General features: G+C 60.7%; 47 protein-coding genes (2 of these 47 running past the window's edge). 14 read left to right on the top strand and 33 right to left on the bottom strand.

What is annotated here, in order from left to right; genetic code table 11:
- From VJ651_RS18710 to VJ651_RS18695, 4 genes are all read right to left on the bottom strand, one after another.
- A protein-coding gene (locus tag VJ651_RS18710) for a hypothetical protein (protein ID WP_136417076.1) crosses the window boundary here: on the bottom strand, window positions 1–185 show its 5' portion. The gene continues 67 nt to the left of window position 1, outside the view; the window shows 185 of its 252 coding nt (coding positions 1–185); the start codon lies at window positions 183–185; its stop codon lies off the left edge, out of view.
- A gap of 88 nt (window positions 186–273) precedes the next feature.
- Complete coding sequence (locus tag VJ651_RS18705) at window positions 274–2,265, bottom strand: acetoacetate--CoA ligase (RefSeq protein WP_324108886.1); 1,992 nt, start codon at window positions 2,263–2,265, stop codon at window positions 274–276.
- Window positions 2,266–2,301: 36 nt separating this feature from the next.
- On the bottom strand, window positions 2,302–3,525 hold the full coding sequence (locus tag VJ651_RS18700; RefSeq protein ID WP_324108885.1) for an MFS transporter: 1,224 nt from the start codon (window positions 3,523–3,525) through the stop codon (window positions 2,302–2,304).
- 78 nt (window positions 3,526–3,603) lie between these two features.
- Window positions 3,604–4,839: an acyl-CoA dehydrogenase family protein gene (locus tag VJ651_RS18695; RefSeq protein WP_324108884.1), complete on the bottom strand. Its 1,236-nt coding sequence runs from the start codon at window positions 4,837–4,839 to the stop codon at window positions 3,604–3,606.
- 279 nt (window positions 4,840–5,118) lie between these two features.
- Here VJ651_RS18695 and VJ651_RS18690 point away from each other — a divergent pair, with 279 nt between their 5' ends.
- A complete protein-coding gene (locus VJ651_RS18690; RefSeq protein WP_324108883.1) occupies window positions 5,119–5,802 on the top strand; it encodes a YitT family protein in 684 nt (227 codons plus the stop codon).
- Window positions 5,803–5,817: 15 nt separating this feature from the next.
- On the opposite strand, the gene VJ651_RS18685 is transcribed toward VJ651_RS18690, so the two are convergent.
- From VJ651_RS18685 to VJ651_RS18665, 5 genes are all read right to left on the bottom strand, one after another.
- Window positions 5,818–7,083 (bottom strand): branched-chain amino acid ABC transporter substrate-binding protein, encoded by a 1,266-nt coding sequence (locus VJ651_RS18685; protein WP_324108882.1) that lies wholly within the window; start codon window positions 7,081–7,083, stop codon window positions 5,818–5,820.
- Window positions 7,084–7,207: 124 nt separating this feature from the next.
- Entirely contained in the window at window positions 7,208–7,849 is a 642-nt protein-coding gene (gene ribA / locus VJ651_RS18680; RefSeq protein WP_324108881.1) for a GTP cyclohydrolase II, read from the bottom strand.
- Between the two features lie 23 nt (window positions 7,850–7,872).
- Window positions 7,873–8,769: a pirin family protein gene (locus VJ651_RS18675; protein WP_324108880.1), complete on the bottom strand. Its 897-nt coding sequence runs from the start codon at window positions 8,767–8,769 to the stop codon at window positions 7,873–7,875.
- 40 nt (window positions 8,770–8,809) lie between these two features.
- Window positions 8,810–9,688 carry a pirin family protein gene (locus VJ651_RS18670; protein WP_324108879.1) on the bottom strand — a complete coding sequence of 293 codons (879 nt, stop codon included), beginning with the start codon at window positions 9,686–9,688 and terminating at the stop codon, window positions 8,810–8,812.
- A 34-nt stretch (window positions 9,689–9,722) separates the two neighbouring features.
- Entirely contained in the window at window positions 9,723–10,343 is a 621-nt protein-coding gene (locus VJ651_RS18665) for an FMN-dependent NADH-azoreductase (protein ID WP_324108878.1), read from the bottom strand.
- 99 nt (window positions 10,344–10,442) lie between these two features.
- Between VJ651_RS18665 and VJ651_RS18660 the strand changes: the two genes are divergently transcribed.
- Window positions 10,443–11,348 (top strand): LysR family transcriptional regulator, encoded by a 906-nt coding sequence (locus VJ651_RS18660; RefSeq protein ID WP_324108877.1) that lies wholly within the window; start codon window positions 10,443–10,445, stop codon window positions 11,346–11,348.
- Between the two features lie 76 nt (window positions 11,349–11,424).
- Here VJ651_RS18660 and VJ651_RS18655 read toward each other — a convergent pair whose 3' ends face one another.
- Entirely contained in the window at window positions 11,425–11,802 is a 378-nt protein-coding gene (locus tag VJ651_RS18655) for a DUF4148 domain-containing protein (protein WP_324108876.1), read from the bottom strand.
- 318 nt (window positions 11,803–12,120) lie between these two features.
- Between VJ651_RS18655 and VJ651_RS18650 the strand changes: the two genes are divergently transcribed.
- A complete protein-coding gene (locus VJ651_RS18650) occupies window positions 12,121–13,242 on the top strand; it encodes an FAD-binding oxidoreductase (RefSeq protein ID WP_324108913.1) in 1,122 nt (373 codons plus the stop codon).
- On the opposite strand, the gene VJ651_RS18645 is transcribed toward VJ651_RS18650, so the two are convergent.
- From VJ651_RS18645 to VJ651_RS18615, 7 genes are all read right to left on the bottom strand, one after another.
- Entirely contained in the window at window positions 13,239–14,885 is a 1,647-nt protein-coding gene (locus VJ651_RS18645; RefSeq protein WP_324108875.1) for a methyl-accepting chemotaxis protein, read from the bottom strand. The genes VJ651_RS18650 and VJ651_RS18645 overlap by 4 nt on opposite strands.
- A 413-nt stretch (window positions 14,886–15,298) precedes the next feature.
- Window positions 15,299–15,595, bottom strand: a complete 297-nt coding sequence (locus tag VJ651_RS18640; protein ID WP_324108874.1) for a chaperone modulator CbpM — start codon at window positions 15,593–15,595, stop codon at window positions 15,299–15,301.
- 19 nt (window positions 15,596–15,614) lie between these two features.
- Complete coding sequence (locus tag VJ651_RS18635) at window positions 15,615–16,052, bottom strand: universal stress protein (protein WP_324108873.1); 438 nt, start codon at window positions 16,050–16,052, stop codon at window positions 15,615–15,617.
- 44 nt (window positions 16,053–16,096) lie between these two features.
- Window positions 16,097–16,621: a DsrE family protein gene (locus tag VJ651_RS18630; RefSeq protein WP_324108872.1), complete on the bottom strand. Its 525-nt coding sequence runs from the start codon at window positions 16,619–16,621 to the stop codon at window positions 16,097–16,099.
- Window positions 16,622–16,721: 100 nt separating this feature from the next.
- Window positions 16,722–17,171 carry an Hsp20/alpha crystallin family protein gene (locus tag VJ651_RS18625; protein ID WP_324108871.1) on the bottom strand — a complete coding sequence of 150 codons (450 nt, stop codon included), beginning with the start codon at window positions 17,169–17,171 and terminating at the stop codon, window positions 16,722–16,724.
- Between the two features lie 125 nt (window positions 17,172–17,296).
- Entirely contained in the window at window positions 17,297–17,719 is a 423-nt protein-coding gene (locus VJ651_RS18620) for a hemerythrin domain-containing protein (protein WP_324108870.1), read from the bottom strand.
- Between the two features lie 12 nt (window positions 17,720–17,731).
- Entirely contained in the window at window positions 17,732–18,169 is a 438-nt protein-coding gene (locus VJ651_RS18615) for a universal stress protein (protein WP_324108869.1), read from the bottom strand.
- A 231-nt stretch (window positions 18,170–18,400) separates the two neighbouring features.
- Between VJ651_RS18615 and VJ651_RS18610 the strand changes: the two genes are divergently transcribed.
- Entirely contained in the window at window positions 18,401–18,838 is a 438-nt protein-coding gene (locus VJ651_RS18610; protein ID WP_324108868.1) for a universal stress protein, read from the top strand.
- Between the two features lie 80 nt (window positions 18,839–18,918).
- Here VJ651_RS18610 and VJ651_RS18605 read toward each other — a convergent pair whose 3' ends face one another.
- Complete coding sequence (locus VJ651_RS18605; RefSeq protein WP_324108867.1) at window positions 18,919–20,499, bottom strand: AAA family ATPase; 1,581 nt, start codon at window positions 20,497–20,499, stop codon at window positions 18,919–18,921.
- 76 nt (window positions 20,500–20,575) lie between these two features.
- The gene (locus VJ651_RS18600; protein WP_324108866.1) at window positions 20,576–21,772 is read right to left on the bottom strand and encodes a serine hydrolase domain-containing protein; all 1,197 of its coding nucleotides are present in this window, start codon (window positions 21,770–21,772) and stop codon (window positions 20,576–20,578) included.
- 363 nt (window positions 21,773–22,135) lie between these two features.
- Here VJ651_RS18600 and VJ651_RS18595 point away from each other — a divergent pair, with 363 nt between their 5' ends.
- Entirely contained in the window at window positions 22,136–23,998 is a 1,863-nt protein-coding gene (locus VJ651_RS18595; protein ID WP_324108912.1) for a sigma-54-dependent Fis family transcriptional regulator, read from the top strand.
- An 11-nt stretch (window positions 23,999–24,009) separates the two neighbouring features.
- Here the strand turns inward: VJ651_RS18595 and VJ651_RS18590 are convergent, their stop codons facing one another.
- Entirely contained in the window at window positions 24,010–24,375 is a 366-nt protein-coding gene (locus tag VJ651_RS18590) for a DUF779 domain-containing protein (RefSeq protein WP_324108865.1), read from the bottom strand.
- Window positions 24,376–24,447: 72 nt separating this feature from the next.
- Window positions 24,448–25,968 carry an aldehyde dehydrogenase gene (gene adh, locus VJ651_RS18585; RefSeq protein ID WP_324108864.1) on the bottom strand — a complete coding sequence of 507 codons (1,521 nt, stop codon included), beginning with the start codon at window positions 25,966–25,968 and terminating at the stop codon, window positions 24,448–24,450.
- A 332-nt stretch (window positions 25,969–26,300) separates the two neighbouring features.
- On the opposite strand from adh, the gene VJ651_RS18580 reads away from it, so the two are divergent.
- The 6 genes from VJ651_RS18580 to VJ651_RS18555 all read left to right on the top strand — a co-directional run bounded on the left by VJ651_RS18580 (window position 26,301) and on the right by VJ651_RS18555 (window position 35,140).
- Complete coding sequence (locus VJ651_RS18580) at window positions 26,301–27,068, top strand: ABC transporter ATP-binding protein (RefSeq protein WP_414691356.1); 768 nt, start codon at window positions 26,301–26,303, stop codon at window positions 27,066–27,068.
- Window positions 27,062–29,437 (top strand): ABC transporter permease, encoded by a 2,376-nt coding sequence (locus VJ651_RS18575; protein ID WP_324108863.1) that lies wholly within the window; start codon window positions 27,062–27,064, stop codon window positions 29,435–29,437. Before VJ651_RS18580 ends, VJ651_RS18575 begins: the two co-directional genes overlap by 7 nt.
- Before the next feature lie 10 nt (window positions 29,438–29,447).
- On the top strand, window positions 29,448–30,668 hold the full coding sequence (locus VJ651_RS18570) for an efflux RND transporter periplasmic adaptor subunit (protein ID WP_324108862.1): 1,221 nt from the start codon (window positions 29,448–29,450) through the stop codon (window positions 30,666–30,668).
- 155 nt (window positions 30,669–30,823) lie between these two features.
- On the top strand, window positions 30,824–31,945 hold the full coding sequence (locus VJ651_RS18565; RefSeq protein WP_324108861.1) for a GNAT family N-acetyltransferase: 1,122 nt from the start codon (window positions 30,824–30,826) through the stop codon (window positions 31,943–31,945).
- 494 nt (window positions 31,946–32,439) lie between these two features.
- On the top strand, window positions 32,440–32,682 hold the full coding sequence (locus tag VJ651_RS18560) for a DUF2933 domain-containing protein (RefSeq protein WP_324108860.1): 243 nt from the start codon (window positions 32,440–32,442) through the stop codon (window positions 32,680–32,682).
- A gap of 85 nt (window positions 32,683–32,767) precedes the next feature.
- The gene (locus VJ651_RS18555) at window positions 32,768–35,140 is read left to right on the top strand and encodes a heavy metal translocating P-type ATPase (RefSeq protein ID WP_414691355.1); all 2,373 of its coding nucleotides are present in this window, start codon (window positions 32,768–32,770) and stop codon (window positions 35,138–35,140) included.
- A 30-nt stretch (window positions 35,141–35,170) separates the two neighbouring features.
- Here VJ651_RS18555 and VJ651_RS18550 read toward each other — a convergent pair whose 3' ends face one another.
- The 3 genes from VJ651_RS18550 to VJ651_RS18540 form a co-directional block, all read right to left on the bottom strand.
- Window positions 35,171–36,184, bottom strand: a complete 1,014-nt coding sequence (locus VJ651_RS18550; protein WP_324108859.1) for an FAD:protein FMN transferase — start codon at window positions 36,182–36,184, stop codon at window positions 35,171–35,173.
- Between the two features lie 17 nt (window positions 36,185–36,201).
- The gene (locus VJ651_RS18545; RefSeq protein ID WP_324108858.1) at window positions 36,202–38,307 is read right to left on the bottom strand and encodes a 4Fe-4S binding protein; all 2,106 of its coding nucleotides are present in this window, start codon (window positions 38,305–38,307) and stop codon (window positions 36,202–36,204) included.
- 423 nt (window positions 38,308–38,730) lie between these two features.
- Window positions 38,731–39,642, bottom strand: a complete 912-nt coding sequence (locus tag VJ651_RS18540) for a serine hydrolase (RefSeq protein ID WP_324108857.1) — start codon at window positions 39,640–39,642, stop codon at window positions 38,731–38,733.
- Between the two features lie 248 nt (window positions 39,643–39,890).
- Between VJ651_RS18540 and VJ651_RS18535 the strand changes: the two genes are divergently transcribed.
- The gene (locus VJ651_RS18535) at window positions 39,891–40,844 is read left to right on the top strand and encodes a 2-dehydropantoate 2-reductase (RefSeq protein ID WP_324108856.1); all 954 of its coding nucleotides are present in this window, start codon (window positions 39,891–39,893) and stop codon (window positions 40,842–40,844) included.
- Window positions 40,845–41,099: 255 nt separating this feature from the next.
- Window positions 41,100–43,793, top strand: coding sequence for a calcium-translocating P-type ATPase, PMCA-type (locus tag VJ651_RS18530; RefSeq protein WP_324108855.1), 2,694 nt, complete (start codon window positions 41,100–41,102; stop codon window positions 43,791–43,793).
- On the opposite strand, the gene VJ651_RS18525 is transcribed toward VJ651_RS18530, so the two are convergent.
- From VJ651_RS18525 to VJ651_RS18490, 8 genes are all read right to left on the bottom strand, one after another.
- Window positions 43,770–44,150, bottom strand: coding sequence for a DUF1850 domain-containing protein (locus VJ651_RS18525; RefSeq protein WP_324108854.1), 381 nt, complete (start codon window positions 44,148–44,150; stop codon window positions 43,770–43,772). The genes VJ651_RS18530 and VJ651_RS18525 overlap by 24 nt on opposite strands.
- A complete protein-coding gene (locus VJ651_RS18520; protein WP_324108853.1) occupies window positions 44,147–46,228 on the bottom strand; it encodes a TRAP transporter permease in 2,082 nt (693 codons plus the stop codon). Before VJ651_RS18520 ends, VJ651_RS18525 begins: the two co-directional genes overlap by 4 nt.
- Window positions 46,229–46,297: 69 nt before the next feature.
- A complete protein-coding gene (locus VJ651_RS18515; RefSeq protein ID WP_414691354.1) occupies window positions 46,298–47,257 on the bottom strand; it encodes a TAXI family TRAP transporter solute-binding subunit in 960 nt (319 codons plus the stop codon).
- A 281-nt stretch (window positions 47,258–47,538) separates the two neighbouring features.
- Complete coding sequence (locus VJ651_RS18510; protein WP_324108852.1) at window positions 47,539–48,393, bottom strand: 2OG-Fe(II) oxygenase; 855 nt, start codon at window positions 48,391–48,393, stop codon at window positions 47,539–47,541.
- Between the two features lie 191 nt (window positions 48,394–48,584).
- The gene (locus VJ651_RS18505; RefSeq protein WP_324108851.1) at window positions 48,585–49,568 is read right to left on the bottom strand and encodes an ROK family protein; all 984 of its coding nucleotides are present in this window, start codon (window positions 49,566–49,568) and stop codon (window positions 48,585–48,587) included.
- Between the two features lie 86 nt (window positions 49,569–49,654).
- Window positions 49,655–50,434 (bottom strand): trehalose-phosphatase, encoded by a 780-nt coding sequence (gene otsB, locus VJ651_RS18500; protein ID WP_324108850.1) that lies wholly within the window; start codon window positions 50,432–50,434, stop codon window positions 49,655–49,657.
- A 2-nt stretch (window positions 50,435–50,436) separates the two neighbouring features.
- Window positions 50,437–52,692 (bottom strand): trehalose-6-phosphate synthase, encoded by a 2,256-nt coding sequence (locus VJ651_RS18495; protein WP_324108849.1) that lies wholly within the window; start codon window positions 52,690–52,692, stop codon window positions 50,437–50,439.
- A 476-nt stretch (window positions 52,693–53,168) separates the two neighbouring features.
- Window positions 53,169–55,859: a sensor domain-containing phosphodiesterase gene (locus tag VJ651_RS18490; RefSeq protein ID WP_324108848.1), complete on the bottom strand. Its 2,691-nt coding sequence runs from the start codon at window positions 55,857–55,859 to the stop codon at window positions 53,169–53,171.
- Between the two features lie 311 nt (window positions 55,860–56,170).
- Between VJ651_RS18490 and ppnN the strand changes: the two genes are divergently transcribed.
- Window positions 56,171–57,541, top strand: a complete 1,371-nt coding sequence (gene ppnN, locus VJ651_RS18485; RefSeq protein ID WP_324108847.1) for a nucleotide 5'-monophosphate nucleosidase PpnN — start codon at window positions 56,171–56,173, stop codon at window positions 57,539–57,541.
- A 46-nt stretch (window positions 57,542–57,587) separates the two neighbouring features.
- Here the strand turns inward: ppnN and VJ651_RS18480 are convergent, their stop codons facing one another.
- Window positions 57,588–57,671, bottom strand: partial view of a DUF1631 family protein gene (locus VJ651_RS18480; protein ID WP_324108846.1) — the final stretch only. It continues 2,217 nt past the right edge of the window; 84 of the gene's 2,301 nt are visible here — the last part of the coding sequence; its start codon lies off the right edge, out of view — the gene reads right to left on this strand; it ends in the stop codon at window positions 57,588–57,590.

Here is a 57,671-nt window from a genome sequence, read left to right as displayed (position 1 = left end):
CTCGGGTAATCGGCATCGTCCCCGGATTCTGCGCTCAGTTCGCTTTCGGAGCTTGCATCCTCTCCCGGCTGCGTGACTCGCACCGTGTAGTCCCAGCGTGATGCCTTGTCATCACGCGGCAACGCGGTCACGTGCACTTCCATGCCCTTGTACGATTCGGTGTGCCAATCCTGTCCGTTTTCCATGCAGTCCACCCTGATGTTGGTCTACGGACATCGTACTTCCGGCGAGGAACCGGGCCTTGAGATTGCTCAGGCCCGATTGCCTCGCGGATCACGCAGCGGCATGCTGCGCACTGCGCTGCTTCGCCAGTGCGACGAAATACGCAAGACTGCCGGGATTACTCATTGCGTCCGGACTTGCCACTTCCGCCACCGGCATGCCGAGCAACAGCTTCTTGACCGGCAGCTCCATCTTCTTGCCGCTCAAGGTGCGAGGAATCTCGGCCACCGCAACTACCTCGTTCGGCACATGGCGCGCTGACAGGGCGCTGCGGATATTGTCGAAGATGCGCTTGATCAGCGATTCGTCAAGCTGGACGCCGGGGCGCAGCACGACGAACAAGGGCATGTAGGATTCGCGGCCGAGATACTCCAGATCGACCACCAGACTATCGACGATTTCCGGCATGCCCTCGACCACGCGATAGATTTCGCTGGTGCCCATGCGAATGCCGTGCCGGTTGATCGTCGTGTCGGAGCGTCCGTAGATCACTGCACCGCCATGCGGCGTGATCTGCAGCCAGTCGCCATGGCGCCACCAGCCCGGGTACATGTCGAAATAACTCTCGTGGTAGCGCCGGCCTTCGGGATCGTTCCAGAAATACAGCGGCATGGATGGCATCGGCTTGGTCACTACCAGCTCGCCCACGGCATCATCGAGCGGTTTGCCCTGATCATCCATCGCATACACCGCAACGCCGAGGTAACGGCATTGCATCTCGCCGGCATACAGCGGCAGAATCGGGCAGGCGCCGACAAAGGCGGCAGCGACATCGGTGCCGCCGCTGATGATGGCAAGCAGGACGTTCGATCCGAGCTGCTCGTAGATCCATGCAAACGCTTCCGCCGGCAAGGGAGAACCGGTTGCCCCGATCGTGCGCAAGCGATGCAGGTCGGCCAGCTTGCCTGGTTCGATGCCCGCCTTCATGCAATTGGTGAAATAGGCCGATCCTGCGCCGAACACCGTCAGGCGTGCTTCCTCCGCGAATTTCCACAATACGCCGAGATCCGGATAACCGGGATTGCCGTCGTAGAGCGCAATGCTCGCACCGAGCAGAAGGCCGGTGACCTGCGAGTTCCACATGATCCAGCCGGTGGTCGAGTACCACATGAAGCGGTCGTTCTCGCCCAGGTCCGAGTGCAGGCCGTGGCCCTTCAGGCTCTCCAGCAGGACGCCGCCCTGACCGTGCACGATCGGCTTGGGCATGCCGGTGGTGCCGGACGAATACACAACCCACAAGGGATGATCGAAGGGCAGCTGCTCGAACCGGATGTCGCTGTCGTGCGTGAGCAGATCGTTCCAGTTGTGCGTTCCGTCCAGCGTCGCATCCTGATCCAGATAAGGCAACAGCACGACGTGTTCGAGCGAAGGCAGCGACTGCATCAGCCCGGTCACCACGTCGCGCCGGTCGAAGTCCTTGCCGCCGTAACGATAGCCATCCACCGCGATCAACACCTTGGGTGCGATCTGGCCGAAGCGGTCGAGCACGCTCGGGGTTCCCATGTCGGGCGAGCAGCTCGACCAGATTGCGCCGATACTCGCGCAGGCATAGAACGCCACCACGGTCTCGGGCAAGTTTGGCAGATAGGACACGACGCGGTCGCCGGCCTGCACGCCCATCTGACGCAAGGCGTGGGCAACCGAAGCGATCTGGCGCCGCATTTCTCCCCAGCTCAGTTCGATCGTCGGACGCAACTCCGACTTGCCGATGATGGCGGCTTCCCTGCTCTCCTGCTCGGAGCGATGGAAACGGAACACCTGCTCTGCGATGTTCATCCGCGCGCCCTCGAACCACTTGGTGCCCGGCATTTTCTCGCTGTCGAAGACACGGGTGTATGGCGCCGAACTCTGTACCTTGAAATACTCCCAGAGCGATGCCCAGAACTGGTCCAGATGATCGACCGACCACTGCCACAAGGCGTCGTAGTCATCGGCGCGAACGCCCTTCTCTTTCGCCAGCCAGGTCATGTAGTCGTGCATGCGGGTACTGGCAATGCGTTCCGGCATCGGCGCCCATAGCGCTTGTTGATGGATGTCGCTCAATTGTTTGTCTCCTTTGATTTTTTTATCGAAAAACGCTCAAGACGTGCGTGCCTTGAAACGCAGCCTGTGACTGAACCATAGGGCAACCATCAGCACGCCGAGCGCGCCGATCGTCATGACATTTCCTGTGCCGATGCGCTCGACCAACCTGCCCGCGATCCCCACCCCGACCGATTGGCCCAGGAAAAAACAGGAAGCGAATGCCGATACCGCAGCACCGCGGCGCTCTGGCGCCATCTGCGTGGCATTGATCTGCAAGGTGTTATGCAGCATGTAGAAGCCCAGCCCTGCCATGAAGCATCCGGGGATCGCCCACCACCAGGTCGGTGACGCACCGATGGCTAACAGGGAAGCGCCAAGGAAGATGCCGCCCCAGCGCGACAATCCGATTTCGCCCATCCTTCGCACCAGCACCGACGATGCCACGGCAAAGAAAAAGCCGCCCGCGCCAAAGAGCATGATGAGCGCACCGGCCGAGGTCATCGACAGGCCGAAGGTGTGATGTTCATGCGACGCAATGAAAGCAAACGCGCCATACAGGAATGCGCCTTCCAGGAACACTGTCAGCAGCACCAGGCGCGCCCATGGCAGCAACGCGATCTGCCTGAATTCGCCGACCATGCGACGCAGCGCCGGCCCATCCGCCCGATGCAGGCGTCGCGCGTGTCCCGGCAAGCGGCGGTTCAGCGAAAACAAGGCAACGCTCACAATGAGAAAAATCGCCGCGATCACGAAGAATGGCAGCCGCCAGTTCTGCGCATCCGCGGCCAGTCCACCCATCAGCACACCGGCCGACAGGCCGAGTATCTGACCGATCAGAAAGCGCGCCAGAACCGGTTGACGATCCTGATAAGGAATCACGTCGCCGATCCATGCCATCGACAAGGGAATGATGGAAGCAGCGGTGGCGCCGGCCAGCAGGCGCGCGACGAGCAAGGGGCCAAATCCGGGCGCAAAGCCGCAGGCACCTGCGGTAATGGCGCAGGCCAGCGTGCCGCAGGCCACGATGAAATATTTTCCGTAGCGATCGCCGAACGGCCCGAAGAACAACTGCGACAAACCGTAGGCGATTGCAAACATCGTGATGACGTAGGATGCGTCGCCGAGCGACACGCCGAATTCATTGGCGAGTTGCGGCAGCAGCGGATCCGTCACGCGCAGCGAGATGCCGCTGCCGAAAGCAGCGAGCGAAAGCAAGGGAACTGCGATTGCAGGAATGGGCGGATTGGATGTGGCGATGGATTCGTCTGGATGCTTCATGGAATGTGATGGGTGCGCGGCGAGGTCCTTTACAAAAGCGATTCACCGCAACGGAAACAGGCACCCGCCATTCTAGACTTAAACGAATTCCGGCGTATTCATGTAGGGCAAAGTGGCTCCGCGCCGCTCCGCGGCCAAATCCATTTCCTGCCGCGCAATGGTGCGCAAGTGAACCTCGTCCGGCCCGTCGGCGATGCGCAGCACCCTGCCCCAGGTCCACAGTTCCGCGAGCGGTGTGTCCGGACTGAGGCCCATCGCACCGAACACCTGCATCGCACGGTCGCAGATCGTGGTCTGCATGCGCGGGACGATGACCTTGATCGAGGCGATTTCACGCAAGGCCGAACGTGCGCCGTGCTGATCGATCATCCACGCGGTCTTCAAAACCAGCAGGCGCGCCTGCTCGATTTCCATGCGGGACAGCGCAATCCATTCGGCGATGTTGGCATGCTGATGCAAGTAACGGCCAAAGGTGCGTCGCTCTGCTGCGCGTTCGCACATCAGCTCCAGTGCCAGTTCTGCCTGACCGATGGAGCGCATGCAATGATGAATCCGCCCTGGGCCGAGCCGCGCCTGCGCGATGGCGAAACCGGCACCTTCCTGATGGATCAGGTTGGAGCACGGCACGCGCACATCGCGGAAGACCAGTTCGCAATGCCCGCCCGGGAAGGAATGACTCATGACTTCGATATTGCGTACGACCTTGAAGCCCGGCGTATCGAAAGGCACGATCACCATGCTCTGACGCTTGTGCACTTCCGCGTTCGGATCGGTCACGCCCATGACGATGGCAAAGGTGCAGAGCGGATGTGCGGCCCCCGAGATGAACCATTTGCGTCCGTTGATGACGTATTCGTCGCCCTCGCGGCGGATCGAGATCTGGATGTTGGTCGCATCGGAAGAAGCGACATCCGGTTCGCTCATCGCAAAGCAGGATCGGATTTTCCCGTCCAGTAGCGGTTGCAGCCAGCGCTCGCGCTGTTCATCCGAGGCGAACATGTGCAGCAGCTCCATGTTGCCCGCATCCGGCGCGCTGCAGTTGAAGGCTTCCGATGCCCAGTGCACACGTCCCATGATTTCGGCCAGCGGCGCATATTCGAGATTGCTGAGTCCCTGGCCCTGCCCGGGCAGGAACAGGTTCCACAATCCTTCTTCCCTGGCCAGCGCCTTGAGGTCTTCCAGGCATTGCGGATGTTCGAGCCCGTCACCGATCTCGCGCCGCCACAGCGGCAGGTTCGGCACCACGTAGTTGTCCATGAAGTCTTGCAGCTGCCTTTGCAACTGCCGAACTTTCGGCGTGTATTCGAAATCCATGATGAACTTTCAAGAAGTGATGCGGGACGTGACTTGCGCTATCTATGGCGAATCTTAGATGGGGCAGAACAATCATTCAAATGAATAGTTCTCATCGAGTGCAATAAACCAAGTGCATGGAGCTGCCGATATGCGCTCCATACAGTACTGCTTGGATTTTCTTGATTCAGGTCAATTATTCTGGCAAAGCAGTTGGTATAAGCTTGCGCGCACTAATACTTTATTGCATGCCTCCGGCTTGTCATCCCGAGCCGGGGGTGCCATGCTTTTGATCTCCCCATGGACAATCCACTTCCATTGCGCAGCATCTCTTCCGTCTCCATTGTGTCGAACGAATCAAAAGAAACCCGGCAGAACGACGCAGCGTCGCTCCAGCATCACACGCTGTTCGAAGACATGCAGGCACTCGTTGCCGGTACCTTGCTCGTGTCCCTCGGCGTGGCCTTGCTCGGCAAGGCGCATCTGATCACCGGCGGCACGGTAGGCATCGCCTTCCTGCTGCATTACGTAACCGGGATCAGCTTCGGCAAGCTCTTTTTCGCCATCAACCTGCCCTTCTATTATCTGGCGGTGAAAAAGATGGGATGGAAATTCACGCTGAAGACATTCGGCGCAGTGTTCCTGCTGTCGATGTTTTCGGAGCTGCTGCCGCTGGTGTTCAAGGTGGGCATGCTGAATCCGCTCTACGCGGCCGTGATGGGCGGATTGCTGGCGGGCGTCGGCTTGCTGGTGCTGTTCCGCCACAAGGCGAGCCTGGGCGGTATCAATGTGCTGGTGCTGTTTCTGCAGGAGCGCTATGGCTTGCGGGCGGGCCTGGTGCAGCTCGGTCTCGACGCGGCGATCCTGATGCTGTCGATTCCGATGATTTCGCTGACCGCGGTCGCGGTCTCGCTGCTCGGCGCCGCCATGCTCAACCTGACGCTGGCCATCAACCACAAGCCGGGCCGTTACATGGCGATCTGAAGCGCCGGTCCTTGCTCAGTTCGGGCGCTTCATCCTGCAAGTGGTGGGCAAAGCACTGGCTACGGACGGCAGGTAGCGCTCGGTCTTGAAACCATAACCGCTGCCTTCATTGTCGAAGCGGACCGCGCCGCTCGAGACTTTCTGCATCACCGATACGTAAAGCGGTTGCAGCAACTGATGATCCGCGGCGCGCATGGTCGCTTCGTGGAAGGCATTGCGAAAGCGCGCGCCTTCCAGCGCTTTCGCAACCGCGCCGGCTTCCGTCGATTTCGCTTTTTCGATGGCCGATGCGAGCATGTCGATCATCACATGCATGCGCAGATGCACATAGTCGTCCTCAGGACGCGGGTAGCGCTTGCGGAAGTCCTGATAGTAGGCGTCGCTGGCGGAATTCCTGATGCCCTGTCCGGTGTTCGGATGCCATTCCGCGACTGCGCGCACGCGTCCGACGCCGGCATCGCCTATCGCTGCCGGTGCGCCGAGCCCGTTGCCGTAGAAGGTATAGAACTTCAATTGCAAACCGGCTTCCTTGGCCGCTTTCACCAATAAGGTCAGGTCGTTGCCCCAGTTGCCGGTAATGACCGTGTCTGCGCCGCTGGCCTTGATCTTGACGATATAGGGTGTGAAATCCTTGATCTTCCCGATCGGATGCAGCTCGTCGCCGACGATGCTGATGTCCGGACGCTTGACTGCAAGCTGCGCGCGAGCAGATTTTGCGAGCTGCTGCCCGAAGCTGTAATCCTGGCCAATGAGATACACGCGCTTTGCCGTGCTGTCGCCCTTGATGACTTCCGTCAGCGCGTTCATGCGCATATCGGCATTCGCATCGAAGCGGAAATGCCAGTAGCTGCATTTGTCATTGGTGAGTGCAGGATCGACGGCGGAATAATTGAGAAAGAGCATGCGACGGTCGGGCGCGCGCAGATTGTGTTTCTCGACGCCGTCGATCAATGCCGCCGCCACCGCCGAACTATTGCCTTGCACTACAAAGCGGATGCCCTGGTCGCCGTATTGACGCAAGCCGATCAGCGATTCTTCCACGCCCTGCTTGTTATCGTAGGTCGTCAGCTCGAGAGGATGCGCGCCATCCGGAAGATGGACGCCGCCGCGCGCATTGACGCGTTCAATTTCGAATTGCAGATTGCGCACAACGGCCTGCCCGGCGTTCGCAAACGGTCCGGACAAGCCTTCGATCATGCCTATCCTGATCGGCTCGGCGCCATATGCGCCGCAGGAAATCGACAAGGCCAGCAAGGCTGAAAAACGCTTCGATTGGAGCATGCTCATTCCGCCAAATCTTGAAAAGGCAGGAGTGTACCTTGAGACAAGAGGCAATGCCACGAAGCGAATGCGAAATGCGCTGCAGGCGAAACGGATTTCAACAACGACGGACTGCCGTCACGATTCACTCGAAGTCGAGCATGTGTCCGAGCTTTTCCTGCTTGGTCCGCAGATAGCCGATGTTGTGCGGCGTGTGCGCGGTGAGCACCGGCACGCGCTCGACCACGGGCATTCCGCAATCAGCCAGCTTTTTCATTTTCTTCGGATTATTGGTCATCAGGCGGATGGTCTTGACGCCGAGATGTTCCAGGATGCGCGCGGCGACCTGGTAGTCGCGCGTATCGACCGGCAAGCCGAGATCGAGATTGGCTTCCACCGTGTCGCGTCCCTGGTCCTGCAGCTGATAGGCGCGAATCTTGTTGGCCAGGCCGATGCCGCGCCCCTCGTGTCCGCGCAAGTAGACAACAACACCCTTTCCTTCGGCCGCAATCTTCGCCAGCGCGGCATCGAGCTGTTCGCCGCAATCGCAGCGCAGCGAACCCATCACATCCCCTGTCAGGCATTCCGAATGCACGCGTACCAGCAAGCTCTCCTGGCCGCTGACATCGCCCTTTACCATGGCCACGTGTTCCACTGTTTCGCCGGACGGCTGGTACACATGGATATGGAATTCCCCATGCTTGGTCGGAAGAACGGAAGAGACGATGTGGTCGAAAATCTTGTCGGAGCCGGCTGTCGCCGTCTTTTTGTCTCCGGGTTTGTTCATTTGATGTGATCCTGTGAATTGCCTTAACTGAAAGCCTCGGGCGGTTTCGGCTCATCCGGAAGCGGAATCCATTCGGTTTCCTCCGGCACCTTGCCGAAGCGCTGCGCACGCCAGTCTTCCTTCGCCTGCGCGATCGCATCCTTGCTGCTGGCGACGAAATTCCACCAGATGAAGCGGTCGCCATCGATAGCTTTTCCGCCCAACAGCATGATGCGCGCCGTCGTCTTTGCCTCTATTGTAAGTTCTTGTGCGCCTGGAAGGACAGCCATATGTTGCGCCGGGAATTCGGTCCCGTCGATAGAAACCTCTCCATCGACCAGGTAAATCGCCCGCTCCGGGTAATCGGCGGGCACCGTCAGCCGGCTGTTCGGCGCCATTTCGCCCGCAGCGTAAAACATGTCCGAGAAGGTGCTCGCGGGCGCCGTGTGGCCAAATGCGGTGCCGGCAATCAGGCGCAGGCTGACGCCCGGCAGCGTGATGGCCGGCAGTGTCGATGCGGGGTGATGTTCGAAGGCTGGCGCGACGGTTTCATGCACCTTGGGCAAGGCAACCCAGATTTGAATGCCGTGCAGCGGCCCGCCGGAATGCCGCGCCTCGTCGGGGCTGCGTTCGGAATGCACGATGCCGCGCCCGGCAGTCATCCAGTTGACATCGCCGGGATGGATGGGCTGCACGCTGCCGAGCGAATCGCGATGCATGATCACGCCTTCGAACAGATAGGTGACTGTTGCCAATCCGATATGAGGATGCGGACGCACGTCCAGCCCGGCACCGGGGCCGAATGTCGCCGGTCCCATGTGGTCGAAGAAGATGAAGGGTCCAACCATCTTGTGCGGATGGCTGGGCAACAGGCGCTTGACGGTGAAGCCGCCAAGATCCTTGACGTGCGGCTTGATCAGATGAAATGAATGCTGGGTCATGGACGAAGCTCCGTAGATCACAGAGAGACCCATTATCCGCTCAAGTCGCAGGCTGGGTGAAATTGCCGCTTTGATAATCGTTGATCGCCTGCTCGATTTCCTCGACGGTATTCATCACGAAGGGGCCGTATTGCGCGACCGGTTCGCGCAAGGGGCGACCGGCGAGCAGAAGAAAACGTGCGCCGCCCGCACCGGCCTGGACATCGATCCTGTCGCCGGGCGAGAGAATGCCGGCGCTTTGCGAACGCAGCGCGCGCGGTGCCGCCTCACCGATCAGCACGTCGCCTTCATACACATACAGGAAGGCGTTATGCGAACCGTCAACCGCCTGGGTGAACGAAGCACCGGCCGGCAGTTCGACATCCAGATACAAGGGCTCGGTGCTCAAGCCCTGGATCGGCCCGCTCACCGTCTTGCCGTCGACCTCCGCCGCGCCGGCAATCACTTTCACCTGCCCGCCATCGGGCAAGACCGCGACCGGAATTTCCGACGGCGGAATATCGCGATAGTGCGCGGACTTCATTTTTTCCTTCGCCGGCAGGTTGATCCAGAGTTGAAAACCGCGCATGCGGCCCTCTTCCTGTTGCGGCATTTCGGAATGCACGATGCCGCGCCCCGCCGTCATCCACTGCACACCGCCGCTTTTCAGCTCGCCGACATGGCCGAGATGATCCTCATGCCGCATGTGGCCGTCCAGCATGTAGGTGACCGTCTCGAAACCGCGATGCGGATGGGAAGGAAATCCCGCGAGGTAGTCGCCCGGATTGTCCGAGGAGAACTCATCCAGCATCAGGAAGGGATCGAGCCGGGCACCCTGCCCCTGTCCGATACTGCGGCGCAATTTGACACCGGCGCCATCGGACGTGGCGAGACCCTCGATGATGCGCTGCAGGCTGCGTGAAGTGACAGTAGTGTTCATGGCTTTTTCCTCAATGACAATCGATCATAAGACCTCAGGCGGCAGCGCGCAGCGGTTCGCTCAACAGCCTGATCGCGGTTTCGGCATTCGCCAGGGCGGCTTGCTTGCTTTGCTCGCCCATGTTCAAGCCTTCGGCATAGACGAATTCCACATCGCTGATGCCGAGAAAGCGCAGGAAGTCGCGTACGTAAGCAGTCTGCGTGTCCATCGGCGTGCCGACATAGGCGCCGCCGCGGGCCGCGAACACATAGACCTTCTTGCCCGTCAACAGGCCGGCCGGCCCCTTGTCGGTATAGTTGAAGGTTACACCGGCGCGCGCGACATGGTCGAAATACGCCTTCAGCGTCGACGGAATGCCGAAGTTGTACATCGGCAGGCCCAGCACGATCACTTCGGCACGCTTGAGTTCGTCGATCAGCGCGTCGGAGAAATCGACCACGGCTTGCTGCTCGGCGCTGCGCTCTTCAGGTTTGGCAATCAAGGCGCCAAAACGTTGCGCGGTCAGGTGCGGCACCGGCTCGGCACCCAGGTCATGCGCAATGACATTGCCGTCCGGGTTGGCACTCTTCCAGTTGGCAATGAACTGCCTGGCCAGGCGGCTGGACTGACCGTTTTCGGAAAACATGCTGGCGTTAATCTGAAGCAAGGTTTTCATGCGGAATCTCCTCGGGTTGGGTTGGAGATCCCATTAAACTATTTACCGAGTCGATAAAAAAGTAGAATATTTAGGTCGTATCTATCTATTCACCCGATAATGGACAACCAATACATCACCCTGGAACAATGGCGCACGCTGATTACCGTGGTGGACACCGGCGGCTATGCGCAGGCCGCCGACGTGCTGCACAAGAGCCAGTCTTCGGTGACCTATGCAGTGCAGAAGATCGAATCGCTGCTTGGCGTCAAGGCATTCGAGATCCAGGGCCGCAAGGCAATCCTGACGCCGACCGGACAGTTCCTGTATCGCCGCGCGCGCGCCTTGCTGGAGGATTCGAGCGCGCTCGAACGTGCGGCAAGAAAGCTGTCGGCCGGCTGGGAGCCGGAAATCCGGATCGCGGCCGAGATCATCTTTCCGACCTGGCTGTTGCTGGAATGCTTTGACAAGCTTGGCACGGAGAGCCCGCATACGCGCATCGAGTTCATCGATTCCGTATTGAGCGGCACTACGGAAGCCTTGTTGCATGGGCAGGTCGATCTGGCGATCGCCAACGCGGTGCCGCCAGGATTTCTCGGCATGCCCTTGCTGCGCCTGCGCTTCGTTCCGGTGGCCAGTCCCAACCATCCGCTGCATCAGCTCGGCCGGGACGTGACGATCGAGGATCTGCACAAGCATCGTCACCTCGTGGTACGGGAGTCCGGCACCCGGCGCAGCACGCGCGTGGCCTCGATCGATACAACGCAACGATGGACCGTCAGCCACATCACGACCTCGATCGAAGCCGTACGCATGGGCTACGGCTTTGCGTGGTTCGCGGAAGAAAAGATCCGCAATGAGTTGCGCGACGGCTCACTCAAAACCTTGCCGATGCGCGACGGCGGGGAACGATTTGCGGAGCTCTACCTCGTGCTTGCCGATGCCGACAGTGCCGGACCTGGGACGCGCCGGCTGGCGGAGATCATCCGCGAAGCGGTCAGCAGCGAGTGCACGCAGCATCAATGAGGCCCGCAAAAACAAACATGCCAGCCGGTTTCACGGCTGGCATGGCGAGAAGGCTTGCGTCACGCGTCAGCGGCATTCAGCCACCGACAACCTGGCGTGCGCCGCCTGCGGCTTGCAGCGCCTCGTGACGTACTTCGGCGCGGGTCTTGCTCGAAACGACATTCTTGAACTCGACGTATTCCGGGCTGCTGCCCACCGTGGCTTGCGCAGCGGTCAGTTCGGTGCGCACCTGCGCACGCGGTGTGGTTGAAGCAAGCTTGCCGAATTCCACGTACTCGGTATTGCCGGCGAGTTGCGCTTGCGCATTTGCCTGGGCCAGCTCAGCCTGCACTTCGGCGCGGGACTTGGTCGAAACGAAGTTGCTGAAGTCGACGTATTCGCTGCTGGCTTGAGCGAAAGCGGAACCGGTAATGGCGAATACGGCAGCGGCGGCGATCAGGTTTTTGGCATTCATTTTTTTCTCCAATAAAAATCGGTTGACTGTGAAGTGCGGTCCGGCGGTGAAGGAATTGGTGATCCGTCTGAACCAGCTCGCTGAGTCGCACTTGTGTTGTGTGCTCATCGATGAAGCACAGTCTATACACTCGAATATCAACAATAAATAGCATTTAATACAAATCATTATTTCTATTTTAGAAATAATATGCCAAAAACCGCCTCCGGCAACAGTATCACGGGTTCTTTTACCGAGAATCAATACACGGACCTCCCGCGCGCGGCGGATAATATGCCCTTCCGAAACGGAGGGAGGACCAAAGTGGCAAATTCCGTGATGAAGTGCGACGTCCTGATCATCGGCGCAGGCATTGCCGGCGCGTCAATCGGGTACTGGCTGGCGCCTCATGCGAAGGTGATCGTGCTGGAACGCGAAGCGCAGCCGGGCTATCACAGCACCGGCCGCTCTGCCGCCCTGTTCTATGAAAGCTATGGCCCTCCGCAGGTCCGCGCGCTGACCTGCGCCAGCCGCGCCTTTCTCGACCATCCTCCGGCCGGCTTCACCGATCACCCGATTCTTTCTCCGCGCGGCGCATTGATGGTCGCGACCGAGGGACAGACCGATCTGCTCGATCATCACGAAGCGGTCGTGCGCTCGGTGTCCGAGCGCGTGCAACGCTTCGACGCGGCCGGCGCATGCAATCTGGTGCCGGTGTTGCGCCGTGAACGCGTGCTGGGAGCGGTGTATGAACCGGACGCTGCGGATATCGACGTCGATGCCCTGCACCAGGGATATTTGCGCGGCATGCGCGCCGCCGGCGGCATGCTGGTCTGCGATGCACAGGTGACAGCGATGGAATACGCGAACGGCGCATGGCGCGTGAGCACCGGCGGACAAGTGTATGAAGCGCCGCTGGTGGTCAATGCGGCGGGCGCATGGTGCGATGTCATTGGCGCGCTGGCCGGCGTGAAGCCCATCGGCCTGGTGCCGATGCGGCGCTCGGCGTTCACCTTCCTGCCTCCGCCCGATGTCGACGTCACAAAGTGGCCGATGTTTATCGGCGTGGACGAGTCGTATTACGTAAAGCCGGATGCCGGCGTGCTGCTGGGTTCCCCGGCCAATGCCGATCCGGTCGAGCCGCACGACGTGCAGGCCGAGGAACTGGACATCGCAATAGCGATCGATCGCATCGAGACCATGACGACCCTGACCATTCGCCGCCCCAAAAACGTGTGGGCCGGGCTGCGCTCCTTCGTGCCCGACGGAAGTTTCGTCGGCGGCTTCGATCCGTCCGTACCCGGCTTCTTCTGGGCGGCGGGGCAAGGCGGCTATGGCATCCAGTCTTCCGCCGCGGCGGGAGAAGCCTACGCCGCGCTGTTGCGCGGCGCGCCGATACCGCAGCACATCATGGATTTCGGACTGAACCTGGATGAACTGAGCGTAGCACGCCTGCGCTAAAGCGCCTTCATCCCGAGTGCCATCCTCAACGGCGCGGGCGGGCTCGCCGGTTTCAACACCAGGACCTGCGGCGATTCCGTTCTGTCGCGTGGAAGGATGGCACCGAGGTCAAAGGCAGCGACCGCTTGCGCGAGATCCGTCGCCTGCGTCTGCATCGCGGCGGCGGCGGCCGCGGCCTGCTGCACCAGCGCGGCATTGTGCTGCGTCATCTCGTCCATGGTGGCAATCGCGCGATTGACCTCTTCAATGCCGACGCTCTGGTCCTGGCTGGCGTCGGTGATCTCGTTCATGATCTCGGCCACATGCTTGACGGCTGCGACGATTTCTTCCATCTGCCTGCCAGCGTCATCGACCAATGCATTGCCGCTCTCGACCTTCCTGACCGAATCGCCGATCAGGTCCTTGATTTCCCGTGCGGCTTGCGCGCTTCGTTGCGCCAGCGTGCGCACCTCCGTCGCCACCACGGCGAACCCACGGCCCTGCTCACCGGCACGCGCGGCTTCCACCGCGGCATTCAGGGCGAGGATGTTGGTCTGAAAGGCGATGCCGTCGATCACGCCGATGATGTCCACGATCTTGCGCGAGCTATCCTTGATCGAGCCCATGGTATCGACCACCTGGCTGACCACGACGCCGCCCTTGACGGCCGACTCCGATGCCGACTTCACAAGGCGATTCGCCTGCTGCGCGTTTTCGGCATTGTGGCGAACCGTGTCGGTGAGCTGTTCCATCGACGACGCGGTTTCTTCCAGTGCGCTTGCCTGGGATTCGGTGCGCGCCGACAGGTCTGCATTGCCTGCTGAAATTTCCCCCGACGCGGTGCCGATCCGGTCGGTGCCGGCGCGCACCTGCCGCACGATGCTCGAGAGGCTTTCGTCCATCTCATGCAAGGCATGCAGCAGCTCGCTGGTTTCATCCTTGCCGCTGATGGTGATCTGCGCGCCGAGCTTGCCGGCAGCAACACGTTTCGCAATACCGACTGCGTCCTGCAAGGGAACGGTGATGCTGCGGGTGGTGATCACGGACAGCACGCCGCCCGTGACGAAGGTGATCACGCCCATCGCCAGCAGGAGCAGCGTGAGACGATGGCCTGCCTCTTCGCCGTCTTGCAGCAATTGATCGACCGCCTTCTGCTGCATGCCGACCAGCTTGTCGATCTCCGCGATCTCCTGCTGGTTGAGCGGATCGATCTGGGATGAAATCAGCTTGCCGGCGGATTCGTTGGCATAGTCCTTGACGCGCTGTATCGCTTCAGCGAAAGGCGCTTCGGTCTTTTTGTTCAGGTCCGCGATGCGGGCGACGATCGTCTTCTCATCGCCGCTCAGGCCCATGGAGAGCAGTTTGTCCTCCGCCTCCTTGAAGCGCTTGCGCTGCGCCTGCAGCTTGGCTTCCTCGCGCAGCATGTCGGGCGTACTGTATTGCAGCCCGACGTTGCGCATCGCGATGCCGCCCTCCAGCACGGCGCTGCGCATGACATTGGCGACGACCGCTTTCGCGTTCGCGTACTTCAGTCCCTCGCTTTGGGATTTCCGTCCGTTTGCACTGATCACGATATCCGCGAGCAGCACGCAAACGACCAGCACCAGAATAATGCCGAAGCCGATCGCCAGCCTCGTACCGATTTTCACCGTACGTAGATTCATTGCCTTGTCTCCCGATCCAATTTCCTGGCATCTCGGGAACCTGTCTGCCGGACTTTGATGGCATCCGGTCGAATAATTGTGGATGCAGACGAAAGCTCCCTTGCCATACACCCCAGCCAGGGGAGTGTAGCGGAAGACTTTGACTTGCAGTCAGGTCAATAATTGGACAGTCGGAGAAGTGTTCAGTAAACGGGCGATTGCTCGTAGAGAAGGTCAATGACGGTACGTCGATGCGTTGACAAATTGCCATCGGAATTTGCAGACGGGTTTCCAATGATACGCCGGGAAACCAGGCGCGACGCGCTGCAGCAGGAATGCGCACGGTCGGATTTTGTTTTCGGCCATGTCCGGTTTTCGGACATGCATCAACACTGTTCAATTCACAGCCAGTTACCCAGTGTTGCGAAAAAGTGTCATCGCCTGGCGCGGAGTTCTTCTTCGAGGGCGTCGATGCGCTGCATCAGCATGAGTGCGACCGCAACGCCGCGCGCGTCCAGTTCGAAGTCGTCGCGCAGCCTCCGCGCGACGACTGCGGTGCGCACATAGTCCTTGTGAAACCGCGCCGGTTCGATCAACTCGTCCAAAGGCACGAGCAGGCCGAAGTCGACAAGTGCCTGCAGTTCGTCCAGCGAAAGGCGGGAAGCCTTCGCGATCTCGTCAATGGTGCAGATTCCCGACTGCTCGGCTTCCAATGCGTCTTCGATGTCCATCCCGCTCCCCGTTCCCTTTTCAGCGATAGACCAGCACCGGTATCTGGCTGTGTGTCAGCACCTTGTGCGTCTCGCTGCCCATCAAGATGCCCTTGACACCCTTCCTCCCATGGGAGGCCATCGCGATCAGGTCGCAGTGGAGTTCCTTCGCCTCTTCGATAATTGCCTCGTAGGGATGGTCGCTGGACACATAAGCAACCGAGCACGGAACTCCGGCCTGGCGCGCTGCATTCTCGATCACCGCCAGGTAGGTGGCCGCGTGAACCTTGGCCGCCTGCATGAATTGCTCCTTGGTGTCTTCCAGCATTTCAGCCTGATAGGTGAACAGGTGATATTGCGGCGTCACATGAAAACCGGTCACTTTGGCGCCGATGTCCTTGGCGAACTGAATGCACTTCTTGATCGCGTCTTCCGATGCCTCGGAACCGTCGGTCGGTAACAATATATGCTTGAACATGTTTGTCTCCTTCCCTCTTCGATCATGTAACCCCTGTTTCGAAATTACTCTACGGATATGTCGTCTCCCTTGCAGGTTTTCAGGATCAACTGGCTGTGCCGCATGCTGTCCGGCAGTACGATGCCCTCCTTGCGCGCCGGCAGCAGTCCGGCCCAATCCTTCTTGCCGTAACCGTAGATTTCAGCGACACCGTCGAGCAGTTCGTCCTCCTTCACGCCCTCACGCGCGAGATCGGCGCGGCAGACGTACACCATGCCGCCACGTTCGCGCACGCGCTGCACCCAGGCCAGCACGTCCTTGTTCGCGCTGCCTCGTGCCAGTTGCCGGACATTGCTGCCGGCGACGACTACCCAGAACCGATCCGCCGACTGGCCGGAACTGTCGGCGAGCGCCTGCTTGAAAGTCTGGTCGATTGACGTCCCCTGGCCGGCAACGTAGATGCCTCCATCCGATGCGAGTGCATGCGCCGCGGGCAATGCGCACATCATCGGCCAGATCAGCGCACGAATGCGGCGCGCGGTTTTTCCTCGTCTGCACGCGTGTGCTGCGCCAGGTGACTTCAGAATCATGTTTCCCTTTCCTTATAAGGCTTATCAAAGGCCGCCGCGGCGGCGCTGTTTCGGCCGCGGATCCATGTTCCTGTCCATGGCTCCGCGGTGCCGTATGCGTTCAACTGACCGTGATCTTCTTGCTGACACTAGCCGCCTTTTTCGGCAGCACGATCTCCAGCACGCCATCCTGATACCGGGCGACGACCTTTTCGTCGTCGATGTCATGCGTCAGGGTAAAGCTGCGGTATTGCTGACCGTAATAACGCTCGCTGCGCACGACGGTCTCGCCTTCCTTTGCTTCCTTTTCCTGCCTGGTTTCGGCGGAGATGGTGACCTGGCTGCCGCTGACATCGATCTTGATGTCTTCCTTCTTCACACCGGGAATTTCCGCCTTCACCATGTATTCCTTGTCCTTCTCGACCACATCCATCTTGATGCGCGGCTCCGCTTCATACGCGCGCAACGCAGGTGCCAGATTGAAATCCTTGAAGAAATCACCGATACGACCGAACGGCTCGAAGCGCGCGACTTCTCCGAACGGGTCGAAGTGCATCAAATTCCTTGCCATGATTAAGCTCCTGTATCAGAAACCAAAAGGTCGGCGCGCTGCCGCAATCCTTGAGCGCCGATGATGCCGGCGTGAAGGCAATGCGGCAGGGCCGGTTTTTATCCCCAAAGGTATCCGTCATGACCTCATTGTCGTGCCGTGCCGGGCACCTTTCCCCTCTCCTCGCTATCGAGTTCCGCCGCAAATGCCAGCGCCGTATCCATGGTCGCGAGATGCAGCGTGAACCATTGCGGCAGCAGGCCGACGGCGTCGCGCCCCAGTGCGATATCGCCTTCCATCACCCGCGGTTCGATATGGTGCAGCGCGCCCAGAACCCGCGCATGCTGTTCGCAATGCGCTCGTATGCCGGGATAATCGAGGTCTTCCATCATTTCCTCTTCTTCGTGGAAGTCCGCCTCGATCTTCGCTACCAGTGCATGAAATGCCGGCCCGAATTGCTCGTCCGCGATGCTGTCGAGCAGCATCAGGTCCTGCAGAAATTCCTGATGTGCGACGTCGAGCGCCGGCACGCCCAGCGACATTTCCGGCGACCATCTAATTGTTTCCATGGAATGCCTCGTTTAGCGGAAAACCAGAACCGGAATCGCGGAGTTAACCAGTACCTTGTGCGTTACGCTGCCGAGGAACAGCTTGCTTAATCCCTTGCGTCCGTGCGATGCCATGAAGATGACATCGCAATTGCATTTGTTGGCAGCCTTGATGATTTCTTCATAGGGCGCAAACGATTCCGAGACCATGGTTTCGCAGGGCACGTTCTGAGCGCGTGCTGCCGCAGCGATCTTTTCCACATGCTGTCGCGCCACGTCACGCGACCTTTCTTCGTAGACTTCGCGCTCGTTCGAGAACGCCATCTCGGACATCGGCGACAGCGGGTAAGGTTCGCTGACGCATATGCCGACAATGTTGCCGTCATTGGTCCTGGCGAATTCGACGGCGGCAGTAATCGCCTTGTCCGACAGAGGAGATCCGTCGGTGGGCACGAGAATTTTCTTGAACATGTTCGCTTTCGCAGTTGCCGATGTTTTCAAGGAAAACCCTTGATCGGCCTATGGTCATTTTAGGTAAAATCCAATTTGGTTCAAGCGTGCAGCGCCGCCGCGCCGTCTTCTTTGCGATAAATGGTTTGATCTGAGTCAAGAAAAGCCAAGGGCCGTCATAGCGCGCAGTGCCGAACGGCGAAACTGGACACGTCTCGCGCGACAGCAGTGCTTCAACAAAGGAAGAATGTGATGTTCAAAACGATTCTTGTTCCAACCGATGGCTCACCTCATTCGGAAAAGGCCATCCATGCAGCCGTCGACCTCGCACGCCAGACCGGCGGCAAGGTGATCGGCCTCGCGATCGCCGAGCCCTACCCGTTTCCGCCGATCTCGGACAGCGCCTACAGCGGCGGCTCGCAAGCCTATGAACAGCGGGCACTCGAACTCGCCAAAGAGCATGTCGCACTGGTCGCAGCCACCGCGACCGCTGCCGGTGTGCCGTGCGAAACGCTGGTGGAACAGTCCGACAATCCGCACGAAGAAATCATCGACGCCGCGCAGCGCTTGCACTGCGATGCCATCTTCATGGGAACGCATGGCCGCAAGGGACTGAGCAAGCTGTTCGCGGGAAGCGAAACGCAGAAAGTGATTGCCGGTTCGACGGTGCCGGTGACGGTCTTTCGCTGATCTTTCCTCGCGACAAACAACTCGCGCGACGCAATGCGCGGCGTTGTTTCAATGCGTTGCGGTCATGCGATACCGTCACTTCATTGCATGAGCCGCGTGCATATCTTGTCGAGTATTCCGTCGATTGTCGTGCGATCCAGCGCGCGTTCAGAATCGATGACGATGGCCTGCGTCAATTCGTCCGCTGTGAGAGGCTCATGGCTGGCGAGTTGCGCTTCCAGCACGGCCAATCCGGCGTCCGATGCATCCACGTTCCGCCGCTCGCGTTCTGCAATACGCGATTTCATGACGTCTTGGGATGCGCGGATATCGAGAATCAGAAACGGTATCTCCAGTTCTGCCGCCAATCGCTGGAAGCGCGTCCGTTGATCGCGCTTCAGAAAAGTGGCATCGACGATAACGCGCGCGCCGGATGACGCGACCTGCCTCGCGAGCGCGGCGAGTTGCTCATAGGTTTGCTGCGTCACACCGCGTTCATACAAGCCGGCTTCTCCGCGTGTTGACAGTGCCAGACCGTGCATGCGCTTGCGCTCGACATCCGAACGCAACTGGATCGCATCGCACTCCTCGACGAGCTGTCTCGCCACGGTCGACTTTCCGCATCCGGAAAAACCATGCGTGATCATGATGGCCGGGTGAACAGGAGCAATTCGCGCGCAGGCGAATGCCAGATAGTCCCTGCCCTGCTGCCTGCGAGCGCGCCATTCTTCTTTGTCGATGTTCTCTTGCGCCGCGCGCAGCAGGGCAATCTTGCAACGTATCAGGGCGCGATGCACTTCGTAATAGCGCATCACCGCCAACCCGTGATAGTCGCCGGTCGCTTCCAGATATCGGTTCAGAAAACGAGCGGCCAATCCGGGTTGCCGCCGAAAGCGCAGATCCATGCACACGAAGACCATGTCATTCATCACGTCGATCCAGCGAAGTCGATCGCTGAATTCGATGCAGTCGAAGGCTTCGACCCGGCCGCCTCGCGTGAGGATGTTTCCGCTGTGCAGATCGCCGTGACATTCCCGGATCATGCCGCGCGATTTGCGTTCGGCGAATGTCTCGGACAAATGGATGCGCTGCTGCGCTTCCCATCGCAGCAAGCGCGCGGCTTTCTCCTTGTCTTGTTCATCCTGGACCGAAGCCGCAATCTGATTGAGGGTCTCGTCCGCCACCGCATCCAGCGCCTCCTTTCCGGCCCAGGGGCTGGAAACGGGCGCAATCGCCGCCGCCTGGTGAAAGTGCGCGAGCAGCTCCGCCAGCGCATCGACTTCCTCGCCGGTCAGCCGCGCTTTGCGCAGACGCTCGTCCCAGAGCGCCTCCTGCTCGAACGCGCGCATCCGGATCGCGTATTCGACGGGTTCGCCGGCACCTCCGAAGACCGGTTTGCCATGCTCCAGCATGACCGCAACGACCTCGAGATAGATGTCGGGCGCGAGTCGCTTGTTCAGGCGCAGCTCTTCCTCGCAGTAAAAGCGGCGGGCGTCGAGCGTGGAGAAATCGAGGAAATCAAAACGCACCGCCTTCTTGAACTTGTAGGCGTCATCGTCGGCGACGAGCACGTGGGAGATATGCGTCTCGAACGCGGCGAAGCGAGTCGATTGCTTCGACAGAGAGGCTGCAAGCGCTGAGATGAGCGCGGCCTGATTCGCCAAGGCAACATGATCGGTCATGCATGACTCCGGGCTTGCAGCAAAGCGGGACTTTGATTATGCCACCGCAGGATGTTGTGAGGCCGAGCTTGCGTCCTTATTCGAGCGCCGCGTACACCAGATTTCGGAACAGTTGCCGATAATGGGTGCGCTGTTCCGGCGCCTGCATCAGGTAGATCGCGAGCAGGTTCTCGCGCGGGTCGATCCAGAAATAAGTGCCGGCCAGACCGCTCCAGGTGAAGTCGCCGACCGAACCCGGCATGAAGGCATTGCCTTCGGAGGTGCGCACCGCGAAGCCGAGACCGAAACCGTAGCCTGCACCCGGCAGATAGCTCGCGCCGTTTTTCGCATGCGGCAGTTCGGCGAGATGGTCGCTCGCCATGTAGCGCAGCATCTTGCGCGACAGGATGCGCACGCCGTCCAGTTCGCCTTCGTTCTGCAGCATTTGCGCAAAGCGCAGGTAGTCGTGCAGAGTCGACATCATGCCACCGCCGCCCGAGAGAAAATTCGGACGCCGGCGCGGCTGGTTCAGTTTGACCGACGTCCCGGCGACCGGATCGATCGCGAACGGTTCCGCGATCCGGTGATGCTGGTCGGGCTCCACCCAGAAACCGGTCTCATGCATGCCGAGCGGCTTCAGAATGCGCTCGGCGAGGAATTCATCCAGCGACATGCCTGACAAGCGTTCCAGCAGCACGCCCAGTACATCGGTTGCATGGCTGTACTCCCACACCGTGCCCGGTTGATACGCCAGCGGCAATTGCGCGAGTGTCCTGATGAATTCATCGCTGGTCGCGCGCGGACTGCCGAGGCCGGCATTGCGGTATTCCTCCTTCACCAGCGATTCGCCGAAGATGCCGTAGGTCAGCCCGGAGGTGTGACGCATCAGATCCTGCACGGTCATCGGCTGCAGCGTCGGTGTCAGCTCCAGAATGCGCTTGCCTTTCGCATCCAGCGTTTCAACCCCGACCTTCAGATTCCGCAGTTCGGGGATGTGCATCGAGACCGGATCGCTCAACAGCAACCGGCCCTGCTCCACCAGCATCATGATGCCGACCGAAACGATCGGCTTGGTCATGGAATAGATGCGGAAGATCGTGTCGAGCGCCATCGGCGCACCCGTCGAAGGGTCTTGCACGCCGAGCGCCTGTTCGTAGGCAATCTTTCCGTTGCGGGCGATCAGCATGATCGCACCGGGAATGAGTTTGGCATCGACGTCAGCCTGAATACGCTTGCTGATTGTTTCGAGGCGAGGCGCGGAAAACCCTGCGCGGTCTGAAGTACTGGTGTTCATTGTGATGGATTCCTGGGGTCGTCTCCACGCGCGGAACATGCGCATCGGCAATGATGCGGCGGTGAACTGAACGGTCGTTTTATTTGCAATCAATCATACCGTTGCGCAGCGTCGACGGTCAATTCGAAACAGTCTGAAACGTGTGTCAAATTGGAGCACATGCACGTCAGAATACGGTGATAGACTGATTCTCAAGACAGAATCAATCCCTGATAGATTGACGGTGGTGGAGACATGATGAAACAGCACTCGAATGACAAGCTTCTCGAGGGAGGTCAGCATCTCGTCCTCCCTCCCGCTTGCGGCTTGCCGCAAAAACAACATATCGGAGATGGCACGGATCCTGCCCATCTCTTGTCCACGATGATCCAGAATTCCCATCAGCGCTCCGCTGCGTACGGGCTCGCACCCAATGCGAAACCGGACTTCAGTCCTGTCTGCCGCACCGAGCTTTCGCAAGCGGTCGAGCAGAACCGTGTGCTGCACACTTATGCGCTGCCGGTGATGGAAACGCTCTACGAGCAGATCGTCAACACGCACAACATGGTCATCCTGACCGATTCGACTGGCCTGATCGTGCATTCGATCGGCGATGCCGATTTTCTGGAAAAGGCGAACCGCGTGGCGTTGCAGCCGGGCGCGGCCTGGTCGGAACAAAGCAAGGGTACCAATGCCATCGGCACCGCCATCGCGGAACGCGCGCCGGCGCTGGTGCATGCGGATCAGCACTTTCTCACCGCCAATCATTTCCTGACCTGCTCGGCGGCACCGATTTTTGATCATCAAGGCAAGGTGATCGGCGTGCTCGATGTCAGCGGTGACCAGCACAGCTTCCACAAGCACACCATGGCACTGGTGCGCATGTCGGCGCAGATGATCGAGAACCAGCTGTTCTCCGCCGCATTTCAGGACGTGATTACCCTGCACTTCCACAGCCGCCCGGAGTTCATCGGCACACTGATGGAAGGCATCGCCTCCTTTACGCCGGGCGGCCGCTTCCTGTCGGCCAACCGCAGCGGCCTGTTCCAGCTCGGCTTGTCGCTGGCGGCACTGAAGGCGCACACCTTCAGCTCGCTGTTCGGCTTGCCGGTGTCCGCGCTGTTCGATCACTACCGCACCGCCGCTCCCGGCTTGCTGAACATGTGCCTGCACAGCGGCGTACGCGTGTATGGGCGCGCCGAGTTGCGCCTGTCGAACAGCTACTTCCAGACCGAACCGAGGTCTGCGCAGGAAGGCGGAACGGAGCGCCCGCGCCACGTTGTCGACACGCCGCAGCAATCGCGCCGCCTGTCCAGCCTGCGCTACCTGAACACCGGCGATCCGCAGATCGCAAACGTGATCGACAAGGTCGGCAAAGTGATCGGGCGCGATATTCCCATCCTGATCATGGGCGAGACCGGCACCGGCAAGGAATTGCTGGCACAAGCCATTCACAACGATTCGCCGCGCGCGGGCAACCCCTTCGTCGCGGTCAACTGCGCATCGATACCGGAGACGCTGATCGAGTCGGAACTGTTCGGCTATGAAGACGGCGCCTTTACCGGCGCGCGCAAGAAAGGCAGCATCGGCAAGATCCTGCAGGCCAATGGCGGCTCGCTGTTCCTGGACGAGATTGGCGACATGCCGCTCGGCTTGCAGGCGCGGCTGCTGCGCGTGCTGCAGGAACGCATGGTGACGCCGCTGGGCAGCACCAAATCGATTCCGGTCAACGTCGCGGTAATCTGCGCGACCAATCGCAATTTGCGCGACCAGATCGCGAAGAGCGCTTTCCGCGAAGACCTGTACTACCGGCTCAATGGACTGGTCGTGAAACTGCCGCCGCTGCGCGAGCGCACCGACCTGGAAATCGTGATTCAGAAAATGCTGGCGGTCGAATCGAATGGCGAGCATTACACGGTGTCGCCGGACATCATGCAGATGTTCAAGCAGCACAACTGGCCGGGAAATTTCCGTCAGTTGACCAATCTGCTGCGCACCGCCATCGTGATGGCGGGCGACGAACGCGAGATCCGGCGCGAACACATGCCGGATGATTTTCTCGATGATGTGGGCGAGGCACACACCAGCACAACATCCGCGGCGCCGGGACGCGCACGCCTCGCGGACGCCGAGGTATCCCTGATCCGCAGCACGCTGGCCGCGCACGACGGCAACGTCTCGGCGGCGGCGAAGACGCTTGGCGTGTCGCGCAATACCATTTACCGCAAGCTGAACATGCGCGGCTAAGGATTCGCCGTTCAGGCTCCCAGGGCCTGGCACTCCTCATCCGTAAACAGGCGCGAACGCGTGAGAAAGCGCTTGCCGGTTCCATTGTCGAGCGAGAACATGCCGCCGTTGCCGTCCACCACGTCGATGATGAGTTGCGTATGCCTCCAGTATTCGAACTGCTCGCTGCCCATGTAGAACGGCGCATCGACAATCGTGCCCAGAAAGACATCCGAATCGCTCACATCGAAATCGCCCAGCGCGTAGCACATCGGCGCGCTGCCGTCGCAGCAACCGCCGGATTGAAAGAACATCAGGGGGCCGTGCTCTTCGCGAAGCGCAGTGATGAATGCCGTTGCCGCTTCGGTGGCGATCACGCGTGGAATGGTTTGCTGCATCGTTGTTCCTCGCACATACGTGGATAATCGCCGGTAAAGCGGGCGCACCCGCTTTACCGTTTACTGCAACGCTCAGAAGAAGCCGAGCGCCTTCGGGCTGTAGCTCACCAGCAGGTTCTTGGTTTGCTGATAGTGATCCAGCATCATCTTGTGCGTCTCGCGACCGATACCGGACTGCTTGTAGCCGCCGAATGCTGCGTGCGCCGGATACAGGTGGTAGCAGTTGGTCCACACGCGGCCAGCCTGAATGGCGCGGCCCATGCGGAAGGCGCGCGCACCATCACGGGTCCACAAGCCGGCCCCGAGTCCGTACAGCGTGTCGTTGGCGATTGCCAGCGCGTCCTCTTCATCCTTGAAGGTCGTGACCGATACCACCGGCCCGAAGATTTCTTCCTGGAAGATGCGCATCTTGTTGTGACCGGCGAAGATCGTCGGCTTCACATAGTAGCCGCCGGCGAGGTCGCCGCCGAGCTTGTTCTGCTCGCCGCCGATCAGCACCTTGGCGCCTTCCTGGCGACCGATGTCGAGGTAGGACAGGATCTTTTCCATCTGTTCCTGCGAAGCCTGGGCACCGATCATGGTCGTGCTGTCGAGCGGGTTGCCCTGCTTGATGGCGGCCACGCGCTTGACGGCGCGTTCCATGAACTTGTCGTAGATCGATTCCTGGATCAGCACGCGCGACGGGCAGGTGCACACTTCACCCTGGTTCAGCGCGAACATGGCGAAGCCTTCGAGGCACTTGTCGAAGTAGTCGTCGTCCTTGTCCATCACGTCGGCAAAGAAGATGTTGGGCGACTTGCCGCCGAGTTCCAGCGTGACGGGAATGATGTTCTGCGCAGCGTATTGCATGATCAGGCGGCCGGTGCCGGTTTCGCCGGTGAATGCGATCTTGGCGATGCGCTTGTTGCTGGCGAGCGGCTTGCCGGCTTCCAGGCCGAAGCCGTTGACGATGTTCAGCACGCCGGGCGGCAACAGGTCCTGGATCAGCTCGGCCAGCACCAGGATCGAAACCGGTGTCTGTTCGGCCGGCTTCAGCACGATGCAGTTGCCCGCGGCCAATGCCGGAGCGACCTTCCATGCCGCCATCAGGATCGGGAAGTTCCAGGGGATGATCTGACCGACCACGCCCAGCGGCTCATGGTAATGATAGGCATAGGTTTCCGCATCGATCGGCGACACGGAGCCTTCCTGTGCGCGGATGCAGCCGGCGAAATAGCGGAAATGGTCGATGGCCAGCGGAATGTCGGCGGCCATGGTTTCGCGGATCGGCTTGCCGTTGTCGATGGTTTCCGCGGTTGCCAGCAATTGCAGGTTGGCTTCCATGCGGTCCGCGATCTTGTTCAGGATGTTGGCGCGTTCGGTTTGCGAGGTCTTGCCCCAGGCCGTCTTTGCCGCGTGCGCAGCGTCGAGTGCAAGTTCGATGTCTTCCGCCGTCGAACGGGCGACTTCGCAGAATGCCTGGCCGATGATCGGGCTGATGTTCTCGAAATATTGGCCGCCTACCGGCGCGACGAACTTGCCGCCGATGAAGTTGTCGTAACGCTGCTTGTACGGATTCTTGATACCAAGTTTGCTGATGTCGGCCAGATTCATGTCTTCCTCCTAAGTGATGATGGGTCGCTGTTTGTGACAATGGGTGCTCCAGGCACGTGAAGCATTGCGCAATCGGCGTGCCAGCCGATGCAATTCGCGCTCGCGCAGGGCGTCTTCCCTAGGAAAAAGGCCCTGCCGATCGGGAATGCGGCACTGCGCACGGCGGCACGATGCAGGACCGGTGTTCCGTCATGGAGCAGATTGCGAACATGCACTGCTCCAATTCGTATCACCCGCCCTGCGCGAAGCATTTGGCTGCCGTTGACCTACATCAATAAAATATGGAGCTGCAGCGATTACGGTAGTGCGCATCACCGTCGGAACCCTCTTCCATGCCTGCGCAACCGCTTCCCGCAGCGCGCGATGCAGCGCCGCCGCCCTCACCGCCTGCCGAGCGTCAGCCGGTGTTCATCCTGCGTGGCCTGGCCCGGACCTACACCATGGGCGAGGTCGAGGTCGTCGCGCTCAAGGACGTCGACCTTGATCTGTATCAGGGAGAGTTCGTGGTGATTCTCGGCGCATCCGGCAGCGGCAAATCCACCCTGCTCAACATTCTGGGCGGCATGGATACGCCGAGCGCGGGGACGATCCGCTATCTCGACCATGAGCTGACCAATGCCGGCGATGCGGCGCTGACGAGCTTCCGGCGCGAGCACGTCGGCTTCGTGTTCCAGTTCTATAACCTGATCCCCAGCCTGACCGCGCGCGAGAACGTGCAACTGGTGACGGAAATCAGCGAGCATCCGATGGACCCGGTCGAGGCCTTGAAGCTGGTCGGCCTGGGCGACCGCGTCGATCATTTCCCGGCGCAGCTCTCCGGCGGCGAACAGCAGCGCGTCGCCATCGCCCGCGCAATTGCCAAGCAGCCCGACATCCTGTTGTGCGATGAGCCGACAGGCGCGCTGGATTTCCGCACCGGCAAGCTCGTGCTTGAGGTGCTCGATCACATCAACCGCGTGCTGGGCACCACCGTTGCCGTCATCACCCATAACGCCGCGATCGCGGGCATGGCGGACCGGGTCATCTACATCAGCAGCGGTCACATCACGCGGATGGAAAGCAATGCGCATCGCATTTCCCCGGCGGAGATCGAATGGTGAGTTTTCCCCTGCATCCGATGGACCTGAAGCTGCTGCGCGACGTCTGGCGCATGCGCGGCCAGGCTTTGGCGATTGCACTGGTTGCCATGTGCGGCATCGCCACGCTGGTGACGATGCGCGGCTCTTACGAAGCGCTGCTCTCGGCGCAGGCCTCGTATTACGAGCACTACCGTTTCGCCGATGTGTTCGTTTCGGTGAAGAACGCGCCGCTGACCGTGCTCGACCGCGTGCGTGAAATCCCCGGCATCAATGAGGCCGATGGCCGCGTGGCCTTCGATGCATCGCTCGATGTGCCGGGCCTCGACGAGCCGGCGGCCGGCCTGCTGGTGTCCCTGCCCGAACGTCCGGGCAGCGGACTGAACCGTGTGCATTTGCGCACCGGCCGCCTGCCCGAGGCGGGAAGCCTGTACGAAGTGCTGATCAGCGAGGCGTTTTCCCAGGCAAACCGCTTGCTGCCCGGCGACAGCCTGAGTGCGGTCATCAACGGGCGCAAGGAGCGCCTGCATATTGTCGGCATTGCGATTTCTCCTGAATTCCTGAATGAAATCCGGGGCAACAGCTTTCCGGACAACCGCCGATTCGGCGTGCTGTGGATGGCGCGCGAAGCCCTGGCCGGCGCGCTGAACATGCGCGACAGCTTCAACGACCTGGCGGTCATCCTGGCACCGCATGCCAGCGAGCAGCGGGTCATCGACGAGCTGGACAAGCTGCTGGCACCGTACGGATCGCTGGGCGCGTACGGGCGCAAGGATCAGGTGTCGCACAGTTTCATCGACAGCGAGCTGACGCAGGTGCGGGTCAGCGGCAGCATCATTCCCGGCATTTTCCTTGGGGTCGCCGCCTTCCTGATTCACAACGTGCTGCTGCGGATCACGTCCTTGCAGCGCGCGCAGATTGCCCTGCTCAAGAGCTTCGGCTACGGCAGCGTGTCGGTGGCCATGCATTACCTGAAGTTCGCGCTGCTGACGGTGATGATCGGCGCCGTGCTCGGGATTGCGCTCGGGGAATGGCTGGGCAACGGCCTGGCGGAACTGTATGCGCGCTTCTATCATTTCCCGAGCATGAATTTTGTCCTGTCCGGCTTCGCGATCAGTGTCTCGCTCGTGGTTACCGCGCTGTCGGCCTTTGTCGGCGCGGCGCTTGCCGTGGCACGCGTGGTGAGGATGGCGCCCGCCGAGGCCATGCGGCCAGAGGCCCCGGCGCACTTCCGCCCCGGTCCGCTGGAGCGGCTTGGCCTGCAACGCTTCATGCCCCTTACGGTGCGCATCATCATGCGCAACCTGGAACGCAACCCCGCCAAGGCCCTGCTCTCGATACTCGGCCTGGCACTGGCGGTATCGCTCATGATCGTCGGTCAGTACACCTTCGACGCGCTGGATGAAATCATCCGCATCCAGTTCCGCACCGCGCAGCGCGATGACGTGACGGTGGCATTCAACGAAGTGCGCGACATGTCGGCGGCGCACAATCTGGCGTCGCTGCCGGGCGTGCTGCGCGTGGAGCCCTACAACAGCACACCCGTGAAAATGCGGTTCCGGCATCGGGTCAAGAAAACGGCCGTCATCGGGTTGGGGCCGACGCGGAACCTGCGCATGGTGCTGGACGAACAGGAGCGCCCGGTCGATCTGCCGCAGGAAGGCGTCGTCCTGTCGAAAAAACTTGCCGAGACGCTGAGGGTCAGGCCCGGCGACGTCTTGAGCGTCGAAGTGATGACGGGGCAGCGGCAAACCATTTCCCTGCCCTTGGCGAAGATCGTGGATGAGCCGATCGGCACCTTTGCCTACATGGACAACGCTGCCCTGGCCAGGGCCCTGTCGGAGCCTGAGACCATCACTGGCGCCTTCATCGCGGTCGATCCGAAATATCAGAGCGCGCTCTACCGCACCCTCAAGTCGATCCCGGCCGTTCGCAGCATCAACCTGCGGGAAGCCACCCTGCAGAGCTTCCTTGGGACCATCGCGGAAAACATGCGCATGAACACCATCGTGATCGTCGTGTTCGCCTGCGTCATCGCACTTGGCGTGGTGTACAACTCGGCGCGCATCGCCCTGTCGGAGCATGCCGTCGAGCTGGCCAGCCTGCGCATCCTCGGCTTTACGAGGGCCGAAGTCGCGCGCATGCTGCTGGGCGAACAAGGCTTGCTGACCCTGGTAGCGGTTCCGCTGGGATGCCTGCTCGGCTATGGCTTGTCGGCGCTGCTGTCGGAATTGCTGAGCCAGGATCTGTTCCGCATTCCGCTTGTCATCAGCACACGCACCTTCCTGCTTTCGATCGGTGTCGTCCTGCTGTCGGCGACGGCATCGGGTTACCTGGTGTGGCGCAAGGTGCACAAGCTTGATTTGATCGAAGTACTCAAGACACGTGAATAAACCATCGAACATGGATAGCCATACAGAAACGAAGAATGTCAGGAGCGTGAAGAAAGCCTCCCGCCGGTGGGCGCTCGGCGTGCTTGGCCTTGCTGCCGCCGTCCTGGTCGGGTGGTACTTGTTCGCGCCCGAACCGCTGGTCGTGGAAATCGCCGCCGTCGAGTCCGGGCCGCTGCAGGTGACGGTGAACAACCAGGGCCAGGTGCGTGTCCATGACAAGTATGTAGTCGCAGCGCCGGTTGCGGCCGAGATCGCGCGCATCGAATTGCACGACGGCGATCCGGTCGCGCAAGGCCAGGAGGTCGCCACGCTGAGCCCCTTGCCCATGGATGAGCGGCAAAGGCGGGAAGCCGTCGCGCGGCTGGACGCGGCGAAGGCGCTGGCGCGGGAGGCCGCGCTGCGCGCCGAACGGGCGCAGACCGACATGCAGTTCGCCATCAATGAGCGAGCCCGGGTCGAGCGCCTGGTCAACGACAATTTCGTTTCCCCCCAGGCTGTCGAGAAAGCCCTGACTGCCGAACGCACTAGCCGCGCCGAGTGGGATGCCGCCAAATCCCGCCAGCAGGCGGCTGCAGCCGATGTCAAGGCGGCGGAGGCCGCCCTGCTGGCGGACGAGCGCCCGAGCAAGAGCGGCAAGCGCGAGCTCCGGCTGACGGCGCCGGTCGGCGGCTATGTACTGAAAGTCCACGAAAAAAGCGAACGAACAATCAACGCCGGATCGCCCCTGGTCACCATCGGCGACCCGACGCGCTACGAAGTCGTGGTGGACGTGCTCTCCACCGATGCCGTGAAAATCCATGCCGGCGATCTCATGCTGCTCGAAGGCTGGGGCGGCGGCAAGTCCTTGCGCGCCCGCGTGCGGCTGGTCGAGCCGGTCGCCTTCACCAAGGTTTCCGCCCTCGGCGTCGAAGAACAGCGCGTGAACATCGTCGCGGATCCGGTCGACCCGCTCGGGCCGCTGGGGGACGGTTATCGCATCGAGGCGCGCATCGTCATCTGGCAGGGCGACAAGGTGACCAAGCTGCCGGCCAGCAGTCTGTTCCGCGTCGGCGAGGAGTGGCATGTGTTCGTGGTCGAGAATGGCCGGGCGAAGGAGCGCGCGGTGAAGGTCGGCCAGCGCAATCAAGACGAGGCGCAAATCCTGTCCGGCCTCGCACCCGGAGCGCAGGTGATTCGCTATCCGAGCAACCAGCTCAGCGACGGCGCGCGAGTCGCCGCCGCCGGCGGCTGAATCGTCGGAACCCGAGCCCCGATATCGCGCGGCAATTCCATTTGAGCACACACAATAAACCGGCGGAAAGCGCGGCGGCGCCCTGAACTTTCAACATTTCTGTTCGTCCATCCAGAAAACACAGTGCATCGCACGACCGGACGATCAGGAGACACATGGACCGCGAAAACATCAACGAGAAGGTCAGCATCACCCTCTACGAACAGTCCATCCCGCCCTTCATCGAATCAGAGCTGACCACGCTCTACGCACACATCTATTCTTCGCTGGCGCAGTTCACCGTCTACGGCAACGTCGATCCCGGTACCTATACCTATGTGGCGCAGATAAACGACAAGACCGTCGCGGTACTGGTGTTTCGCGTCAAAGGGCGCATGGCCCAGGTGCTGAACGAGCAGATCTGGCTTGATACAGGCGAAGTCGATCGCTTCGTGCGCTACCTGTTCGACAGCTTTCCGGAAGTCGATGTCGTCAGCTTCGGCGCGCTGCGCAGCGACCTGAAGCGCTTGGCGTATCCCATTCAGCGTTTTTATCGCACCGAGGACATCGTCGTCAGCCTTCCAGCCACGGAGGAGGACTATCTTGGCATGCTGGGCAAGGCGACACGCAAGAACATCAAGAAGCACAGCAACCGCATCAAGCGCAGCTATCCGTCGCTCACCTGCTCCGTCTACCCGAACGACGAGGTGACCGAGCAGCATGTGCGCGAGGTGATTGCCTTGAATCGTGCGCGCATGCGGCTGAAGAACAAGGTCTCCGAGATCGACGAGGATGAAACGCTGCGCCTGACCCGTCTCATGCAACTGTGCGGCATTGCCTTCATCATGCGCATCGACGGCAAGGTCGTCGCCGGATCGATTTGCAGCCGCGTCGGCGGCAACGTCTTCATGCACATCAGTGCGCACAATCCGGAGTACGACGACTTCCGGCTCGGCACGCTGTGCTGTTACCTCACCATCTGCGAAGCGATTCGCCGCGGCGCCAGGGAATTGCATTTCATGTGGGGCCGTTTCGACTACAAGTACGCATTCCTCGGCGTCAGGAATGATTACGACGAGCTGACGGTCTACCGTTCGCGCGTCGCCATGCTGCGCCACGCCCGCAGCGCGCTCAAGATCGCATTCGAAGGACACCGCAGGGCGCTGAAATTCCGGTTGCTCGATATCGCCGACCGGCAGGAGCATGACAATGCCGGTGCTCGCTGGGTGTCGCGCATCCTGAATGCGGTCCGTGATCTGAAGCAAACCCGTTTCGGCCCGATCGCTGATGGAAGTTGACTCGCCACTGCCCGCAGCATGCCCGCGGACTCCCAGGTCCTGAAACCGAGGTTGGGACCGGCCGCGCGATATTGCATGCGCTCCTGACCTGCTTCCATCGAGCTTGCTCCAGAAAAACTACTCAGTCACGTTCACTTCCCGAAATTCATCCTTGACCTTCCCATCGTGGGAGGGCCTAGCCTGAAAGTATAGAGTCGCAAATACCTCGAGGAGTACGGACATGCATGAGTTTCAGGTGGAAAAGATGAAGTGTGGCGATTGCGCTGGCGAGAAACTGAGCGCACCAGCGAAATGAAAAAACAAATAGCTATCAAAGCCATATCCGTAATTTTTGACCTGGGTCATTCACTTTAAGGAGTCCGCTTCCTACGATGGACTGACGACGAAGGTAAATTGCAGTATCGCCTGCGGGCACTGAACGCGTACTGAGCGCCTGGGTCATCTGCTCTCCATCTGCCGGGTTTCCAACGGCGCATGCAGAAAAGGAGTCGACCATGGACCGCATCGAACAACACGAGCACACAAGGCAAGGTTGCCGCCGGAGTAGCTGGGCATTGGCGGGTTTCCTTGCTGTCGCTTCATTCTTTTTATGGGCCGAGCACCGCGCGCACTTGCTCGGCGTCCTTCCATACCTTCTGCTCCTGGCTTGCCCGCTCATGCATCTGTTCCATCACGGTCATGGGCATGGCAACACTACCGGGGCGAACAACACAAGGCAGAACGAAAACCGCCGGTAAATCCCGGCATTCATTCCCGCCTGGCCGCGCAAAGAGATTGCATAAGGTCATCATCCAAAACTGAAAAAGACGATTGGATTTCGACATGGACGAACGAACTCCCCATCATCATGAGCATCATCCCGGCCATGGCAGTACAGGCGCAATGGTGCAAGACATGGAAAAACCCTTCACCGACCCGGTATGCGGCATGAAGGTGGCGGCCAGTCCGGACAAGACGATCGACTATGCCGGCACGGCCTATCATTTCTGCAGTGCCAAGTGCATGGACAAATTCCGCGCAGATCCGCAGGCCTATGTCAAACCGAGCGCGCCGGAGCCGGCACAGGCTATGCCGGAGGGCACGGTGTACACCTGCCCGATGCATCCCGAGATCCGGCAAAATGCTCCCGGCAACTGCCCGATCTGCGGCATGACGCTGGAACCGGTGATGCCCTCACTCGAGGAAGAAGAGAATCCGGAACTGGTCGATTTCAGGAGAAGGTTCTGGTGGACCTTGCCGCTGACGGTCATCGTCACGGTCCTGGCCATGGCCGGGCATCGGATCTTCTCAGGCGGCTTGCCCAACCAAAGCTGGATTGAACTTCTGATCAGCACCCCGGTGGTTCTGTGGGCCGGCTGGCCGTTCTTCACACGAGGCGTTCAATCTCTCAAAAATCGCAGCCCGAACATGTGGACGCTGATCGGCACCGGCGTGGCGGCGGCATACGGCTACAGCGTCGTGGCAACCGTCGCTCCGGGCCTGTTCCCGCAGACATTCGTCATGCATGGCCGCATCGGAGTCTATTTCGAAGCTGCGGCGGTCATCATTTCACTCACGCTGCTGGGCCAGATACTGGAACTGAAGGCGCGCTCCCAGACTTCCGCTGCCATCAAGTCGCTGCTCGGTCTGGCGCCCAAGACGGCGCGCCGGATCAATGCCGACGGAACGGAACAAGACGTGCCGCTCGCGCATGTCCACATCGATGACATGCTGCGCGTTCGGCCCGGCGAAAAAGTCCCGGTGGACGGCGAAGTGCTGGAAGGCGAAAGTTCGCTGGATGAATCGATGCTGACCGGCGAGCCGGTGCCGGTAACGAAGCGTGTCGGCGACAAACTGATTGGCGCGACCATCAATACCAGCGGCAGCCTGATCATGCGTGCGCAAAAAGTCGGCTCCCAGACCGTACTCTCGCAGATCGTGCAAATGGTCGCCAATGCGCAGCGCTCGCGTGCACCGATGCAACGGCTGGCAGACGTTGTCGCCGGCTACTTCGTTTTGGCGGTGGTGGCGATAGCCGTCCTGACGCTGCTCGGATGGGGCTTCTTTGGACCGCAGCCAAGCTGGGTCTATGGCTTTGTCAATGCAGTGGCCGTGCTGATCATTGCATGCCCGTGCGCGCTCGGGCTGGCCACGCCGATGTCCATCATGGCTGCCACCGGCCGCGCGGCGACGCAAGGCATTTTGTTCCGCGACGCGGCGGCAATCGAGGGCATGCGCAAGGTGACCACGCTGATCGTCGACAAAACCGGAACGCTGACCGAAGGCAAGCCCGCGTTTGACCGCGTGGTGCCCGCGTCAGGCTTTACCGCACAGGATGTACTGCAGATCGCCGCCAGCATCGACCAGGGAAGCGAACATCCGCTGGCGCATGCGATCGTGGACGAAGCGCGCAAGCGCGGGCTGGCGCTGGACAAGCCGGAGGCTTTTGAGTCCGCCAGCGGCATCGGCGTACGCGGTGTGGTTGCCGGTCGTCGCATTGCGCTCGGCAACACGGCGTTGATGGACACCGAAAAAGTCGACTGGCATGTCCTGGTGTCGCAGGCAGAAGAACTACGCAACGAAGGCGCCAGCGTGATGTATCTCGCGGCCGACGGGCGTCTGGCGGGCCTGATCGCCGTATCCGACCCGGTGAAAGCCACCACGCCGGAGGCCTTGAAGACCCTGAGGGACGCGGGCTTGACGGTCGTGATGGCAACCGGCGACGGTGTCACCACCGCAAGATCGGTTGCGAAGCGGCTCGGCATCGACGAGGTGTACGGCGAGGTCAAGCCGCAGGACAAGCTGCAACTGGTCGAGCGTCTGCAGAATGAAGGCAAGGTGGTCGCGATGGCCGGCGACGGCATCAACGACGCGCCGGCGCTGGCCAAGTCCAACGTCGGCATTGCGATGGGCACCGGTACCGACGTCGCGATCAATAGCGCCCATGTGACTCTCGTGAAGGGTGACCTGCGGGCGATTGCACGCGCGCGCACCCTGTCGGTGGATACGGTACGCAACATGCGTCAAAACCTCGGTTTCGCATTCATCTACAACTCGCTGGGGATTCCGCTGGCCGCCGGCCTGCTGTATCCGTTCACCGGCCAGTTGTTGTCGCCCATGATTGCCGCACTCGCGATGAGCTTGAGTTCGGTGTCGGTCATCACCAACGCACTGCGCCTGCGCGGCGCGACGGCCATCATCGAAAAGGCGTCCTGAGATTCAATGCGGTGACACGCACGCCTTTGCTCAGGCCGACGGAAAGCCCGGCGATTGCCATCGCGCGCCGGCCTTATCGATCAGCATTGCATCCACGTTTTCCAGGCTCGCCACCAGCTTCATCGCTTTTGCCTTGCCCATCACCATCAGTGCGGTCGAAAGGCCGTCCGCGATGATTCCGGTCGGCGCAAGGACCGTCACGCTCGCCAGTTCGGACGGCGATTTCCCGGTGCGCGGATCGAAGATGTGATGCTGCGCATAATCCGCGCTGAAATGCGTTTCGTAATCGCCCGATGTGGCCACGCAACGTCCGTCCATGCGAAATGCCTGCGGCATCGGCTCGCGCTTGCGCGGATCCTGCACCGCCAGCAGCCATGGCCGGGAGTGGTCGCGCGATCCGATCGCGCCGTACTCGCCGGTATCCAGTAATGCGTGCCCGATGCCGCGCTCGCGCACCCTTGCCAGCGCAAGATCGGTTGCGAAACCCTGCGCGATGCCGTTCAGGGTAATGGCCATGCCGGGATGCAGCAATTGGACCCGCTTTCCGTCGAACGCCAGATGTTGCCAGCCGACGAACGCGCGGGCATGATCGATCCGTGCATCATTCGGCAGGCCGCCCTCCTTCTCGGCCTGCTCATAGGTTCGCCAGAGCGGTTGCACCGTCACGTCGAACGCGCCATCGGTCAGCACCGACAAGTCCCGCGCTGCTTTCAGCACAGTGAGCAGATAGGGATGCGGCCGCTCCAGGGTGCCGCCGGCGTTCAGCGTGAATACCTGGCTTGCCTTGCGATGGATGCTCATCACCGCATCCACCTTCTTCGCTTCGGCGAACGCATCCTCGATCGCCAGGTTCGCCTGTCGTTCATCGTCATGCAGCAGTTGTACCGAGATGGTGGTGCCGAAGGCGAGATCGAAGCCGCGATAAAGACGTTCGCCGGACTCGCCCGGACTCCCCCTGAGCACGGTTCCCGGCAAGGCATGGTTGTCGATGATCTTCCAGCCGGCAGCCAGCGCCGCCGTGCCGAGCCCGACTGAGGCAACCATGAACTTTCTACGCCGCATCATGCTTCCTTTCTATCTGCAACCTGGATGGGAATGGTGCGCCTGCGCTTGGCTTCCATGATCAGCGGCGCGCACTGTTCGTCGCTTCGATAAATCACGACGCATTCCATGCACTGGAAACAGTCGTCATAACGAATGCTGCCGTCCTGTTCGATCGCCTGGTATTGGCAGCGATGCCGACATGTCTGGCATGGCGTTCCGCATTCCGCGCGGCGTGGCAGCCAGCGCCAGAGGCGTACACGCCCGAACAGAGCGAGGCCGGCGCCCAGCGGGCACAAGTAGCGGCAGAACATCTTGTAGACCATCATATTGGCCATCAGCAGGGCGAGCGCATACAGTACAAAGGGCCATGAGCGCTGAAAAACCAGCGTCACCGCCGTCTTGAACGGCTCGATTTCCACTGCCTTGTCGGTCACCGCCGGCGCCAGCAGCGCGCTGACCACGATCCCGGCGAAGACTATGTATTTGATCCACTTGAGCCGCGCGCCCATATCCGCCCGGATTCTGATCGTCGGAATGCTGAGCCAGGCGCCCGCCCTGGCAATCCCCTCCTGCAGCGCGCCGAACGGGCACAACCAGCCGCAGAAGGTGCCGCGTCCCCAGATGAACAGGGAGATCGCCACCGCCCCCCACAGAATCACCGTCGGCGGGTCAAACAACAGGAAGCCGAGGCTGCGTCCCTCCCTGAGCGCCTGCACGACGCTGGTGATGTTCACGATCGAAAGCTGGCCCTGCGCATACCAGCCGATGAAGAACACGGTGAACAGCAGGTAAGCGCGCCGGAACCACGTGAAACGTCTTGCATTCGCGGTCAGGGATCTTTGCTTGGCAAGCGCAATGAACAAGACGGCGATGCCGACCACGATGACGGCAAGTTCCCACCAGCGCTGCTTCCAGATGCCGACCCAGGACGTGCTGTCCGGTGCGGCGGGTATGAAGAAGCGCTCGGGTAACTGGTAGGCGAGCTTGAAGTCCTTCCTGATGCGCTCCGGGTAGATCATGCCTTTGAGGCGAGTTACGTTGAGCGAGAACTCCAGCGGCAGCGCCGGGTCGAGCCCGGTCTGGCTGATGACTCGGAATACCTTGACGGTATCGCCGCGCGCCGCGATTCCGTCGGGTAGAGAGAGATCAAGATTGAGGTCGCGCATTTCCAGCGGCAGCCCGCCCTGCGTCAATGCCAGCCGTTCCGACACCGCGCCCGGCACGAAATCATCCGGCACGACACTGTATGTGCCATGCGAAATCACGAGAAACGCATGGTCGCCCTCTTCCAGCCTGCCTTTCAATTTATTCCACTGACTGGGACCCAACAGGCTGCGCCCGATGCTCGGCACGCTAAGCCAGGCGACCTGCAGGTCGATAAACGTGTCGGCCGGAGACGCCAGCGCTTGCGGATCGATGCCGCCAGCAGGCGTTCCCGCGAATCGCTGCTCCACCTCCGCGTTTTTCAGGAGCATGTGCTTCAGCAATCCGGCTTTCAGCATGCCGTCGATGTCGAGCGACTCAAACACATCCGATCGAATTCGCGCTACCCGGTCGGGATCGCCCTTCCCCGAAAAACCCAGCTTGCCGCGCGCCACCTTGAGCGCGGCCGACAAGATGCTCTGGTTCAGGATGCGGACCGACGCGGTCGCCTTCGTGACACCGTCGATATGCACGTTGGCGCTGTCGCGGCGATCCTGCTGCCGCTGCGTTCCGGTGTCGATCGAAATGTTCCGCATCAGCGACAGGCCGCGGTACTGGCTGACGAACTTGAACAACGGCGCTTCCCCCAGTCCGTCGAGAAAAACCGGCTCATGGTGGGACAGCACCTGCACGTCCAGAAAATTGCCCTGGTGATCGAGCGCCACCAGCAGATTCATCAGCACACCGGAAAAACCGGGAATCGGCGCCAGATCGATCGATTCGAACACATAACCGACCAGCTCGTTGGACGTCGCGTTCTGCTTGAACACGGGCCATACCGGCAGCGCCGCGTCCTTCTGCCCCACGATGTAGGGCGACGGAAACCGTCGGACCAACTCGTCATGCGTCAGAACGCCGGCCAAAGCCGATGCCGCACCTGCTGCAAGCAGAATCAGGCCTGCCAGGAATGCACGCAGCATGACTGCACACTCTCTTCCACAGGCCTTGAAAACCAAAACGCTTTCATGGCGGTCTCCAATCGGTTTTTATGTCGCCGTCGAGGATGATGGCGCGATGTGTGCGTCCGGGCGGCCGCCACCGGTGGTCTGAAGGGATGGATGGACTGCGCGCCCGGAGCACCGAGCTGTCATGGCAATTGCCATGCCAAGCCGGCACAGCGTGAGAGGCCTCGACGAAGACAGGCCGAAAGCCGCCTCCCTGCGGGCGTCCAATCGCTATCGATGTGGGGCGAGGTCGGCAGGCGTCGTGCCATATTCTTGAACAGATGAACAACAGCTGCGCCAATCTGACACAGCCCGGTCATCGCTTGAGCGTATCGCTGCGCCCCCTGCAGACGAAAAAAAGCCCGGCAAGCCGGGCTTTTCGCTATACGGAACACCGTATCAGACGGTGCCGTGCTTCTTGTGCTTCTTGATGCTGCCCTTGGTCTTGATGAGCATGATGCCCGACTTTCCGCTCCGGCTCTTGTGCGCAACACGGCGCGGCGCGGCCTTCGCGGCGTACAGCGGTTCACCATTGACGTAGCGCTGGATGTTGACCGCATCCATCATGCGCGCGGCGCTTGCCTTGGCGTTCAGCAGAACGAGGACCACATGCTTGCCGGCGGATTGGAAACGCATCACGAGGCAACGGCCCGCCTCCTGCGTGAAGCCGGTCTTGGACAGCAGGATATTCCAGCCGTCGCTGCCGACCAGGCGGTTGGTATTGTGGTAGTGGACCGAACGTCCGTTCATGTCGATCAGGTCCTCCGTGCCGGTGGTGAGCCGGCCGATTTCCGGATAGGTCGAAGCGGCTGTCGCCATCTTCAGCAGATCGGCCGCGGTGGAACGGTTATGCGGCGACAGGCCGGTCGGTTCTTCGATGTTGGTCTGGCGCATGCCGAGCGTCGCGAGTTTCTCCCTGACGGCGGAGACAAATGCCGGCATGCCGCCCGGGTAGGTGCGTGCCAGCGCATGTGCCGCGCGATTGTCGCTCGACATCAAGGCCAGTTCGAGGACAGCCTGGCGCGGCAGGGCTGCGCCCACCGGCACGCGCGACGAACTGTTCTTGAGCGTATCGACGTCGCTCTCGTCGATGGTGATCATTTCATTCATGTCCGGCTTGGCATCGAGCACGACCATCGCGGTCATCAGCTTGGTCAGAGAGGCAATGGGCACCACGTCGTGCGCATTCTTCTCGAACAGCACCGTGCCGGAATCCTCTTCGAACACGAGCGCATGCTGCGAACTCAACGGCAGGGCGAAGGCAGACGCTGCGGAACTGAGCAGCAGCGCCAAAAGGGTTTTCTTGAGCATACGAAAGGCGAATTTAAAAGAGGTTGTTCTTCGGCATCAATCATAGCCGGTTTATCGCAGGCAACGTTTGCGAATTGCAAAAGGATGACAAAAAATTTTTTGCTTGTTGCGAAGCAGTCTTGACCGGATTTCAAGATGCGCCGGGCGCCAGTGCCGGCCCCGGCGAACGCCGCTTTCCGGATCGCCTTACAATTCCTGCTTTGCCGGACCCTTGCGGCCGGCGCCATTCATCCAGGAGCGAGTGCGAAGTGACTGCTGCTACAGAGGCAAAGAAGCGGGTTCTGATCATCGGCGCCGGCGCGATCGGCAGTTTTTACGGTGCGGCACTGCAGGCGGGCGGCGCCGATGTCGCCGTGGTATGCCGTTCGGAGCTTGAGGTCGTGCGCGAACAGGGTTATGAAATTGACAGCGACAGCCTTGGAAAGCGGTGTTTCCGGCCCTCCCAGACCTTGCGCGAGGTGTCGGATTATCAAGGCGGGCCGCCGGATTACCTGGTGGTCTGCGTCAAGGTGGTGGACGGGACCGATCGCGTCGCCCTGATGGGCAATGCAGTGGGGCCGGACACCGTGATCGTGCTAATCGAAAACGGCATCGAGATCGAAGCAGAGATCGCGCAGGCCTTTTCCCGCAATGAACTGATCAGCGCCCTCGCCTTCGTGCAGGTCAGCCGCATCGCGCCCGGCAAGGTGAAACACTTCGCCTTCGGCGGTCTGAGCTTCGGCAATTATCCGTCGGGCTTGAGCGACCGTGCGCGGCAATTGGGCAAGCTCCTTGAACGCGGCGGCATTGCCTGCACGCTGACGGAAGACGTGATCACCGCGCGCTGGAAGAAATGCGTGTGGAATGCGGTGTTCAACCCGATTTCCGTCCTCGGCGGCGTCCTCGACACCGGCCACATCCTGCATGCGGAAGGCGGCGAAGCCTTCGTGCGGCGCGCGATGGAGGAAGTGGCCGCCGTCGCGGCCGCCACCGGCCATCCCTTGTCGGACTCGCTGATCGGCAAGCTCCTCGACGGAACGCGCGATGCGCCGCTCTACAAGACCAGCATGGCACTCGATTTTGAAAACGGCCGACCGATGGAAGTGGAAGCCATTCTCGGCAACGCCGTGCGGGCCGGGCGCCGTGAAAATGTCGACATTCCCGTGCTGGAAAGCCTGTATGCCCTGATGAAGATGGTGCAACTCAAATCCGGGAAACACTGAGGCAAGACCGGGGCCTCCTGCCGCGTGCGCTGCGAAACGGGCTTGTCGTTGTAATTTGATAACATTTGACTCACATGCGGGCGCGGTTTAAATGCGTCCACTCGTACACAAACCCTCTCGTGAGAATGCTGGCCGCCTTGACGCAAGTCATATGAATCCGCCACCTTGAACGGTAGCGTATAGAACATCTTTCCGGCATTCGCCTCGCCTGATGTACGAGCAATCTCCTCAATGCCTATGTCCTCAATGAATGCAATGGCTGCACCAAGTCCCGCCGCGGACAAACATAAAGCAACCGCCTGGCATGCCTTGAGCGTGGAAGACGTCGCGCAACAGATCGGTGTTTCGCTGGGAACAGGACTTCCTCAGAATCAGGCTGCGGAACGTCTGCAGACCTGCGGCGCCAATCTCATCCGCGAAGCGCCACCGCGCCCGATCTGGCGCATGTTCATCGATCAGTTCGCCGACTTCATGATCCTGGTCCTGATGGCGGCGGCGATCATTTCAGGCGTGATCGGCGAAGTGAAGGACACGCTCGCCATCGTGGTGATCGTACTGCTCAATGCCGTCATCGGGTTCGCGCAGGAAGTGCGCGCCGAACGGGCCATGGCTGCCCTGAAAAAAATGGCCGCGACCAGTGCCACGGTGCTGCGCGGCGGCGAGCGTGCCACGGTTCCGGCCGACGAACTGGTACCCGGCGATGTCGTCATGCTGGAGGCGGGAAACGTCGTGCCGGCGGATCTGCGTCTGGTCGAGGCGGTGCGCCTGAAAATCGACGAGGCGCTGCTGACCGGCGAGGCCAGTACGGTGGAAAAGCACGTCAGGATAATGCAGCAGCCGGATGTGCCGCTGGGCGACCGTGTCAACATGGCCTTCAAGGGCGCCACCGCCACCTACGGCCGGGGCAGCGGCATCGTGGTCGCCACCGGCATGCAAACCGAACTGGGCAAGATCGCGCGCCTGATGGAGTCCGGCGGAGAACTCAAGACGCCCCTGCAAAAACGCCTGGCCGCATTCGGGCAGCGGCTGGGCCTGGCTGTGCTCGCGATCTGCGCCATCATTTTTGTGGTCGGCCTGATGCGCGGCGAGGCGATGGTGCTGATGTTTCTGACTGCCGTCAGCCTGGCCGTCGCCGCCATTCCGGAAGCCCTGCCGGCGGTCGTCACCATCTCGCTCGCGCTCGGCGCGCGCAAGATGGTCCAGCAGAATGCATTGATGCGACGCCTGCCCGCGGTGGAAACCCTCGGCTCGGTCACCTACATCTGCTCCGACAAGACCGGCACTCTCACCCAGAACCGGATGCGGGTGGAAGAGCTGTGCACCGCCACCACCGTCTCGCACAAGTGGAACGACGTGCCGGCCCAGGAACCCTGGAACAGCATGTTCGCCGCATTGGCGCTGTCCAACGATGCCAGCCGCGACCGGCTCGACAATGTCACCGGCGACCCGACCGAAGTTGCACTCTACCTGGCCGCATTCGAGGCGGGTCACGACAAGGCGGAACTGGAGACCACCGCCGCGCGGGTGTTCGAACTGCCCTTCGATTCCGACCGCAAGCGCATGACCACGCTGCACCGGCACCGCAATGCCTTCATCGCCTACACCAAGGGCGCGCCGGAATGCGTGCTTCCGCTCTGCAACTCGGCGCTGGGGCCGCATGGCGAAGAGAGTTTCGAGCGTGAAGCGATTCTTGCCGCGGCGGACCATATGGCCAGGCGCGGCTTGCGCGTGCTGGCGATTGCACGCCGACACTGGTCTGATATCCCTGAGGGTCAGGACCATGCCGTCATTGAAACCGGCCTGGTATTCATCGGCCTGGTCGGCCTGATCGATCCGCCGCGCCCGGAGGCGAAGGAAGCCGTGCACTTGTGCAAAACGGCGGGAATCACGCCGGTAATGATCACCGGCGACCATGCTGCCACCGCACTGGCAATCGCACGCCAGCTCGGCATTGCCGGGAACAAGGACAGCGTGGTCACTGGAGCGCAGCTGGCTGCCATGAACGACGAGGTATTCAGGTCCAAGGTGGCTCACATCCGCGTCTATGCACGGGTCGATCCGGCGCAGAAGATCCGCATTGTGGAAGCACTGCAAGCGCGTGGCGAATTTGTGGCGATGACCGGCGACGGTGTCAACGATGCACCGGCATTGAAGCGCGCCAATATCGGCGTGGCGATGGGCAAAGGCGGCACCGATGTCGCTCGCGAAGCATCCAGCCTGGTGCTGCTCGACGATAACTTCGCCACCATTGTCGGCGCAGTACGCGAGGGGCGGCGCATCTTCGACAACATCCGCAAGTTCATCCGATTCGCCATGACCGGCAATTCGGCGGAAATCTGGGTAATCTTCCTCGCGCCATTCTTCACCTTGCCGATCCCCCTGCTGCCGATTCACATCCTGTGGATCAACCTCCTGACCGACGGTCTGCCCGGCCTCGCGCTGGCATCCGAGCCGGCGGAAAAAGGCGTGATGGAACGCCCGCCGCGCCCGCCGCAGGAAAGCATTTTTGCGCACGGCATGTGGCAACACATCATCTGGGTCGGGCTGACCATCGCGGCAGTGTCGCTGTTCGCCCAGGCGTGGGCGATTCACACCGGATCGGCACACTGGCAGACGATGGTATTTACGGTTTTGACCCTGTCGCAGATGACCCATGTCCTGGCCATCCGCTCGGAAAGACTGTCCCTGTTCAAGCAGGGCCTGTTCTCGAATCTGCCCTTGCTGGGTGCGGTCACGCTGACCTTCGTGCTGCAGCTCGCGACCATTTACGTGCCGGTCTTGAATCCGATCTTCAGCACGCAGCCATTGACGCTCGGAGAACTGGCGTTTTGCCTGGCGCTGTCAATGATTGTGTTCGTCGTGGTCGAACTGGAGAAACTGCTGCTGCGCAAGGGCCTGCTCTATGGGGAACCGGCCACTGATGCATCAGGGAAGGTCGCAGGGAAATAGCTCGAGCACGGGCGCCTTTTCCACCGGACCAGCGATGTCCTTCATGGGGCGGCATCGTCCGTCCCAGCACATTTCGTAGTCAGCGACATAGCTCGAACGCGCCAACTGCACGCGCGGCAGCGGCGGCAGCGCGGGACGGTAATGCCACACACCGTCCTTCAGAACTGCACCTTCGGGCGGCTCCATACCGGCCCCGTGGCCTCGAACGCGCGCCTCCACCAGTTGCAGGCGCTGGTCGACGATCCGGTAATCCTCTTCCCAGCGGATTTTCTCGATCGAATGCGTCCACGCCAGCGTGAAGCTTTGCAAAGGCAGCGCCACCGACAAGGCGGCGGCTGCCAGACAGAGTCCGCTCACGCCAGTGCAAGCCTGCGCTTTTGCCAGACGTGCCACCCGAAAAATGCGATCGTCATCGCAAATCCGATCTCGTCGGTGAGCGGCACGGCGGCAACCAGCATCAGCGCCGCAATGGCCGAGATGATGCGCTCAACCGGTTTCAGCGGCGTGAGCAGGAAGCCCACGGCAGCTGCGCCCCACAGCGTGATCGCCAGCAAAGCCTTGACGACGACATAGACCACCGCCGGCACCGTCCACTGACCTTGCAGCATCAGGGCCGGATCGTAGACTGCCATGTAGGGAATGACGAAACCTGCAATCGCAATCTGCGTCGCCTTGAAGCCGATTTTCATCGGCGAATCTTTCGCAATCGAGGCAGCGGCAAACGCAGCCAGCGCAACCGGCGGCGTCAGGTCGGCCATGATGCCGAAATAGAACACGAACATATGGCTGACGATCAGCGGCACACCGAGCTTGAGCAGGGCGGGCGCGGCGATCGAGCTGGTGATGATGTAGTTCGGAATGGTCGGAATGCCCATGCCGAGCACCAGGCACACCAGCATCGTCAACACCAGCGACAGGAACAGGCTGGTTTCGCCGACTTGCAGGATGAAGCCCGCAAAACTGGATGCCGCGCCGGTCAGCGTCAGCACACCGATGATGACGCCCACGATCGCGCAGGCGATCCCCACCGGCAGCGCCTGCTTGGCGCCATCGACCAGGCTCATCTTGATGGTGTGAAGCGTCTCCCTGCCGCCCTTCACCTTCAGGCAGCCAAGCGCGAGCACGGCAATGACCGCCAGCACCGGGTAGATGCCCCATTTGGTAAAGGTCGCTGCGGCGAGACCGACCGCGACCCAGAACACGTAACGGAATGCCATCTTCGACAGGCTTGCCGCAATGGAGGCGCCGAGGATCAGGATCGCGGTCAACGCCAATCCGGTCATGCCCGCGAACATCGGCGTGAAGCCGTGGAACAGCATGCCCACCAAAGCGGCCAGCGGCAGTACCAGATACCAGCTCTCTTTCAGCGCGCGCCACGGATTCGGGCATTGGTCCTTCGGCAAGCCCGACAATCCCGCCCGGCCCGCTTCGAGGTGCACCATCCAGAACGCGGTGCAGTAATAGAGGATGGCGGGAATGACCGCCGCCTTCACGATCTCGACATAAGGCACATTCAGCGTCTCGGCCATGATGAAAGCGACCGCCCCCATGACCGGCGGCATGATCTGGCCGCCCATGGACGCCGTCGCTTCCACCGCGCCGGCGAATACCGAGGTATAGCCGAAGCGCTTCATCAGCGGAATCGTGAACTGGCCGACCGTCAGCACGTTCGCCACGCCCGAACCGGAGATGGTGCCCATGAAGCCGGAAGAAATCACCGCGACCTTCGCCGGTCCGCCCTTGGCCTGGCCGACCAGTCCCAGTGCGAGGGAGTTGAAAAGATTGATCATGCCCGCGTGCTCAAGGAAGGCACCGAACAGGATGAACAGGAAAATGTAGGTTGCCGACACCATGGTCGGAATGCCGAAGATGCCTTCCGTACCGGTATACAACTGCCCGACGATCTGGTCGAAGCCGTAGCCGCGATGGGCGAGCACGCCGGGCAGATATTGTCCGAACATGCCATACGCAAGGAAGGTTCCGCACACGATGGGCAGCGCGGGGCCGAGGATGCGGCGTGCCGCCTCGAACACCATCACCACCATGATCGTGCCGACCACCATGTCCGCAGCACTCGGGTCGCCCGCTCGCACGATCAGGTCCGCCTCAAAGATCCAGTGATAGAACGACAGCGCGAAGCCTGTGATGGCAAACAACCAGTCGTACCATGCAACTTGCGACAGCTTGGAACCCTTGAAAGCCGGGTACAGCAGAAAGATCAGCGGCAGCAGGAAGCCCACATGCAAGGACCGGATCACCAGGCTGGATAGCGGCGAGAAGGCTGCAACAATGAGCTGGTAGGTCGAAAACAGCAGCGAAAAGGCAACGATGAGTTTCAGCGTCTTGCCGCCGAGCTTGCGCTGGACACCGTGTTCCTGGAATTCTTCGGCGTCAGCGGGCACGTGCCCATGCGCATGAAGATCGAGATCGGACATGTACATCTCCTTGGGTGGTATCGATGCGGGTCGGCGCACGCGCCGCCCGCATTCTTTAGTGCTTGTGTATTACTTGATCACGCCGACTTCACGATAGTACTTTTCCGCGCCGGGATGCAGGGGAACCGGCATGCCGATGGTGGCGGCCTCTCTCCGGATCGACTTGGCGGCGGCATGCGCGGCCAGCAGCTGATCGAGGTTCTCGAACATGGACTTGGTCATCTTGTAGACCGTGTCGGCGGGAACGCCTTCGTGGGTCACAAGGAAGTTCTGCACATAAGCTGTCGGTACGGCAGCGGTCTGGCCCTCGTAAGTATTGGCCGGCACCACGCCGGACTGATAAGCCGGATCGCCCACCTTCAGCACAACCTCGCGCGGAACCGGCACGATCACCATCTTGATCGAGGTGGCGAGGTCACGCAGGGAGGACACGCCCAGGCCAGCCGATTGCAGGGTTGCGTCGAGCTGGCGGTTCTTCATCAACTCCACCGATTCCCCGAACGGCAGGTATTCGACCTTGGCAAAATCGCTGTAGCTCAGGCCGGCAGCCTTGAAGATGGCGCGTGCATTGAGTTCGGTGCCGGATTTCGGCGCACCGACGGAAATGCGCTTGCCCTTGAGGTCAGCCAGCGTCTTGATGCCTGAATCGGCGGACGCCACGATTTGAATATAGTTCGGATAAATGCCGGCCACGCCACGCAGTTTTTTCAGCGGCGCATTGAAGCCGGCTTCCTTGTCGCCCTTGTATGCGTCGGACAGGGAATCACCCAGCGTAAAGGCAATTTCGCCACGTCCGGCTTGCAGCAGGTTCAGGTTTTCGGCGGACGCCTTGGTCGCCTGCACCGACACCTTGGCATTCGGAATCGCCTTGCTGTAGATCTGCGACAGCGCCACGCCCATCGGGTAATACACCCCGCTCGTGCCGCCGGTCAGGACATTGATGAACTGCTGTTGCGCCTGGGCCGGGCCCGCAGCGAGCAGTGCAACACCGGCCAACGTCAACATGCGACGTATGAACATGAATTTCATCCTCATCTCCTATTTGATTTATAACGAGGCAAATGCCTTCCTCATTGTATTAGCACTCGGCGTGCCATGTGTATCGACACTGCAAAAGCGTGCTAAGCCGTTGAAAACGTGCATGTTTTTAATTTACTTCAGAGAAGGGGAATTGCGTGATGGATGGAAATCCGGAATAACTTCCCTGTCGATGTGCGAAAAACGTGACGACTTGAGGAGCGAGGAAAGGCGGGAGGGGAAGGACGGCGGAGCAGCGAATGTGCTCCACGCGGTAGTTTTTCAGCAGCCTGCTAGCGGTATTCGCGCTCGCGCAGCCACTTGGTGGCGATGAACTTCACGCCTTTTTCAACCGGCTCGCCGGCGTGCAGGGTTTTCTGGTCCGGCGTGCCATACGGGTCCGTATTGGCAAAGAACACCGAACAGCCTTTCTTCGGTTGCACCTGCAAACCCAGATTGGGAAAAGAAGTGCCGCCGCCCTGCTCCACGTCGCTCAGGTAGGTCACGATGGTCCCGACACGTTGCCCGCCGCGCTCCAGGTGCTTGCGCGGCCCGGGCAATGCCGGATCGAACCAGTCGAAGTGGGGACGGTATTCGTTGCCTTTTTCATAGCGCAGCAGTTGCATGCCCTCGCCATTCTCCACCGGCCAGTGCACAAGCGCGGCCAGCCGCGCCTCGATACGTGCCACCAGTTCCGTTTCGCCCCGCTGCAGCATCGCGCCGCGGCTGGTGCGGTAGGCGGTCACCTCATTGCTGCCGTCCTTGTCCGCCACCACGGGCGAGCGCTCCAGGCGCTGCTCGCCGTAGCGGATCAGCAGATCGCATTCTTCGTGGCTCAGCACATTGCCGAGCAGGACAATGCGCGGCGCCTTCAGGCTGAACAAGACCTCGACGGCCTGCTCGCCCAGCTGGATGGTATTGCTGCTGGTATCGACTTCCGGCATCGGCTGCCGTTGCGGGCGGGCTGCCGGCATGCGCGATGTCCGCCGCGCTTCCTCGATCGCCGCCTGCGCCAGTCGCGCGTCGAACTTGCCGTCGCGGACCATGACATGCGCCATGCTGCCCCGCTCGCAGGATCGAGCAAGGTTGTCCCTGATCCAGATCTGCCATTCCTGCGGCAGGCTTGCCAATGGAGACGCCATCATCATGCAATAAGTCCTTGAAAATCAGTCAATGAAATCCACACGCGGTACTTGACTAGAATGCTAGACGCGGCCGCAGCACCGTAATTGCTATGGCGCAAGGAATCGGCAAAAGTTCCTTGCGCAAGGATAACTTGCGCAAAGATTGGCGCTAATTACCGGAAAATGGCCAGACTGGATTGATTCGAAGACAAGATTTAGCTGGCGAGCTTTTGCCATGGCTGGGTCGCCCGCCACGGCGCGATCCATTCTTCGGGGATGATGAGACTGAGCGCACCGATGTCCGCCACCAGACTGCCCAAGGCGGCGGTCGTGACGGAAACGCCGCTGGTCAATGCCGGAAACCGTCTTTCGATTTCTTCAAGAACGATGGGAGCAAGCCAGTCGCCGTGATGCAACCAGACGCTGCCGCCGACGGCAAACCGGCGCGTATCGAGCGTCGCCGTCAAGTTGTACAAGGCGCGGCCGAACCACTGCGCGGCTTCGGCGGCAATCTCGCGTGCCTGCTCGTCGCCGTCGCGCGCCGCGCGAAACAGCTCCGAAGTCGAGGTGTTCAGCCGCCGGCCGACATTGCGGCCGGATATCAGGCCCTCGAGGTCGCCCCGATTGCCGCATCCGCAGAGTGCATCCATCTGCTCGGTCATCAGCATGTGTCCGGCATGGCCGGCGTTGCCGTGCTTGCCATGCAGGATATGCCCATCCACACAAAGGCCGAAGCCGATGCCGGTGCTCCAGGTCACGTACACGCAATCGTTCTCGCCCTGCAAGGCGCCAAAGGTCCGTTCGGCGGCGAGCGCCGCGACGCAATCATTCTCAATGACCAGCTTGTCGAAACGTTCGCGCAGCACCTGTTCCAGCGGGATTACATTCCAGTCGTTCGGCAGGTCGACAGCCGCGGTGTGGCCTCCGCAAAGATTTGGTGTGGACAGGCCGAGAAACCCGTGCTCGCGCACGAAGGGCCCGCAGGAAGCGATGCCGGCGATTTTCACCGCGGCGGGGTCCACACCTGCCTGCGCGCAAGCCTCATTTATCAGTGAGATCGCCTGGTCGGGAAGCGCCCGCACCGGCCCGCTCTTCACGGTCGGCCTGGTGACCCGTGCAAGCGGTCCTTCCGGCCCGGCCACGATGGCCGCAATCTTTGTTCCGCCGATGTCGATCGCACCGATATGTGTCGCGTTCATCACAACCTCAACAATTCGTAAAAAAAAAATGACCTCTTATTGGTCTATCGGTCGTCAGTCGTCGCCATGTCGCCGCCTTGTCGTCCCTATCCCAGCCAGTTGCGCGCGCCGGTCGACTGCAGCCTTTCGATAAGCTGCGTCAGGACCAGCGCCATATCGCGCAGATGGGGCAGGTAAAAATCGGCTGCGCTGCTTGCGTCCTGTTCGACCCTGACCGACAAAACGTTTTCGCGCCGCATGCGGAACACGTCCTCATCGGTCACGTCATCGCCAATATACAGCGCGCTGCGCGCATTGCTGACCTGCATCAACTGAACCAGCGCATCGCCTTTGTGGCGGGCATCCGGCGCAAGCAGGTTAAGTACAAACTTTCCTTCGACCACGCGCGGAGAAGGTTCCAGCCTCGCCACGGAGGCCGCGAGTTGCTCGCACGCTGCGGCAGGATCCTGCGCCAGACGGTAGTGCACGGAAAGCGAGTAGCGCTTGTCTTCCAGGCTGATGCCCGGATCCATGTTGTGCAAGGCGTCCGCGAGTTGGGCATGCCAGCGTCGGCACTGCGCTTCGTGTTCGGCGGCATACGACTCCCAGCCGGGAACGCCTTCGATGCCGTGATTGCCGACCAGGAAATCCGGCGTGAAGCCGACGCGCTCCCGGATGTCTTGCAGCGAGCGGCCGGTGATGATTGCCACCGGCGCGTAGTCCGACAATCGCAGCAGGTGCTCGCGCATCTCCTCCGGCAGACGCGCCTCGCTCGGCGTCTTCACAATCGGTGCCAGCGTGCCGTCGAAGTCGAACGCGCACAACAGGCCCGGCCGCGCGATCTCGGCCAGGCGCGACATTCCGCTCTCGGAAAACAGCAGTTCCATGCTCATACCACCCGGCGCAAGGATTTGCGGCTGTGCGAGCGGATCTTGGTGGTAATCCGTTCGCGCTGCCGCAGGCGTGCCGCGTCGAGCAGCATGCGGCCTGCCCAGCGATAGATGTTGAAGTCTTTTACCAGCGCCCGCATGCTGCGCATGCGTTCGCGCTGCTCGACTTCAGGCATGGTGACAGCGCGGTACAAGGCATCGGCGCTCTGCTCGATATGATAGGGATTGACTACCAGCGCTTCATGCAATTCGCGCGCCGCGCCCGTGAACTGACTCAGCACGAGAACGCCGCGTTCATCGTCGCGTGCCGCGATGAATTCCTTCGCAACCAGATTCATGCCGTCGTGCAGGCTGGTCACCATGCACACATCCGCCGCGCGGTAGTACCGATTCACTTGTTCCGAATCGTGATGCTCGGCCTTCAGGATGATCGGCTGATAATTGCCGCTGGAGAAGCGGCTGTTGACGCGTTGCACCAGCATGCGCACGCGCGCCTCGAAGTTCTGATACTCGTCGAGCGAGGATCGTGTGGGCGCGGCGATCTGGATCATGGTGAATTTGCCGACGAGATTTGGGTGCAGTTCCAGCATGCGTTCGACCGCCTGAAAACGTTCCACAATCCCCTTGGTGTAATCGAGCCGGTCCACGCCAACCGCCAGCAGATGGTCGAGCGACATGCCGTGCTCCTCGCGAATCGATGACCTGCATTCGGACACGCTTGGCTGCACGATGTTGGGCTCCGGCCAGGCAATCGAAATCGGGTACGGCTCTACCTGGGTCAGCTTGCCGCCATAGGAAATGGTCGAAGATTCATACTCGATGCGCGTCTCCAGGTAGCGGTCCACGGTTTCAAGGAAATTCTTGCAATGAAACGGCGTGTGGAAGCCGAGAATGGTGCTGCCCAGCAGCCCTTCGAGAATTTCTTCACGCCAGGGGCAGATGCCGAAGGATTCGGGATTCGGCCAGGGAATGTGCCAGAAAGTGATGATGGTCGCCTTGGGCAGCACCTCGCGCACCATGCGCGGCAGCAAGGCAAAGTGGTAGTCCTGCACCAGCACGACCGGATCATCGGTATGTGCTTCCTTGACCACGGCATCGGCAAAACGCTGATTGACCGCGACATACTGCTCCCAGTCCGAGGAACGGAACACAGGCCGCACATGCGCGATATGGCATAGCGGCCACAAACCTTCATTCGCAAAGCCGTAGTAGTAGCCCTGCTCTTCCTCTTTGCTCAGCCACACCCGGCGCAAGGTATAGGAGGGATTGCCAGGCGGGACGGGAACCCGGTCGTTGCGGTCGACGCTCTCGCGATCGGCGGAACCGCTGCCGTGCGCGATCCATGTGCCGGAGCAGGCGCGCATCACCGGCTCGACCGCCGTCACCAGCCCGCTGGCCGGCCGTTGCACTTCGATGCCCTTGCGAGTGCGCGAATGCAGGTACGGCTCGCGATTGGAGACCACCAGGATTTCGTCGCCGGCCAGTTCTTCGTGCAACAGCGCGCGCAGTTTTTCCGGCGTCCATAAATGCGTGACGTCGTCACGCGTATGGCGTTCCATATTCAACTGGCGCAGCAGCACGCGCAGATCGCCCTCCAGCGGCCGCACTTCCGGCGGAGTCGACCGCTGCTGCGGACGCGGCCCGATCTCGCCGCGCAGAATGCTCTTGACCGACGAGATCCAGTCGCGCCAGCTCAGATGCGCCACCACCACGGTGATCAGCGAAATCACGACCGCCATCATGGCAAACAGCACGATGATGTATTTCTTGGTATCGGCGCTGCGCTTCTCGATGAAGCTCATGTCGTGCACCAGGATCAGCTTGCCAAGATACTGGCCATCGCCCTCCAGCAGGCTCTCGGAAACATGCAGCGAACCCTGCGGAAACGTCACCAGGGACGGCGTCTTGCCGCCCTTTTCCTGGCCCATGTGGCAACCGAGCGAAGGTGGATAGGTAACCGTCTTGTAAAGCAACTTGCCGCCCGGATCGCAGAACCCGATGGCGTACAGCCGTTCATCGCGCAAGGCGCGTTCGAACAACTGGCTGATCTTTTTTTCCGACCTCTGCGGAACATACTCAAGCAGCGGATCCTGCAAGGCATTCGCGAGCGATTGCGAACGTGCATCAAGATCCCGTATGAACCAGTGCAAAGTCAGGTTATCCACCAGCGGAACCACCGCATACGCGAACAAGCCAAGCACCAGTGCAAGAGGCAATACAAACCGCAATGAAAGACGGAATAATCGAAATGGCATAGCCTCTCCCATTCTTACCGACGCGGTGCGCGAGAAATTCCCGCGCGACCACGCGTATGAGCCCTAACAGGCTGTTGAAAAACGTAGCGAGCGGGCCGAGATTTGGGTCGAGGAGCGCAAGCGTACAAGCGGTACGCAGAGCGCCGCAGACCCAAAAATCGGTCCGCGCAGTAGTTTTTCAACCGCCTGCCAAAGCCAGTTTTTTTCGGAACCGACAATACGATGAACCGGAGCAGCACAAGGCTCTCTTCCGGCAGGAATCGATACCGCACGAGGACGGTCGACGTTGAAGGAGACATCTGGGATGTCAAATGTACGAGGGGCAACAAGCAGTGCCCTTTGTCCGCAATGTGTCTTTATCAAACTTAAATAAAAGATCATGAAATGCCGCAATAGTTCCTGCCTTGATTGCGCTTCTCGACGAAGGCTGCGATAGGGAAATTTATCGCTGCGGGCATTTGATGGATGCGAGGAAATCAATGCAGGTCGAGCGCGTCCTTGCCTTTCAGAAGCAGCGTCAATTCGTCGATCGGCAAGGCGCGGCTGAACAGGAAACCTTGCATTTCATCGCAACCGTTCTCACGCAGAAACGCCAACTGCTCCTGGCTGGAAACGCCCTCCGCAATCACGCTCATGCCAAGGCTGTGTCCCAGCGAAATGATGGCGCGGGCAATGATGGCATCGTTCGGATCGGCACCGATATCCCGCACGAAAGATTGATCGATCTTCAACCGATCGACCGGGAAGCGTTGCAGATAACCGAGACTGGAATAGCCTGTGCCGAAATCGTCGATCGCAAGCCGCACACCCATTTCCTTGAGATCGTGCAGGATCTTGATGCCCTCCTGCGGATTTTGCATCACCAGGCTCTCGGTCAGTTCGAGTTCCAGATAGCGTGCATCGAGGCCGGATGTTTCGAGAGCCTGGCGCACCATTCCCACCAGCGATTCGCGCTCGAACTGGCGCACCGAGATATTCACCGCCACCCGCAAGGGCGGAAATCCGGCGTCCTGCAATGCCTTGCTCTGCGCACATGCGGTATACAGCGCCCATTCGCCGATCGGAACGATGAGCCCGGTCTCTTCCGCCAGCGGGATGAAGGCCGATGGCGGCACGACATTCCCGCCGGCCGGATACCAGCGCAGCAGCGCCTCCGCACCGACGATCTGGCCGCTTCGCAAATCCACCTTGGGTTGGTAATGCAATGCGAACTCGTTGTCCGCGAGTGCCTGGCGCAGTTTCGATTCCAGCGACAGCCGCTCCGTCACGCGCTTGTTCATCGCCGGCGTATAGAACTGGAAGTTGTTGCGACCGCGATCCTTGGCGCGGTACATCGCCGCATCCGCGTTCTTGAGCAGGGTGTCGACATCCTTTCCGTCCTTGGGATACGTGCTCAGCCCGATGCTGCAACTGACGTAGAGCTTGTGGCCCTCGATATTGAACGGCCGGCCGATGGTCTTCAGGATCCGATCCATGAGAACGGCGATGCTCTTTTCATCCTTCTGCCCCACCAGCACGAAGGCGAATTCATCGCCGCCATAACGCGCCACGGTATCCTGCCCGCGCAGGCAGGTCGCGAGGCGTTCTGCCACGCCCTTGAGCAGTTCGTCGCCGACGTTGTGCCCGAGGCTGTCGTTGATGAATTTGAAGTTGTCGAGATCCATGAAGCCGATCGTCACGAACGTGCCGCTTCGCTGCGCGGTCGCGATGGCCTGCAGAATCCTGTCTTTCAGCACGTTCCGGTTGGCGAGGGCGGTGAGCGAATCGAAATTGGCCTGGCGTTCAAGCTCCTTTTCGTAGCGCTTGACCTCCGTGATGTCATTGAGCACACCGACAAAATGGGTGACATTGCCATCCGGCCCGCGCACCGGCGCAATATGCACATCGTTCCAGAACAACTCGCCGTTCTTGCGGTAATTGCGCAGCAGGACCGAGCTTTCCTCACGATTGCGCACCGCGCGCCGGATGACCGCCACCCCCGCCTGATCCGTATCCCGGCCCTGAAGAAAGCGGCAATTCCATCCCACCACTTCGGCCACCGAGTAGCCGGTGATCCGCTCGAACGCGGGATTCGTGTACTCGATATTGCCGTCCAGGTCGGTAATGACAATGGCGTTGACGCTGGCCTGTATGGCCCGATTGCGCAGGCGCAGAGACTCCTCGGACTGGCGCCGTTGCGTAATGTCGAATCCCATGCCGGACACGCAGGCCTGGCCGTCGAGATCGATCTTGACGCCGCTGAAGTAGTAAGGAATTCTCTCGCCGCCGCGGGTAATCAGATCCGCCTCCAGCGATGCCTCGCCCTTGAGCAAGGCGCTCCGCATTCTTTCCTCTGCCAGATCCTTGTCCGCATCGCTTCCGAAGAAATCGCGCAGACTTGCCCTCGCCACTTCATCATGGCTATACCCGGTCACCCTCTCGAAGTTCCGGTTCCAGCGCAAGAACTTTCCTTCCTCGTCAAACACGTAGAAGATCCCGGGCAGGCTGTCGATGATTGCCTGCGAGTGCGCCGCTTCCTTTCCCCTTTCATCGAATTGCGCCCTGAGGGTGGCATTCGCAATGTTCAGCGCCGCGGTCCGCTCTGCCACCCGGTTTTCGAGGTGTTTGTGCGACAAGCGCAGTTGCTGCTGGGTGCGATCGCGCTCCCGTACCGTGCGCTCCAGCGTATCGAGGCTCTTTCTCAGTTCGAGCTGTGCCACCACCTCGCGCCCGAGAATGCGCAAGGCCTGCAACTGCTCGTGTGTCAAAACGCGCGGCACATTGTCGAGCACGCCCAGGGTGCCGACCGCAAAACCATCATGTGTGATCAGAGGTGCACCGGCATAGAAGCGGATGAACGGCGAGCCGGTAACCAGGGGATTGTCGATGAAACGCGCATCCTTTTGCGCGTCGTTTACGATAAACAGGTCGCGTTGCTTGATTGCATAGTTGCAAAATGAAATTTCACGCGGCGTCTCGTCGACACTGATGCCGATCTTGGCCTTGAACCATTGCCGGTTCTGGTCAATGAGCGTGATAACCGCCATTGGCGTGTCGCAGATATTGGCCGCCAGCGTCGTGATATCGTCGAACTGCTGCTCGGGTGCCGTATCCAGAATGCGGTATTGATTGAGCGCCTCGAGGCGCATGCGCTCGCTCGCGTCATCGGACCGGATCTTCTGCGTCATTTCCTCTGCCTGGCCTTCGAATGGAATGGTGTTCAGGGGAAGTCGACTGCTTGACTTCGCCGGACAAGAAACGCGTTATCACTTGATACATTCTGGATTCGACGCAGCCGCACCGGAAACGTTCTCCCCTTCGCCCCGTTCTGACCGGTCGCGCCGTGCGTTCCGGCAAGCCAATATCGCTTTATGCCGTCGCGCAATGTCCACAAGGGCAGGCAGTGTGTATACTCATACCATTACTTTTTCGCGCAAGTTGAATGCCGAGAGCGCCAAAGCGGGCTGCCGGAGGCATGCAACAGGAATTTCTACACTCTATGGATCATCAAGTCGTCGACACCCAAATCTCCCCCGAAGGCCGCCTGGACATCCTCTCCAAGTCCGAAGTCGCAAAATTGCTCGATACCAGCCACGGCGGCTTGTATAACATATTCCGGAACTGTTCCCTTGCAGTACTCAATTGCGGCAGCCCCTTGGATGACGGCAAGGAATTGCTCGATCGCTACAAGTCATTCGAAATCAGCATCATCCAGCGCGAGCGCGGCATCAAGCTTGACATCAAGGGAGCGCCGGCCATCGCCTTCGTGGACGGCAAGATGATCAAGGGTATCCACGAACATCTGTTTGCCGTTCTGCGCGACGTCATCTACGTCAATGACGAGATCCACGACAATCCGAAGTTCGACCTCACCAAGTCCGAAGGCGTGACCGATTCGGTCTTCCACATCTTGCGCAACGCCGATGTGCTCACGCCGATGATCAATCCAAACCTTGTCGTGTGCTGGGGTGGACATTCGATTTCGCGCGAGGAATACGACTATTCGAAGAAGGTAGGCTACGAACTCGGCCTGCGTGGCCTCGACATCTGCACCGGCTGCGGCCCGGGAGCGATGAAAGGCCCGATGAAAGGCGCGACCATATCCCATTCCAAGCAGCGCATCATCAATGGCCGCTATCTCGGCCTGACCGAGCCGGGCATCATTGCGGCGGAATCGCCGAACCCGATCGTCAACGACCTGGTGATCCTTCCCGATATCGAAAAGCGCCTCGAAGCCTTCGTGCGTGTCGGGCACGGTATTGTCGTCTTTCCCGGCGGCGCCGGAACGGCCGAGGAAATCCTGTACATCCTGGGTATCCTGCTGCACCCCGACAACGCCAGGCTGCCCTTCCCGCTCATCTTCAGCGGCCCGGTCAGCGCCAAGGACTATTTCGAACAGATCGATCACTTCATCGGCGAAACGCTCGGGCCGGAAGCGCAGCAGCGCTACAAAATCATCATCAACGATCCCGCCAAGGTCGCGCAGGAAATGTATGCGGGAATCAAGACAGTGCGCGAATTCCGCAAGGAGACCACTGACGCCTACTACTTCAACTGGCGGCTGAAAATCGACCACGAGTTCCAGATGCCGTTCATCCCGACGCACGAGAACATGCGCAATCTCCACCTGCAGAAGAACCAGGAGCGGCACTTGCTCGCGGCCAATCTGCGTCGCGCGTTTTCAGGCGTGGTGGCGGGCAATGTCAAGGATCAGGGCATTCGCGCGATCGAGCAGTACGGTCGATTCGAAATTCATGGCGAGAAGAGCATCATGGATCCGATGGACGCCTTGCTGGCATCCTTCGTCGCGCAGCATCGCATGAAGCTGCCGGGCAAGAAATACAATCCCTGCTACCGGATCGTCAAATAGAGAGGAAGCTCGCCGATGGTGCTGCGGGCGTCGACGAGCGGTGAAGTTAGAGAACGGTGTCGCCGATGCTGCCCGCGCCGAACAGGAGCGATTCCACGGCCCGCTCGAACACCGGCGCGTATTCGACCGG

This window comes from Noviherbaspirillum sp., from assembly GCF_035254865.1.
In the GTDB taxonomy this organism is placed as follows: Bacteria; Pseudomonadota; Gammaproteobacteria; order Burkholderiales; family Burkholderiaceae_D; genus Noviherbaspirillum.
This window is presented reverse-complemented; position numbering and strand designations above follow the sequence as displayed.

Coding starts and splice junctions, on each gene's coding strand:
- VJ651_RS18490 (WP_324108848.1), bottom strand. CDS start 55,859: ATGACGCAGAAGATCCGGTCCGATGACGCGAGCGAGCGCATGCGCCTC.
- VJ651_RS18520 (WP_324108853.1), bottom strand. CDS start 46,228: ATGTCCGATCTCGATCTTCATGCGCATGGGCACGTGCCCGCTGACGCC.
- VJ651_RS18625 (WP_324108871.1), bottom strand. CDS start 17,171: ATGGCAAGGAATTTGATGCACTTCGACCCGTTCGGAGAAGTCGCGCGC.
- ribA (WP_324108881.1), bottom strand. CDS start 7,849: ATGAACAAACCCGGAGACAAAAAGACGGCGACAGCCGGCTCCGACAAG.
- VJ651_RS18610 (WP_324108868.1), top strand. CDS start 18,401: ATGTTCAAAACGATTCTTGTTCCAACCGATGGCTCACCTCATTCGGAA.
- VJ651_RS18650 (WP_324108913.1), top strand. CDS start 12,121: ATGAAGTGCGACGTCCTGATCATCGGCGCAGGCATTGCCGGCGCGTCA.
- VJ651_RS18570 (WP_324108862.1), top strand. CDS start 29,448: ATGGATAGCCATACAGAAACGAAGAATGTCAGGAGCGTGAAGAAAGCC.
- VJ651_RS18665 (WP_324108878.1), bottom strand. CDS start 10,343: ATGAAAACCTTGCTTCAGATTAACGCCAGCATGTTTTCCGAAAACGGT.
- VJ651_RS18590 (WP_324108865.1), bottom strand. CDS start 24,375: ATGCAGCAAACCATTCCACGCGTGATCGCCACCGAAGCGGCAACGGCA.
- otsB (WP_324108850.1), bottom strand. CDS start 50,434: ATGGAACTGCTGTTTTCCGAGAGCGGAATGTCGCGCCTGGCCGAGATC.
- VJ651_RS18515 (WP_414691354.1), bottom strand. CDS start 47,257: ATGAAATTCATGTTCATACGTCGCATGTTGACGTTGGCCGGTGTTGCA.
- VJ651_RS18510 (WP_324108852.1), bottom strand. CDS start 48,393: ATGATGATGGCGTCTCCATTGGCAAGCCTGCCGCAGGAATGGCAGATC.
- VJ651_RS18605 (WP_324108867.1), bottom strand. CDS start 20,499: ATGACCGATCATGTTGCCTTGGCGAATCAGGCCGCGCTCATCTCAGCG.
- ppnN (WP_324108847.1), top strand. CDS start 56,171: ATGGATCATCAAGTCGTCGACACCCAAATCTCCCCCGAAGGCCGCCTG.
- VJ651_RS18555 (WP_414691355.1), top strand. CDS start 32,768: ATGGACGAACGAACTCCCCATCATCATGAGCATCATCCCGGCCATGGC.
- VJ651_RS18505 (WP_324108851.1), bottom strand. CDS start 49,568: ATGAACGCGACACATATCGGTGCGATCGACATCGGCGGAACAAAGATT.
- VJ651_RS18545 (WP_324108858.1), bottom strand. CDS start 38,307: ATGCTGCGTGCATTCCTGGCAGGCCTGATTCTGCTTGCAGCAGGTGCG.
- VJ651_RS18550 (WP_324108859.1), bottom strand. CDS start 36,184: ATGGTTGCCTCAGTCGGGCTCGGCACGGCGGCGCTGGCTGCCGGCTGG.
- VJ651_RS18580 (WP_414691356.1), top strand. CDS start 26,301: ATGCCTGCGCAACCGCTTCCCGCAGCGCGCGATGCAGCGCCGCCGCCC.
- VJ651_RS18660 (WP_324108877.1), top strand. CDS start 10,443: ATGGACAACCAATACATCACCCTGGAACAATGGCGCACGCTGATTACC.
- VJ651_RS18530 (WP_324108855.1), top strand. CDS start 41,100: ATGGCTGCACCAAGTCCCGCCGCGGACAAACATAAAGCAACCGCCTGG.
- VJ651_RS18670 (WP_324108879.1), bottom strand. CDS start 9,688: ATGAACACTACTGTCACTTCACGCAGCCTGCAGCGCATCATCGAGGGT.
- VJ651_RS18690 (WP_324108883.1), top strand. CDS start 5,119: ATGGACAATCCACTTCCATTGCGCAGCATCTCTTCCGTCTCCATTGTG.
- VJ651_RS18635 (WP_324108873.1), bottom strand. CDS start 16,052: ATGTTCAAGCATATATTGTTACCGACCGACGGTTCCGAGGCATCGGAA.
- adh (WP_324108864.1), bottom strand. CDS start 25,968: ATGAATCTGGCCGACATCAGCAAACTTGGTATCAAGAATCCGTACAAG.
- VJ651_RS18655 (WP_324108876.1), bottom strand. CDS start 11,802: ATGAATGCCAAAAACCTGATCGCCGCCGCTGCCGTATTCGCCATTACC.
- VJ651_RS18675 (WP_324108880.1), bottom strand. CDS start 8,769: ATGACCCAGCATTCATTTCATCTGATCAAGCCGCACGTCAAGGATCTT.
- VJ651_RS18540 (WP_324108857.1), bottom strand. CDS start 39,642: ATGCTCAAGAAAACCCTTTTGGCGCTGCTGCTCAGTTCCGCAGCGTCT.
- VJ651_RS18595 (WP_324108912.1), top strand. CDS start 22,136: ATGATCCAGAATTCCCATCAGCGCTCCGCTGCGTACGGGCTCGCACCC.
- VJ651_RS18695 (WP_324108884.1), bottom strand. CDS start 4,839: ATGGATTTCGAATACACGCCGAAAGTTCGGCAGTTGCAAAGGCAGCTG.
- VJ651_RS18560 (WP_324108860.1), top strand. CDS start 32,440: ATGGACCGCATCGAACAACACGAGCACACAAGGCAAGGTTGCCGCCGG.
- VJ651_RS18575 (WP_324108863.1), top strand. CDS start 27,062: ATGGTGAGTTTTCCCCTGCATCCGATGGACCTGAAGCTGCTGCGCGAC.
- VJ651_RS18620 (WP_324108870.1), bottom strand. CDS start 17,719: ATGGAAACAATTAGATGGTCGCCGGAAATGTCGCTGGGCGTGCCGGCG.
- VJ651_RS18495 (WP_324108849.1), bottom strand. CDS start 52,692: ATGCCATTTCGATTATTCCGTCTTTCATTGCGGTTTGTATTGCCTCTT.
- VJ651_RS18640 (WP_324108874.1), bottom strand. CDS start 15,595: ATGGACATCGAAGACGCATTGGAAGCCGAGCAGTCGGGAATCTGCACC.
- VJ651_RS18700 (WP_324108885.1), bottom strand. CDS start 3,525: ATGAAGCATCCAGACGAATCCATCGCCACATCCAATCCGCCCATTCCT.
- VJ651_RS18565 (WP_324108861.1), top strand. CDS start 30,824: ATGGACCGCGAAAACATCAACGAGAAGGTCAGCATCACCCTCTACGAA.
- VJ651_RS18615 (WP_324108869.1), bottom strand. CDS start 18,169: ATGTTCAAGAAAATTCTCGTGCCCACCGACGGATCTCCTCTGTCGGAC.
- VJ651_RS18630 (WP_324108872.1), bottom strand. CDS start 16,621: ATGATTCTGAAGTCACCTGGCGCAGCACACGCGTGCAGACGAGGAAAA.
- VJ651_RS18685 (WP_324108882.1), bottom strand. CDS start 7,083: ATGCTCCAATCGAAGCGTTTTTCAGCCTTGCTGGCCTTGTCGATTTCC.
- VJ651_RS18600 (WP_324108866.1), bottom strand. CDS start 21,772: ATGAACACCAGTACTTCAGACCGCGCAGGGTTTTCCGCGCCTCGCCTC.
- VJ651_RS18645 (WP_324108875.1), bottom strand. CDS start 14,885: ATGAATCTACGTACGGTGAAAATCGGTACGAGGCTGGCGATCGGCTTC.